Source organism: Cedecea sp. P7760 (genome assembly GCF_013386425.1).
GTDB classification, from domain to species: Bacteria; Pseudomonadota; Gammaproteobacteria; order Enterobacterales; family Enterobacteriaceae; genus Cedecea; species Cedecea selenatireducens.
Genome location: NZ_JACARU010000008.1, coordinates 56,116 through 113,786 on the forward strand (window position 1 = coordinate 56,116; position 57,671 = coordinate 113,786).

General features: G+C 56.6%; 45 protein-coding genes and 2 pseudogenes (2 of these 47 only partly in view). 26 read left to right on the plus strand and 21 right to left on the minus strand.

Annotated features, from left to right (window positions below; genetic code table 11):
- The 4 genes in view from gyrB to dnaA are tightly spaced (at most 28 nt apart) and all read right to left on the minus strand, a layout consistent with a single transcriptional unit that may run on beyond the window.
- Positions 1-787, minus strand: partial view of a DNA topoisomerase (ATP-hydrolyzing) subunit B gene (gene gyrB / locus HX778_RS03155; protein ID WP_176981274.1) — the beginning only. 1,628 nt of this gene lie to the left of the window's left edge; the window shows 787 of its 2,415 coding nt (coding positions 1-787); the start codon lies at positions 785-787; the stop codon falls past the left edge of the window.
- Positions 788-815: 28 nt separating this feature from the next.
- Positions 816-1,889, minus strand: coding sequence for a DNA replication/repair protein RecF (recF, locus tag HX778_RS03160; RefSeq protein ID WP_038477586.1), 1,074 nt, complete (start codon positions 1,887-1,889; stop codon positions 816-818).
- On the minus strand, positions 1,890-2,990 hold the full coding sequence (gene dnaN, locus HX778_RS03165; protein WP_038477583.1) for a DNA polymerase III subunit beta: 1,101 nt from the start codon (positions 2,988-2,990) through the stop codon (positions 1,890-1,892).
- A 4-nt stretch (positions 2,991-2,994) separates the two neighbouring features.
- Complete coding sequence (gene dnaA, locus HX778_RS03170; RefSeq protein WP_038483077.1) at positions 2,995-4,377, minus strand: chromosomal replication initiator protein DnaA; 1,383 nt, start codon at positions 4,375-4,377, stop codon at positions 2,995-2,997.
- Positions 4,378-4,970: 593 nt separating this feature from the next.
- On the opposite strand from dnaA, the gene rpmH reads away from it, so the two are divergent.
- From rpmH to HX778_RS03205, 7 genes are all read left to right on the plus strand, one after another.
- A complete protein-coding gene (gene rpmH, locus HX778_RS03175) occupies positions 4,971-5,111 on the plus strand; it encodes a 50S ribosomal protein L34 (protein WP_003849659.1) in 141 nt (46 codons plus the stop codon).
- A gap of 17 nt (positions 5,112-5,128) precedes the next feature.
- A complete protein-coding gene (gene rnpA / locus HX778_RS03180; RefSeq protein WP_071842958.1) occupies positions 5,129-5,488 on the plus strand; it encodes a ribonuclease P protein component in 360 nt (119 codons plus the stop codon).
- Positions 5,452-5,709: a membrane protein insertion efficiency factor YidD gene (yidD, locus tag HX778_RS03185; RefSeq protein ID WP_071530513.1), complete on the plus strand. Its 258-nt coding sequence runs from the start codon at positions 5,452-5,454 to the stop codon at positions 5,707-5,709. The genes rnpA and yidD overlap by 37 nt, the downstream gene beginning before the upstream one ends.
- A gap of 2 nt (positions 5,710-5,711) precedes the next feature.
- On the plus strand, positions 5,712-7,355 hold the full coding sequence (gene yidC, locus HX778_RS03190) for a membrane protein insertase YidC (RefSeq protein ID WP_176981275.1): 1,644 nt from the start codon (positions 5,712-5,714) through the stop codon (positions 7,353-7,355).
- A 77-nt stretch (positions 7,356-7,432) separates the two neighbouring features.
- A complete protein-coding gene (gene mnmE, locus HX778_RS03195) occupies positions 7,433-8,797 on the plus strand; it encodes a tRNA uridine-5-carboxymethylaminomethyl(34) synthesis GTPase MnmE (protein WP_038477574.1) in 1,365 nt (454 codons plus the stop codon).
- Positions 8,798-9,117: 320 nt separating this feature from the next.
- Positions 9,118-9,876, plus strand: coding sequence for a 4'-phosphopantetheinyl transferase superfamily protein (locus HX778_RS03200; protein WP_176981276.1), 759 nt, complete (start codon positions 9,118-9,120; stop codon positions 9,874-9,876).
- A gap of 17 nt (positions 9,877-9,893) precedes the next feature.
- Positions 9,894-10,460, plus strand: a complete 567-nt coding sequence (locus HX778_RS03205) for an NADPH-dependent FMN reductase (protein ID WP_176981277.1) — start codon at positions 9,894-9,896, stop codon at positions 10,458-10,460.
- Positions 10,461-10,517: 57 nt separating this feature from the next.
- Here HX778_RS03205 and HX778_RS03210 read toward each other — a convergent pair whose 3' ends face one another.
- Positions 10,518-11,849 (minus strand): NCS2 family permease, encoded by a 1,332-nt coding sequence (locus tag HX778_RS03210; RefSeq protein ID WP_038477568.1) that lies wholly within the window; start codon positions 11,847-11,849, stop codon positions 10,518-10,520.
- Between the two features lie 168 nt (positions 11,850-12,017).
- On the opposite strand from HX778_RS03210, the gene yieH reads away from it, so the two are divergent.
- Positions 12,018-12,683, plus strand: coding sequence for a 6-phosphogluconate phosphatase (gene yieH / locus HX778_RS03215; protein ID WP_038477565.1), 666 nt, complete (start codon positions 12,018-12,020; stop codon positions 12,681-12,683).
- 136 nt (positions 12,684-12,819) lie between these two features.
- Here the strand turns inward: yieH and HX778_RS03220 are convergent, their stop codons facing one another.
- On the minus strand, positions 12,820-13,578 hold the full coding sequence (locus tag HX778_RS03220) for an SDR family NAD(P)-dependent oxidoreductase (RefSeq protein WP_038477562.1): 759 nt from the start codon (positions 13,576-13,578) through the stop codon (positions 12,820-12,822).
- Positions 13,579-13,697: 119 nt separating this feature from the next.
- Here HX778_RS03220 and HX778_RS03225 point away from each other — a divergent pair, with 119 nt between their 5' ends.
- The 4 genes from HX778_RS03225 (at position 13,698) to HX778_RS03240 (ending at position 17,980) form a co-directional block, all read left to right on the plus strand.
- Positions 13,698-14,597 carry a LysR family transcriptional regulator gene (locus HX778_RS03225; RefSeq protein WP_176981278.1) on the plus strand — a complete coding sequence of 300 codons (900 nt, stop codon included), beginning with the start codon at positions 13,698-13,700 and terminating at the stop codon, positions 14,595-14,597.
- A gap of 55 nt (positions 14,598-14,652) precedes the next feature.
- A complete protein-coding gene (gene yhjD, locus HX778_RS03230) occupies positions 14,653-15,711 on the plus strand; it encodes an inner membrane protein YhjD (protein WP_176981279.1) in 1,059 nt (352 codons plus the stop codon).
- Between the two features lie 90 nt (positions 15,712-15,801).
- A complete protein-coding gene (locus tag HX778_RS03235; protein ID WP_038477553.1) occupies positions 15,802-16,458 on the plus strand; it encodes a DapH/DapD/GlmU-related protein in 657 nt (218 codons plus the stop codon).
- Between the two features lie 196 nt (positions 16,459-16,654).
- Complete coding sequence (locus HX778_RS03240; RefSeq protein ID WP_038477550.1) at positions 16,655-17,980, plus strand: MFS transporter; 1,326 nt, start codon at positions 16,655-16,657, stop codon at positions 17,978-17,980.
- A gap of 99 nt (positions 17,981-18,079) precedes the next feature.
- Here the strand turns inward: HX778_RS03240 and HX778_RS03245 are convergent, their stop codons facing one another.
- A complete protein-coding gene (locus tag HX778_RS03245; protein ID WP_176981280.1) occupies positions 18,080-20,146 on the minus strand; it encodes an AsmA family protein in 2,067 nt (688 codons plus the stop codon).
- A gap of 65 nt (positions 20,147-20,211) precedes the next feature.
- On the minus strand, positions 20,212-20,985 hold the full coding sequence (gene pdeH / locus HX778_RS03250; protein ID WP_038477544.1) for a cyclic-guanylate-specific phosphodiesterase: 774 nt from the start codon (positions 20,983-20,985) through the stop codon (positions 20,212-20,214).
- Between the two features lie 243 nt (positions 20,986-21,228).
- Here pdeH and HX778_RS03255 point away from each other — a divergent pair, with 243 nt between their 5' ends.
- The gene (locus tag HX778_RS03255) at positions 21,229-22,161 is read left to right on the plus strand and encodes a sugar kinase (protein WP_176981281.1); all 933 of its coding nucleotides are present in this window, start codon (positions 21,229-21,231) and stop codon (positions 22,159-22,161) included.
- A gap of 80 nt (positions 22,162-22,241) precedes the next feature.
- Here HX778_RS03255 and HX778_RS03260 read toward each other — a convergent pair whose 3' ends face one another.
- The 9 genes and pseudogenes from HX778_RS03260 to bcsR form a co-directional block, all read right to left on the minus strand.
- Entirely contained in the window at positions 22,242-23,726 is a 1,485-nt protein-coding gene (locus HX778_RS03260) for a pitrilysin family protein (RefSeq protein ID WP_038477538.1), read from the minus strand.
- Between the two features lie 217 nt (positions 23,727-23,943).
- Positions 23,944-25,230: a dicarboxylate/amino acid:cation symporter gene (locus HX778_RS03265; protein ID WP_038477534.1), complete on the minus strand. Its 1,287-nt coding sequence runs from the start codon at positions 25,228-25,230 to the stop codon at positions 23,944-23,946.
- A 181-nt stretch (positions 25,231-25,411) separates the two neighbouring features.
- Positions 25,412-27,397 (minus strand): biofilm formation regulator HmsP, encoded by a 1,986-nt coding sequence (gene hmsP, locus HX778_RS03270; protein ID WP_218167004.1) that lies wholly within the window; start codon positions 27,395-27,397, stop codon positions 25,412-25,414.
- Between the two features lie 202 nt (positions 27,398-27,599).
- Positions 27,600-31,097, minus strand: a complete 3,498-nt coding sequence (gene bcsC / locus HX778_RS03275) for a cellulose synthase complex outer membrane protein BcsC (protein ID WP_176981283.1) — start codon at positions 31,095-31,097, stop codon at positions 27,600-27,602.
- Positions 31,079-32,185 (minus strand): cellulose synthase complex periplasmic endoglucanase BcsZ, encoded by a 1,107-nt coding sequence (gene bcsZ / locus HX778_RS03280; RefSeq protein ID WP_176981284.1) that lies wholly within the window; start codon positions 32,183-32,185, stop codon positions 31,079-31,081. Before bcsZ ends, bcsC begins: the two co-directional genes overlap by 19 nt.
- 5 nt (positions 32,186-32,190) lie before the next feature.
- Positions 32,191-34,584, minus strand: a complete 2,394-nt coding sequence (gene bcsB / locus HX778_RS03285) for a cellulose biosynthesis cyclic di-GMP-binding regulatory protein BcsB (RefSeq protein ID WP_176981285.1) — start codon at positions 34,582-34,584, stop codon at positions 32,191-32,193.
- 139 nt (positions 34,585-34,723) lie between these two features.
- Positions 34,724-37,333, minus strand: a pseudogene (bcsA, locus tag HX778_RS03290) (UDP-forming cellulose synthase catalytic subunit).
- Positions 37,326-38,063, minus strand: coding sequence for a cellulose biosynthesis protein BcsQ (bcsQ, locus tag HX778_RS03295; protein WP_038477520.1), 738 nt, complete (start codon positions 38,061-38,063; stop codon positions 37,326-37,328). Before bcsQ ends, bcsA begins: the two are co-directional and overlap by 8 nt.
- A gap of 12 nt (positions 38,064-38,075) precedes the next feature.
- Complete coding sequence (gene bcsR, locus HX778_RS03300) at positions 38,076-38,261, minus strand: cellulose biosynthesis protein BcsR (RefSeq protein ID WP_038483072.1); 186 nt, start codon at positions 38,259-38,261, stop codon at positions 38,076-38,078.
- A gap of 173 nt (positions 38,262-38,434) precedes the next feature.
- Here bcsR and bcsE point away from each other — a divergent pair, with 173 nt between their 5' ends.
- Genes bcsE through bcsG form a run of 3 tightly spaced genes read left to right on the plus strand, consistent with a single transcriptional unit; the run spans position 38,435 to position 41,863 of the window.
- On the plus strand, positions 38,435-39,997 hold the full coding sequence (gene bcsE / locus HX778_RS03305) for a cellulose biosynthesis protein BcsE (RefSeq protein WP_176981286.1): 1,563 nt from the start codon (positions 38,435-38,437) through the stop codon (positions 39,995-39,997).
- Positions 39,997-40,188 carry a cellulose biosynthesis protein BcsF gene (bcsF, locus tag HX778_RS03310; protein WP_235212935.1) on the plus strand — a complete coding sequence of 64 codons (192 nt, stop codon included), beginning with the start codon at positions 39,997-39,999 and terminating at the stop codon, positions 40,186-40,188. The genes bcsE and bcsF overlap by 1 nt, the downstream gene beginning before the upstream one ends.
- A complete protein-coding gene (bcsG, locus tag HX778_RS03315) occupies positions 40,181-41,863 on the plus strand; it encodes a cellulose biosynthesis protein BcsG (RefSeq protein ID WP_176981287.1) in 1,683 nt (560 codons plus the stop codon). Before bcsF ends, bcsG begins: the two co-directional genes overlap by 8 nt.
- 238 nt (positions 41,864-42,101) lie before the next feature.
- Here the strand turns inward: bcsG and HX778_RS03320 are convergent, their stop codons facing one another.
- Positions 42,102-42,764 carry an OmpA family lipoprotein gene (locus HX778_RS03320; RefSeq protein WP_038477507.1) on the minus strand — a complete coding sequence of 221 codons (663 nt, stop codon included), beginning with the start codon at positions 42,762-42,764 and terminating at the stop codon, positions 42,102-42,104.
- Positions 42,765-42,917: 153 nt separating this feature from the next.
- On the opposite strand from HX778_RS03320, the gene HX778_RS03325 reads away from it, so the two are divergent.
- Positions 42,918-45,248, plus strand: coding sequence for a molybdopterin guanine dinucleotide-containing S/N-oxide reductase (locus HX778_RS03325; protein WP_176981288.1), 2,331 nt, complete (start codon positions 42,918-42,920; stop codon positions 45,246-45,248).
- On the opposite strand, the gene HX778_RS03330 is transcribed toward HX778_RS03325, so the two are convergent.
- Both HX778_RS03330 and tag read right to left on the minus strand, forming a co-directional pair.
- Positions 45,211-45,657, minus strand: coding sequence for an N-acetyltransferase (locus HX778_RS03330; RefSeq protein WP_176981289.1), 447 nt, complete (start codon positions 45,655-45,657; stop codon positions 45,211-45,213). The genes HX778_RS03325 and HX778_RS03330 overlap by 38 nt on opposite strands.
- Positions 45,654-46,217 carry a DNA-3-methyladenine glycosylase I gene (gene tag, locus HX778_RS03335; protein ID WP_176981290.1) on the minus strand — a complete coding sequence of 188 codons (564 nt, stop codon included), beginning with the start codon at positions 46,215-46,217 and terminating at the stop codon, positions 45,654-45,656. Before tag ends, HX778_RS03330 begins: the two co-directional genes overlap by 4 nt.
- Before the next feature lie 361 nt (positions 46,218-46,578).
- On the opposite strand from tag, the gene HX778_RS03340 reads away from it, so the two are divergent.
- The 7 genes from HX778_RS03340 to dppF all read left to right on the plus strand — a co-directional run bounded on the left by HX778_RS03340 (position 46,579) and on the right by dppF (position 56,051).
- Entirely contained in the window at positions 46,579-47,787 is a 1,209-nt protein-coding gene (locus tag HX778_RS03340) for an MFS transporter (protein ID WP_176981291.1), read from the plus strand.
- A gap of 315 nt (positions 47,788-48,102) precedes the next feature.
- Positions 48,103-49,785, plus strand: a complete 1,683-nt coding sequence (gene eptB, locus HX778_RS03345; RefSeq protein WP_038477490.1) for a kdo(2)-lipid A phosphoethanolamine 7''-transferase — start codon at positions 48,103-48,105, stop codon at positions 49,783-49,785.
- A 618-nt stretch (positions 49,786-50,403) separates the two neighbouring features.
- Entirely contained in the window at positions 50,404-52,011 is a 1,608-nt protein-coding gene (gene dppA / locus HX778_RS03350; protein ID WP_176981292.1) for a dipeptide ABC transporter periplasmic-binding protein DppA, read from the plus strand.
- Between the two features lie 110 nt (positions 52,012-52,121).
- Positions 52,122-53,141, plus strand: a complete 1,020-nt coding sequence (gene dppB, locus HX778_RS03355) for a dipeptide ABC transporter permease DppB (RefSeq protein ID WP_038477484.1) — start codon at positions 52,122-52,124, stop codon at positions 53,139-53,141.
- Positions 53,142-53,150: 9 nt separating this feature from the next.
- On the plus strand, positions 53,151-54,053 hold the full coding sequence (gene dppC / locus HX778_RS03360) for a dipeptide ABC transporter permease DppC (RefSeq protein WP_038477481.1): 903 nt from the start codon (positions 53,151-53,153) through the stop codon (positions 54,051-54,053).
- Between the two features lie 10 nt (positions 54,054-54,063).
- Positions 54,064-55,047, plus strand: coding sequence for a dipeptide ABC transporter ATP-binding protein (gene dppD / locus HX778_RS03365; RefSeq protein ID WP_038477478.1), 984 nt, complete (start codon positions 54,064-54,066; stop codon positions 55,045-55,047).
- Positions 55,044-56,051 (plus strand): dipeptide ABC transporter ATP-binding subunit DppF, encoded by a 1,008-nt coding sequence (gene dppF / locus HX778_RS03370; protein ID WP_038477475.1) that lies wholly within the window; start codon positions 55,044-55,046, stop codon positions 56,049-56,051. The genes dppD and dppF overlap by 4 nt, the downstream gene beginning before the upstream one ends.
- Before the next feature lie 48 nt (positions 56,052-56,099).
- Here dppF and HX778_RS25075 read toward each other — a convergent pair.
- Positions 56,100-56,273: pseudogene (locus tag HX778_RS25075) on the minus strand (addiction module antidote protein, HigA family); the annotation flags it as partial.
- Between the two features lie 223 nt (positions 56,274-56,496).
- On the opposite strand from HX778_RS25075, the gene HX778_RS03375 reads away from it, so the two are divergent.
- Complete coding sequence (locus HX778_RS03375; RefSeq protein ID WP_038477472.1) at positions 56,497-57,516, plus strand: LacI family DNA-binding transcriptional regulator; 1,020 nt, start codon at positions 56,497-56,499, stop codon at positions 57,514-57,516.
- A gap of 113 nt (positions 57,517-57,629) precedes the next feature.
- Positions 57,630-57,671: the beginning of a sugar phosphate isomerase/epimerase gene (locus tag HX778_RS03380; RefSeq protein ID WP_176981293.1), read on the plus strand. Its footprint extends 708 nt past the window's final position; 42 of the gene's 750 nt are visible here — the first part of the coding sequence; its start codon is at positions 57,630-57,632; its stop codon lies off the right edge, out of view.

Below are 57,671 nucleotides of genomic sequence, written 5' to 3' on the forward strand. Positions count from 1 at the left end.
GGAAACCGTCGTTCCACTGCAGCGCCACTTCTACGCCGATACCGTCTTTTTCAGTGCTGAAATAGAACACGTTCGGGTGAATAGGCGTTTTGTTCTTGTTGAGGTACTCAACAAACGCCTTGATGCCGCCTTCGTAGTGGAAGTGATCCTGCTTGCCGTCGCGCTTGTCGTTCAGGCGAATAGACACGCCGGAGTTCAGGAACGAAAGCTCACGCAGGCGCTTAGCCAGGATGTCGTACTCAAATTCCACCACGTTGGTGAAGGTTTCATGGCTCGGCCAGAAACGCACCTGGGTGCCGGTCAGTTCGGTTTCGCCGGTGACCGCCAGCGGAGCCTGCGGCACGCCGTGCACGTAGGTTTGCTGATGGGTTTTGCCTTCGCGGCGAATCAACAGTTCCAGCTTCTGTGACAGGGCGTTAACAACCGAAACACCTACGCCGTGCAGGCCGCCAGAAACTTTATAGGAGTTATCGTCGAATTTACCGCCGGCGTGCAGTACGGTCATGATAACTTCCGCAGCCGAGACGCCCTCTTCCGGGTGAATGCCGGTTGGAATACCACGGCCGTCATCGGTTACCGAAACGGAGTTATCCGCGTGGATAGTGACCACGATGTCTTTACAGTGGCCCGCGAGCGCTTCGTCGATAGCGTTATCCACGACCTCAAATACCATGTGGTGCAGACCGGTGCCGTCATCCGTATCGCCGATATACATGCCCGGGCGTTTACGTACCGCATCCAGCCCCTTAAGGACTTTGATACTGGAGGAGTCATAAGAATTCGACATCAACGTTTCTCGCTCATTTAATCTTGGGTTAATCCGCTATTTTACCCTGATCCACGGCGAACATCTTTGAATTTTTGTCCGCCATATCCATCACATGTTCGGCGCTGATCGCGCTAACAAAAACCTGTGATTCCGTGGCCTTTAACCGGCTGGCCAACAGGCCGCGCCTGGCATCATCCAGTTCAGAGGCAAAATCATCTATCAGATACAGGCAACGCCGCCCGTTCTGCCGGGTGAGAAACTCACCCTGCGCCAGTCGTAAGGCGCACATCAGTAATTTAAGCTGCCCGCGCGAGAGCGTGTCTTCTACCGGCGCACCGTCGGCGCGAATACGAAAATCCGCTTTATGAGGGCCGTGTGCGGTATAGGTCAGCATCCGGTCGCGTTCGAAATTACGCTCCAGCACTTCGCTGTAGTCGCTCTCTTTCTCCCAGCCGCGCTGGAAGGAAAAGCTCAGAGCGAATTCCGGCAGAAATTGCGCACAGGTATCGGCCATATCTTCCGCAATGGCGGCGCTATAATCGGCGCGCCAGCGGCTGATCTGCTCGGCCAGCGGAATCAGTTCCTGATCCCACGGGCGCAGCTGTGCGTAGCGTGTCACCTGGCGCAACGCGGCGTTGCGTTGCTTCAGCAGGCGTTTGAGGTTACTCCAGGCAACAAAAAAGCCTGGTTCATTGTGAAAACAGCCCCAATCAAGGAAAGCTCTACGGTATTTGGGGCCGCCGCCGAGCAAAGTAAACCCCTCCGGGGTAATCAGCTGCATCGGCATCATCATCGCCAGGTCGGCGATTTTGTGGCCGTCGCTGCCGTCAATGCGCACTTTGCTGTCGCCGGTGCGGTCTTTGGACAGGCCGATTGAGGTTTCCCTTTCACCGTCCTGCAGCCGCCCGTGCAAAACAAAAGCGTTCTGCTCATGGCGGATCACGCGTTCAATTTTCAGGCTGCGAAAAGCGCGGCCGTGCCCGAGGGTGTAAATCGCCTCAAGCACGCTGGTTTTGCCGCTGCCGTTAGCACCGACCAGAAAATTAAAGCCAGGAGAAAGAGCGAGATCCGCGTTTTCGATGTTGCGAAAGTCTTTAATCAGCAAACGCGTAAGTGACATCTACAGTCTCATTGGCATAACAACATAGGCCGCCGCCTGGCTGGCCGCGTCTTCAATCTGCACGCTGGAAACGGAGTCGGTCAGCAGGATGCGGACGTTCTCACACTTCAGGGCGTTCAGCACGTCCAGCACATAGCTGACATTGAAGCCGATTTCCATCTCGGTACCGTCGTAGGAAACGTCCAGAATTTCTTCTGCTTCTTCCTGCTCCGGGTTGTTTGCCGTGATTTTCAGCTGGTTTGCGCTGACGAACAGGCGCACGCCACGGAATTTCTCATTCGACAAAATAGCCGCCCGGGCAAACGCCTGTTTCAGCAGGTCACAGCCTGCATCGAGGTGTTTATCCGGGTTCTTCGGCAGCACGCGACGATAGTCCGGGAAGCGGCCGTCCACCAGTTTAGAGGTGAAGATGAAGTCACCGACGTGAGCGCGAATGTTATTGCTGCCAATCTGCACGCGCAGCGGGGTTTCTCCGCCGTCGAGCATACGCATCAGCTCAATCACGCCTTTACGCGGCACGATGACCGAATGATTTGGCAAAGGCTGCCCAACCGGCATCGAACAGACCGCCAGGCGGTGGCCGTCCGTTGCGACGGTGCGCAGGTCTTCACCTTCGGTTTCGAACAGCATGCCGTTCAGGTAATAGCGAACGTCCTGATGCGCCATCGAGAACTGCGTGGCTTCTATCAGGCGCTTCATGGTCGCCTGCGGCAGGGTAAATTCTACCTCGCTCTGCCAGTCGTCCAGGTTAGGGAAGTCCGCCGCCGGCAGCGTGGAAAGCGAAAAGCGGCTACGCCCGGAGCGCACCAGCATGCGGTCGCCCTCCAGCTGTACCGCAATTTCAGCCCCTTCCGGCAGGCCACGGCAGATATCGAAGAATTTACGTGCCGGTACGGTCGTTGCCCCAGGTTCATGAGGCTGTACCAGCGCCACGCGCGCCACCATCTCCATTTCCAGATCGGTACCGGTTAAAGAGAGTGCACCTTCAGCCACCTGCAGCAGCAGGTTGCCCAGGATAGGCAGGGTCGGGCGGCCTCCGAGAGGGCCACTTACCTGCTGTAGCGGTTTTAATAAATGTTCACGTTCAACGGTAAATTTCATAGCGTCACGAAGATAATGTTCTGATTAAATTGGAGAAATCTTCTTTGATATCGTGGCTTTCTTCACGCAACTGCTCAATCTTACGGCAGGCATGCAAAACCGTGGTGTGGTCGCGTCCACCAAAAGCATCGCCAATTTCCGGCAGGCTATGGTTGGTCAGCTCTTTTGCCAGCGCCATCGCCATCTGGCGCGGACGGGCAACGGAACGAGAGCGACGCTTGGACAGCAGATCAGCGACCTTAATTTTATAATACTCGGCCACCGTTTTCTGAATATTATCGATGGTGACCAGCTTCTCCTGAAGCGCCAGCAGATCGCGCAGCGCTTCACGAACGAAGTCGATGGTAATTGCCCGGCCGGTAAAGTTGGCGTTGGCGATTACGCGGTTCAGCGCCCCTTCCAGCTCGCGGACGTTAGAGCGCAGTCGCTTGGCAATAAAGAAGGCCACTTCGCCCGGCAGACGGATATCGTTCTCGTCGGCCTTTTTCATCAGGATCGCCACACGCGTTTCAAGTTCAGGTGGTTCGATCGCCACCGTCAGCCCCCAGCCGAAACGGGATTTCAAACGATCCTCAACGCCGTTGATCTCTTTTGGATAGCGATCCGACGTCAGAATGATCTGTTGATTGCCTTCCAGCAGGGCATTAAAGGTGTGGAAAAACTCTTCCTGAGAACGTTCTTTATTGGCAAAAAACTGAATGTCATCGATAAGCAGCGCATCCACCGAGCGGTAGTAGCGTTTGAACTCTTCGATGGCGTTATTCTGCAACGCTTTAACCATGTCCTGAACAAAACGCTCAGAGTGCATGTACACCACTTTGGCATTCGGCTTGCGCGCCATGATGCCGTTACCCACCGCATGTAAAAGGTGCGTTTTACCTAAACCGGTGCCGCCATAAAGGAAGAGTGGGTTATACGCGCCGCCTGGGTTATCGGCCACCTGCCGTGCCGCTGCGCGGGCCAGCTGGTTCGATTTACCTTCAACGAAGTTATCAAAGGTGTGTTTCAGGTTAACGTTAGAACGGTAGGACGGCTCAGCGGGCGCAGGCATGTTATCCCAGCTTGGACGCATCGGCGCCGCAGCGCGCGCAACCTGAGCAGGTGCCGCAGTAGTTGCCAGTTCGGCAACGGGCTGAGTCACGGGCTTACTGCCGACTTCGAAGCGCAGCAAAGGCGCGTCGGTGCCGCAGAAATCATTGAGCAGTCCATTGATATTATTAAGGTACTTATCACGCACCCAGTCGAGCACAAAACGATTAGGCGCGTACAAAGCCAGCGTGTTATCGCTCAGTTCCGCCTGTAAGGGGCGTATCCACATACTGAATTCTGTGGCTGGTAACTCATCCTGCAATCGGGCAAGACACTGCTGCCAAAGCGAAAGTGACACGGCGGACTCCACTCGAACAAAGTCGATAAAAAGACGAAGACTGAAAGTTATACATTCATGATTGTTGACACGCGCTCTCAGGCTGTGGGAGGCGCGCGAACCGCTATTTGCGGTTTCCCCGGTGAAGGCTGGATCACGATCGGGACCGCGGATCATAGCCTAAAGCGCGGCAGAGATCTTCTGTTTCTCACAGATTCTTCACGAATTATCCACAGGGAAGTTTTGAGCGGGTTAAGTGTAATCGATCCTGGCACACGTGCAGTGTATAACCGTCTCATATTGGAAAATTTAATGACTAGCGCACAAATATCGCTAAAGGGATCTGATGAAGATCCGTGCGGATCCTTGCGCTTTCGCCGCAAGCCCGTATAATTCTCCACCCGTCGCGTAATGCCGCTGTACTTCAGCGGAGATCCGGGCCTCTTTTCGGGGTCAAAAAGGGCGCAGCAGTAAGGGAATTGAATTGACTCCGGAGTGTACAATTATTACAATCCGGCCTCTTTAATCAGCCACACTGAAGCGTAAGTCGTTCGCAGACCCTGTAGGGCATTACGCAAATCCAGTGAAATTTAATAGTTTAGGTAGAAATCGCCATGAAACGCACTTTTCAACCGTCCGTACTGAAGCGCAACCGTTCTCACGGCTTCCGTGCTCGTATGGCTACTAAAAATGGTCGTCAGGTTCTGGCACGTCGTCGTGCTAAAGGCCGCTCCCGTCTGACCGTTTCTAAGTAATAAAAGCTAACCCCTGCGTGGTTAAGCTAGCTTTTCCCAGGGAGTTACGTTTGTTAACTCCCCATCATTTCACATTCGTCTTCCAGCAGCCTCAACGGGCTGGCACGCCGCAAATCACCATCCTCGGCCGCCTGAATACGCTGGGGCATCCCCGCATCGGTCTCACCGTCGCTAAGAAAAACGTTAAACGCGCCCATGAACGCAATCGGATTAAACGTCTGACGCGTGAAAGCTTCCGTCTGCGTCAACACGAACTGCCACCAATGGATTTCGTGGTAGTAGCGAAAAAAGGGGTTGCCGACCTGGATAACCGGGCTTTATCGGAAGCATTGGAAAAGTTATGGCGCCGCCATTGTCGCCAGGCTCACGGGTCCTGATAGCCCTCATCAGGGTCTATCAACGCCTGATTAGTCCGCTTCTCGGGCCGCATTGTCGTTTCACCCCAACCTGTTCTCACTACGGAATTGAGGCCTTACGCAGGTTTGGAGTGTTAAAAGGCAGTTGGTTAACGATGAAACGCGTACTAAAATGCCACCCTTTGAACCCCGGTGGAGACGATCCCGTTCCGCCCGGACCTTTTGATACCAGAGAACACTAACGATGGATTCGCAACGCAATCTTTTTCTCATCGCTTTGTTGTTCGTGTCTTTCATGATCTGGCAAGCCTGGGAGCAGGACCACGCTCCTCAACCTCAGGTGCAGCAGACCACGCAGACCACGAACAGCCAGGGTAACGCCGCTAACCAGGGTGTGCCGGCCAGTGGCCAGGGAAAACTCATTACGGTTAAAACTGACGTTCTTGAACTGACCATCAACACCCGCGGTGGTGATGTAGAACAAGCGCTGTTGCCAACCTACCCGAAAGAGTTGAAATCCACAGAGCCTTTCCAGCTGCTGGAAACCACGCCTGAATTTATCTACCAGGCGCAGAGCGGCCTGACCGGTCGTGATGGCCCGGATAACCCGGCGAACGGTGAACGTCCTCTGTATAACGTCACCGCCGATACCTTCGCGCTGGCTGAAGGCCAGAACGAGCTGGTTGTTCCGCTGACGTTTACCGACGCGGCAGGCAACACCTTCACCAAGACCTTCACCCTGAAACGCGGTGAGTTCTCCGTGGGTGTCGACTACAACGTGAAGAACGTGGGCGAGAAGCCGCTGGAGCTGGCGACCTTTGGTCAGCTGAAGCAGTCCATCAACCTGCCTACTCATCGCGATACCGGCAGCAGCAACTTTGCGCTGCACACCTTCCGTGGTGCGGCCTACTCCACGCCGGATGCGAAGTACGAAAAATACAAGTTCGACAAGATTGCCGACGGCGAGAACCTGAACCTCAGCGCCAACAGCGGCTGGGTGGCAATGCTGCAGCAGTACTTTGCTACCGCATGGGTGCCACACACTCAGGGCGCGAACAACTTCTATACCACCAAGCTGAACAACGACGTGGCGGCAATTGGCTATAAATCTGCCTCGCAGATCGTTCAGCCTGGCCAGACGGCTCAGATGGGCAGCACCCTGTGGGTAGGTCCGGAGATTCAGGACAAAATGGCGGCCGTTGCGCCACACCTTGACCTGACCGTGGATTACGGCTGGCTGTGGTTCATCTCTCAGCCGCTGTTTAAGCTGCTGAAATTTATCCACAGCTTCATCGGTAACTGGGGCTTCTCCATTATCGTTATCACCTTTATCGTTCGTGGCATCATGTACCCGCTGACCAAAGCGCAGTACACCTCGATGGCCAAAATGCGTATGCTGCAGCCAAAACTGGCGGCCATGCGTGAGCGTATCGGTGACGACAAGCAGCGTATGAGCCAGGAAATGATGGCGCTGTACAAAGCTGAGAAGGTTAACCCGCTGGGCGGCTGCTTCCCGCTGATCATCCAGATGCCAATCTTCCTGGCGCTGTACTACATGCTGATGGGCTCCGTTGAGCTGCGCCATGCGCCGTTCGCACTGTGGATCCATGACCTGTCTGCACAGGACCCGTACTACATCCTGCCGATTCTGATGGGCGCCACGATGTTCTTCATCCAGAAGATGTCGCCGACCACCGTAACCGACCCGATGCAGCAGAAGATAATGACCTTTATGCCGGTCATCTTCACCGTGTTCTTCCTGTGGTTCCCGTCAGGTCTGGTGCTGTACTATATCGTCAGCAACCTGGTGACCATCCTTCAGCAGCAGCTGATTTATCGCGGTCTGGAAAAGCGTGGCCTGCATAGCCGCGACAAGAAAAAGACCTGATAACATTTAGCTTACAGCTTACGAAAGGCGGTCTATTGACCGCCTTTTTCTTTTTGATTCAAGGTCTGAGATAAACGATGAGCAATCATGACACGATTATTGCCCAGGCTACTCCGCCGGGGCGCGGTGGCGTAGGGATTCTGCGTATTTCCGGCCGCCAGGCGCGTGAGGTCGCAGAAGCTGTCCTCGGCAAACTGCCGAAACCGCGCTACGCGGACTACCTTCCTTTCCGTGATGCCGACGGCAGCGCGCTGGATCAGGGTATTGCGCTGTGGTTCCCTGGCCCGAACTCCTTCACCGGCGAGGACGTGCTTGAGCTGCAGGGACACGGCGGCCCGGTAATCCTCGACCTGCTGTTAAAACGCATCCTGACGCTGCCTGGCCTGCGGATCGCCAGGCCCGGTGAGTTTTCTGAACGCGCGTTTCTGAACGATAAGCTCGACCTGGCGCAGGCAGAAGCCATTGCCGACCTGATCGACGCCAGCTCCGAACAGGCCGCTCGCTCGGCGCTCAACTCGCTTCAGGGCGCTTTCTCTTCGCGTATTAACCATCTGGTGGAAGCGCTGACTCACCTGCGCATCTACGTGGAAGCGGCTATCGACTTCCCGGACGAAGAGATCGACTTCCTCTCTGACGGTAAAATCGAAGCCCAGCTGCATCGGGTCATTGGCGACCTCGATGCGGTGCGCGCCGAAGCTCGTCAGGGCAGCCTGCTGCGCGAAGGCATGAAGGTGGTTATCGCCGGGCGTCCTAACGCCGGCAAATCCAGCCTGCTGAACGCGCTGGCCGGGCGCGAGGCCGCTATCGTTACCGACATAGCCGGCACCACGCGTGACGTGCTGCGCGAGCATATCCATATCGACGGCATGCCGCTGCATATCATCGATACCGCAGGCCTGCGCGAAGCCAGCGACGAAGTCGAACGCATCGGGATTGAACGTGCCTGGCAAGAGATTGAGCAGGCGGATCGCGTGCTGTTTATGGTCGACGGCACCACCACCGACGCCGTTGACCCGGCCGCCATCTGGCCAGATTTTATCGCTCGTCTGCCGGAGCGTTTGCCGATTACCGTGGTGCGCAATAAAGCTGACGTGACCGGCGAGACGCTTGGCCTGAGCGAAGTAAATGGTCACTCACTTGTTCGGCTTTCCGCCCGTACCGGGGAAGGTGTGGACGTGCTGCGCGCGCATCTGAAAGAGAGCATGGGCTTTGAAACCAACATGGAAGGTGGCTTCCTCGCCCGTCGCCGTCATCTGCAGGCGCTGGAGCAAGCCGCTGAACACCTGCAGCAGGGTAAAGCCCAGCTGCTGGGTGCCTGGGCCGGTGAACTGCTGGCTGAAGAGCTGCGCCTGGCCCAACAGAACTTAAGTGAAATTACCGGTGAATTCAGCTCTGACGATCTGTTAGGGCGCATCTTCTCGAGCTTCTGTATCGGGAAATAACACTTCTCGGCCGCCCCGCGTCACACTTCAGAATGCGGGGCGTTTTCCTCAATTTCAAAATACTTCATCATTTCAATAGCCTGTCTTTTGAGCAATGTTTTTAAGTGTTTCACTGACGCAAACCACTAAGAATTCTCCCAGGATTGAATATATAATATATTGCTCAAAAAATAGGTCACTCTATTGAAGAGCGTCAATGACAACGCCCTGAACCTGAGATTACTATTCGATGCCTGACGACGTTCAGGATCGAAAGCGGAGCGCTGTTTCAGCCACCCGAAACGGCATGACATCGACTGACCATTATCAAGGAGCGACAAATGGCGACGCATTTTGCAAGATGGGCTCTGAACCCTCCCAACCTCACTTCACCCCGACTGAACGACGAAACCCTTAACGCAGCCAGCCTGATGCCGGAACACCGCCGCACGCGCTATCTCGCGTCACGGACGCTGGTCGCCGAGATGATGTTTATGCTGTACGGCACCCAACGCCTGCCGCAAATTATCACCTCCACCGCCGGACGCCCGCGCTTTGCCGACGCCGAGCTGCCGGATTTCAGCCTCGCCTATGCCGGTAACATGGTGGGCGTGCTGCTGGCCACCGAAGGACGTTGCGGTCTGGACATGGAGCTTCGCCGCAGCTTTCAGGCTCCGTCCCCTGTGGTGCCGCCGTCTCAGTCAAGCAGTAGCGAAATCACCTGGATCAACAATCAAAACGATCCCAACGAAGCCCGCACCCAGCTGCATACCCTGCGCCGTAGCGTCCTGAAGCTTACCGACAACCCCCAGACCAGCCTGAACACGCTACAATTATTGCCGGGCTCTGGTCGTCTGCGCGTCACAAACGAGCCGCATATTGAGGCTATCAGCGACGCGGAAGATATCCTTATCTGGGGCTGTGCCGTAGCACCGGGCGTTGAACGTCTGAAGCTGTGGGAGTTTGACGGGCAGCAGGGCTGGAACGCCCTGCCGGACGCAGAAGCACGCAGCCGCAGCGCTCAGGCGCGCATCATTCGCCTGACGGGTATATCATCAGAGGCAGCTACGCCGCATAACACATTTTCCCGAACGTCCTGACGCATAAAGGAGTACCAATGTCTGATTCGTTGAAGATAGTGACTTTACTGGGGAGCCTGCGTAAGGGTTCATTTAACGCAATGGTCGCCCGCACGCTGCCGAACATTGCCCCGGCAGGTATGCAGATAGATGCCCTGCCTTCCATCGGTGACATTCCGCTGTACGATGCCGACATTCAGCAGGAAGAAGGTTTCCCTCAGAGCGTAGAAGCCATTGCCGGGCAGATTCGCCAGGCGGACGGCGTGGTGATTGTCACGCCGGAATACAACTATTCGGTGCCGGGCGGCCTGAAAAATGCCATTGACTGGCTCTCCCGCCTGCCTGAGCAGCCGCTGGCCGGCAAGCCTGTGCTGATTCAAACCAGCTCCATGGGCGCCATCGGCGGCGCACGCTGCCAGTATCACCTGCGCCAAATCCTCGTCTTCCTCGACGCGATGGTGATGAACAAGCCGGAGTTTATGGGCGGCGTTATCCAGAACAAAGTTGACCCACAGAGCGGTGAAGTGGTCGATCAAAGCACGCTTGACCATCTGACCGGGCAGCTCACCGCCTTTGGCGATTATATCAAGCGCGTGAAAGCCTGATTCCGGGCCAAAAAAAACGCCAGTCGCATGACTGGCGTTTTTATTTCTGCTGTCGCTTTAATCAACAAACACGATTTTCAGCACAAACAGCAGCGCGACGATGACGACGCACGGACTCAGCTCGCGCCAGCGGCCGGTACCCAGCTTCATGACGCAGTAGGAAATAAAGCCGAGAGCGATACCTTCGGTAATCGAGAAGCTGAACGGCATCATCACGGCGGTAACAAACGCCGGAACGGCTTCGGTCAGGTCATCCCACTTCACACGGGCCAGGCTTGAGGTCATCAGGACGCCAACATAAATCAGCGCACCAGCGGCCGCGTATGCCGGCACCATGCCCGCCAGCGGTGACAGGAAGATAACCAGCAGGAACAGCAGGCCAACCACGATAGCGGTCAGCCCGGTGCGGCCACCGACGGAAACGCCGGAAGAGCTTTCGATGTAGGCGGTAACCGAAGAGGTGCCAAAGAAAGAGCCGGTCACGGATGAGATACTGTCCACGAACAGCGCCTGCTTCATGCGCGGGAATTTGCCCTTCGCATCGGTTAGCCCAGCTTTATCCGTCACGCCAATCAGGGTGCCGGAGGAGTCAAACAGGTTGACCAGCATGAAGGAGAAGATAACCCCCGCCAGGCCCAGATTCAGGGAGCCTGCCAGATCAACCTGCCCCACAACGCTGCTCACGCTGGGTGGCGCAGAAACGATGCCGTGATACTGCACGTCGCCCAGCAGCCAGCCCAGCAGCGTGGTCACCACGATGGAGACCAGCACGGCCGCGTGGATGTTACGGGAAGCAAGAATCGCGATGATAAAGAAGCCCAGCGCGCCAAGCAGCACGCTGTGGGAAGTCAGGTTCCCGATGCTGACCAGCGTCTCTTTATTGGCCACGATGATCCCGGCGTTTTTCAGCCCCATCATGCCGATAAACAGGCCGATACCGCTGGTGATGCCTACGCGCAGGCCAAGCGGAATATTCGCAATCATCCAGTAGCGAACGCGGAAGATGGTCAGCAACAGCAGGCCAACGGCGCCCCAGAAAATCGCGCCCATCCCGACTTGCCAGGAAATTCCCATCGCACCGACCACCACGAACGCGAAGAAAGCGTTCAGGCCCATTGCCGGTGCCAGCGCAACGGGCAGGTTGGCGAAAATGCCCATCAGGATGCTGCCAAAGGCCGCAATCAGGCAGGTGGTGACGAATACCGCCTGAGTATCCATGCCGGCCGCGCCGAGGATCTGTGGGTTAACAAAAACGATATACACCATCGTCAGGAAGGTAGTGAACCCGGCGATCACCTCGGTGCGGGCGTTAGTACCGTGTTCGCGTAATTTGAACGCGCGTTCGAGCAGCCCCGGGGTTGTTTCCGGAGTGGACTGTGGTTGGCTCATTATCGGTTTCCGAACTAAAAGAGGAAAAAATACGCCGCTATCCTATACCAAAAATGGCAGGGGATAACGGAAATCATCCACTTTTTTCGCTGAAATTACCGCCACGGGATCGATTGCGTTGCGCAAAAAGCATAGAGTAAACGTTAAACCAGAGAGAAAGGAAATGGCATGTCCCGGATAGAAGCGGTGTTTTTTGACTGCGATGGAACGCTGGTCGACAGCGAGGTCATCTGCTCCAAAGCCTACGTGCACATGTTTGCGCAATACGGCATTCAGCTTGCGCTCGAAGATGTCTTCAAGACCTTTAAAGGCGTCAAACTCTACGAAATTATCGACACAATCAACGCCGAGTACGGCACCAGCCTGCCGAAGCCAGAACTTGAGGCGATTTACCGAGCCGAAGTCGCCCGTCTGTTCGACAGCGAGCTTCAGGAAATCGCCGGGGCGAACACCCTGCTGGCGCAAATCAAAAAGCCGATGTGCGTGGTGTCCAACGGCCCGGTCAGCAAGATGCAGCATTCTCTCGGCAAAACCGGGATGCTCGGCTACTTCCCGGAGACGCTGTACAGCGGCTACGACATTCAGCGCTGGAAGCCAGACCCGGCTCTGATGTTCCACGCGGCAGAACAGATGAAGGTGGGCGTGGAGCACTGCATTCTGGTGGATGATTCTATGGCGGGTGCGCAATCGGGCATTGCGGCGGGAATGGAGGTGTTTTATTTCTGTGCCGATCCGCATAACAAACCGATCGATCATCCAAAAGTGACGACGTTTACCGATTTGGCCGAGTTACCGGGCTTGTGGAAAGCACGCGGTTGGGTGATTACGGCGTAGGGATTGCCCCTCACCCCGGCCCTCTCCCCAAAGGGGGCGAGGGAGAAACTCCCCCGAAAACTGGCTTCTGTCTGTCCCCTCTCCCTTTTAGGGAGAGGGTTAGGGTGAGGGTCACCTGCCGGGAACGGTCAAAAAACTAAAGGAACATCCCGCCGGACACTTCAATCCGCTGCGCATTCATCCAGCCGGTCTCATCGCTGAGGATCGCCGCAATCGCATCGCCGATATCATCCGGCTGCCCTACTCGCCCCAGCGCGGTTTGTGCGGCGATAGCTTTCGACACATGCTCATTATCCCGCACGATACCGCCGCTGAAATCGGTGGCAATAGCGCCAGGTGCGATGATATTCACCGCAATCCCACGTGAGCCCAGCTCTTTGGCCTGATACTTAGTCAGCACTTCCATCGCCCCTTTCATCGTAGCGTAGGCGGCTTTACCCGGCAGCGAGAAACGGGTCAGGCCGGTGGACACATTCAGAATGCGCCCGCCGTCTTTAATCAGCGGCAGAAGGCGCTGGGTCAGGAAAAAAGGCCCTTTCAAATGGATGTTCATTATTTCATCGAACTGCGCTTCGCTGGTCTCGGCAAACGACGCTTCAAGACCGATCCCCGCATTGTTCAATAAATAATCAAACGTATCTCGCTGCCAGACGTTATTCAGCGTCTCTATCACCTGCTCAACGAACTCCGCAAAGGTAGAGGAATCGCCGACATTCAGCTGTATTGCTGCGGCTTTTACGCCTTTTTGCTCAATTTCACGCACAACATCTTCGGCTTCCTGCTGCTTACTGTTGTAAGTCAGAAGAATACCGATTCCTCTTGCAGCCAGCTTCAGCGCTGCGTTTTTACCTAATCCACGGCTGCCGCCGGTCACTAAAGCGATACGTTGATTCATGATAAACCTCTTATTTGGCTGACAGGTCATTGAGGTACAGCTTATTAGCTGATACAAAATCAATAAATACGGCCAGATGCGCCTCACTGTTTCAATTCAAACAACAATGCGGTGATAAGATGGATAAAATACATGCAATGCAGCTTTTCGTGAGAGTCGCCGAGCTGGAGAGTTTTACCCGCGCCGCAGACACCCTTGGGCTGCCGAAGGGCAGCGTTTCGCGCCAGGTTCAGGCGCTGGAAACCTCGCTCGGAACACGCCTGCTGCACCGTACCACGCGCCGGGTTCAGCTCACCCAGGACGGCATGGTTTATTACGAACGCTGCCGGGACCTGCTAACTAATCTCGACGAGCTGGATGGCCTGTTCCAGCACGATCCTGCCAGCGTCAGCGGGCGAATCAGGGTCGATATGCCCGTCACGCTGGCGCGCGGCCTGATTATTCCTAAACTGCCGGGATTTCTGCAGCAGTATCCGGGCATAGAGCTGGAGCTTAGCAGCAGCGACAGAATGGTGGATGTTGTCCGGGAAGGGTTTGACTGCGTGGTACGCGTGGGCCACCTCAAAGACTCGGGCCTGGTGGCCAGGCCGCTGGGAAAATTTACCATGATCAACTGCGCCAGCCCGGACTACCTCAGCCGCTTTGGTTACCCTGAAACCCTGGACGACCTGGCTTCACACGCGCTGGTGCATTACGCCCAAAACCTCGGCACTCGCCCGCAGGGCTTTGAAGTCTGGCTGGATAAAACAACGCAGTGGGTGAAAACCGGCGGCCTGATTACCGTCAACAGCACGGAAACTTACCAGGCGGCCTGCGCTGCCGGGCTGGGTATTATCCAGGTCCCACGCGTGGGCGTGAAAGCCCAGCTAAAAGAAGGCAGCCTCGTGGAGATTTTGCCGCAGTACCGCGCCGAACCGATGCCGATTTCGCTGCTTTATCCGCATCGCCGCAACCTCTCCCGGCGGGTACATTTGTTTATGGAATGGCTAACCGGCGTACTCAAAGCCTATGTAGATTAGCGTTATGGCTATAATTTCCTTAAGATCCTGCCACTGCAAAAGGAAAATTGACCCGATGACGACGCCGGATAACCGTGAAAAACGCCCAACCAACGAGCTCGAATACGAGCCTGTTATACCTATCGAGACTCAGCAGGATGAAGCTCAAAGCGACCCCGCAGAGAACGATCCGCTGGTGAAGCTTAAAACCAGCAACGCCGCGGTGAACAGCACCATATCCGCGGTCAACAAAACGGTCAGACAGCCGATGATTGCTCACCTGCTGCGTGCGGCCGAACGCTTTAATGACCGTCTGGGAAACCAGTTTGGTGCCGCCATTACCTACTTCTCGTTTCTGTCGCTGATCCCCATCATGATGGTGGCCTTCGCGGCGGGCGGCTACGTGCTTGCCTCGCACCCCACGCTGCTCGAAGACATTTTTGCCAAAATCCTTGAGAACGTCAGCGACCCAACGCTTGCCGCCACGCTTAAAAACACCATCAACACTGCGGTTCAGCAGCGCACCACCGTTGGCCTGGTCGGGCTGCTCATTGCCCTCTACTCCGGCATTAACTGGATGGGCAACCTGCGTGAAGCGGTGCGCGCCCAGTCGCGGGATAAATGGGAACGCAGCCCGCAGGATCAGGAAAAATTCTGGATTAAATACCTGCGTGACTTTATTTCATTGATTGGCCTGCTGATTGCGCTGATCGTCACCCTGTCGATTACCTCGATTTCCGGTTCGGCCCAGACGCTGCTGATAGGCCTCCTCCACCTGGGCGACATCGAGTGGCTAAAACCGGCCTGGCACTTTGTCGGCCTGGCGATTTCGATTTTTGCTAACTACCTGCTGTTCTTCTGGATCTTCTGGCGACTGCCGCGTCACCGCCCGCGTCGCAAGGCGCTTATTCGCGGCACAATGATTGCGGCTATCGGTTTTGAGGTGATCAAAATCATCATGACCTACAGCCTGCCAAAACTGGTCAGCTCGCCTTCCGGCGCCGCTTTTGGTTCGGTGCTGGGGCTGATGGCTTTTTTCTACTTCTTCGCTCGCCTCACGCTGTTCTGCGCGGCCTGGATTGCCACCGCAGAATACAAAGACGACCCGAGAATGCCCGGCAAAACGCATAAATAATCCTGTCATGTTTTCCGGTCAGGATAGGTGGCCTGCCGACCTTCGGGTTAGCAGGCCCACTTGTCTAAACCTCCGACCAGAGAACATGCCATGACAACCGCCGCCGCACCCAAACTCCAGAAAACCTTTGTTGACCCCAGCGTTCGCCTGCGTGAAACCACCCTCGGCGAACAGTGCGAAATACTCGCCAACAGCGTGCTGGAATACAGCATCCTCGGTGACTTCTCCTACCTCGGCGAACACTGCTGCGTGGCAGATAGCGTTATCGGTAAATTCACCGCTATCGCCAACCACGTCCGCCTTGGCGCACCCAATCACCCGATGGATCGCCCGTCACAGCACCGCTTTACCTACTGCCCGGAGTATTACGCGCCCGGCGTTGGCCGCGATACTTCATTCTTTGCCCATCGCCGTGAGGATCGGGTGGTGATTGGTAACGACGTGTGGATTGGCCACGGGGTGATTGTGCTGCCCGGCGTAACGGTTGGCGACGGCGCAGTGCTTGCCGCCGGGGCGGTGGTCAGCAAAGACGTGCCGCCGTACACCATCGTCGGTGGCGTTCCAGCCAAACCCATTCGCAGCCGCTTCCCGCAGGGAATCACCGAAAGCCTGCAGCGCATTGCCTGGTGGGACTGGCCGCTGGAGAAATTAATGGCGCACCTGCCGGAATTTCAGTCCGGAGAGACAGCAAGTTTTTGCGCTCGCTGGGACAACCCGGCCAACTTAGCAGATAAATCTAACTGGTAACTTTTTTTTAACCTGAAACCAGTTTTATTCTCTATTTTGGAAATTTTGTGAAGCATTTCATAGAAGCTTACGCGCAGGCTTAAAAATTATTCACTTAATGCCTGTTTTTTGAGCTTAGCCGCCCGCCGTGGCGCGTTGAAATGCTTCTTTTGCTATGCGTAAATGGACTTTCGTTCGCCATAAATAAGAAAAAACTATGCAAGCATCCGTTGCCACAACTCTCGATACCGGGGCTGACGCCACGCCCGTAAACTCACGCGGAAAAGTCGTTGTCGCTTCGCTGGTCGGCACGGCCATCGAGTTCTTCGACTTCTATATCTATGCCACCGCGGCGGTGATCGTATTCCCACACATCTTCTTCCCGCAGGGTGACCCGACGGCCGCCACGCTACAGTCTCTCGCCACTTTCGCTATCGCTTTTGTCGCCCGCCCGATTGGCTCGGCGCTGTTCGGCCACTTCGGCGACCGCGTTGGCCGCAAAGTGACGCTGGTTGCTTCTCTGCTAACGATGGGGATTTCAACCGTCGTCATCGGCCTGCTGCCGGGTTATGCCTCCATCGGTATTTTTGCCCCGATGCTGCTGGCGCTGGCCCGTTTTGGGCAGGGTCTTGGCCTGGGCGGTGAATGGGGCGGCGCGGCGCTATTGGCTACGGAAAACGCCCCGCCGCGCAAGCGCGCGCTGTATGGCTCGTTCCCGCAGCTGGGTGCGCCTATCGGCTTCTTCTTCGCCAACGGCACCTTCCTGCTGCTCTCCTGGCTGTTGACCGACGAGCAGTTCATGTCCTGGGGCTGGCGTGTGCCGTTTATTCTTTCGGCGGTTCTGGTCATTATTGGGCTTTATGTCCGTGTTTCGCTGCATGAAACGCCAGTATTCGCGAAGATTGCTAAAGCCGGGAAGCAGGTTAAAGTGCCGATGGGTACGCTGCTGACCAAACACCTGAAGGCGACCATCCTCGGCACCTTCATCATGCTGGCAACCTATACGCTGTTCTACATCATGACGGTCTACTCCATGACCTTCAGTACCGCGCCGGTCCCGGCAGGCCTCGGCTTCTCACGCAATGACGTGCTGTGGATGCTGATGATGGCGGTGATTGGCTTTGGCGTGATGGTGCCGATTGCGGGCTACCTGGCGGATGCCTTTGGCCGCCGCAAGAGCATGATTGTAATAACCAGCCTGATGATTCTGTTTGCGCTGTTCGTCTTCCCGCCGCTGCTGGGTTCAGGCAGCCAGGCGCTGGTGATGGCCTACCTGCTGATCGGCCTGAGCCTGATGGGGCTGACCTTTGGCCCGATGGGCGCGCTGCTGCCGGAGATGTTCCCGACGGAAGTGCGTTACACCGGCGCCTCTTTCTCCTACAACGTCGCGTCCATTCTCGGCGCTTCCGTCGCACCGTATATCGCGACCTGGCTGCAGGCTAACTACGGCCTGTTCTACGTCGGCGTGTATCTGGCGGCGATGTCTGCGCTGACGCTGATCGCGCTGCTGCTGAGTAAAGAAACCCGCCACCAGTCGCTGTAAATCTACCCTCACCCTGACCCTCTCCCTAAAAGGGAAAGGGGACGCTGATTTCCCCCTCGCCCCTTCGGGGAGAGGGCTGGGGTGAGGGGAAACGTTCACTCACTTCTTCATCTGCCCCAAAATCGTCCGGCATTGATTATCGCTGCCTTCAGAAGTTGAGATCAGCGCAACCAGCGCCGCAGCCGGCGTGACCAGCGTCGCAAGCGCAGCGGCCACCGCACCACGAACGATCAGCGGCCCCGGCTTCACGCCCGCATCCGGGTTTTTGAACGTGCCGCGCACGTAGAGCGGTGAACGCAGGGTAATAATACGAATCCCTTTGCTCTCCGGATCGATGGTCAAATCCAGACGTTCGCTGGCAAAGTTGGTGCTGCCGGTCACGTTGATCAGGGCGTTTTCGGTATCAAAGGCGAAAATCCTCGGCGTCGCGATGCCGTTACGCAAATCCAGGTTCGCCGCAGCGCAGTTTATCCGCACCTCCTCGTCGCCAAAAATCTTCCCGACAATGTAGTTCCCAACGTTCAGGCCTACGATTTCCATCAGGTTGCGGCTGATAAGCCCGTCGTTCATCAGCAGCTTCAGGCTGCCGTTGCTGGTGCCAAGCAGTGCAGCCACGGAGTTACCGCGCCCGCTCAGGTTAGCGTCACCGTTCAGCTCACCGAGCGTTTTCTGCATCGATTCCACCTTTGGCATAAGCTGCTTCAGTTGGAGACGACGAGCCTGAATATCCGCTTTCCCCTGCATCGGTTTTTTGTCGCCTTCAAGGTGGATATTGGCATTGATGGACCCTCCCGCCATGCCGAATTTCAGCGGCTGCAGGCGCAGGTCAGCGTTATTCAGAATCACGTGGGTGCTCAGGTCGCTGAGCGGCAGCGTGCCGCTGTGCTCTATACGCTGCCCCTTAAAGCGCACATCGGCGTCCATCACGTTCCACTTGTCCGTCTCAAAGCGATCGTAAGGCAGCACTTTGTCGGCGGGCTGCGCCGTACTTTCTCCGCGCTGCTGTTTGGCTTTTTTCGTCTTCTCTGCGCCCTTCCCTGAGTCGACGCCAATCAACGGCCCTAAATCGGCCAGCCGCAGCTGTTTAGAGACTAAATCACCTTCAAGCTTAGGCCGCGGTTTGCCCTGGCTGTAAGTCAGGGAGCCGTGAATATCGCTGTCGCCAATGCGCCCGTTAAAATCCTGGTAACGGAAGACCGAACCTTTATCCGTATCGATTTTCGCCAGCAGATGGCCGTCCGTTTCAAACGGCGGGGTATCCGGCAGCAGCACGCCTGTCAGCGCGTAAAGGTTACCGAGGGAGTCCCCGGAGAATTTAAGCCTGAGGTCAACCCCGCCCATTTTCATTGGGTCGTTGACGGTCCCCACAAAGGCCACGCGAGACGTGCCAGAACGCACGTCGGCCTGCACCGGGAACGCGCTATCGCTTTCACTGCGCAGCGCCAGCATGCCGCCGATTTTACCGCTGCCTTCCACCGGCTGGCCGTTGTAGTGACCATTCACTTTCAGCCCGAACGCGTAATCCGCCGCCTTCGCCGCGTCCTTCCCCTGCGGCTTTTGGCCTGACACTTCACTGAACGGCAGCGGTTTACCCAGCGGATCGACGAGGATCGTTAGCTCTGCCCTGGTGACCTTGTCGTCTACCGCGATCCGGCCTTTATCAAACAAAATATTGTCCAGCCGGAAGGACCAGCCGGACGGTTTTTGATGGGGATCGTTGTCGCCAGAGCTGGCAAGGTTAAAGGTCCAGTTATTATTTTTTTCCGACAGCCGGATAATTCGGGCGTCGGGCTCAACCAGCTTAATCCAGGGGATGTAGACCGTTTTGGTGAGGAGCGAGAGTGGGGCAAGCGTCGCATCCACCCTCGGCAGATGAACCATGGTGACTTCGGGGATATCCGGCGGGTTGCCAAGAAGAATGTCCTCGGCGTGAACGTGCGGCCATGGCACCCAGCTACGCCAGCCGCTTTCGTCTTTGTTTCGCTCCCAAACCACGCCCAGATCGCCACGAATGGCAAAGGGGCGGTTCAGTTCGGTCGAGACTTTTTGGTTGATGGTTGGTTTTAGTCGGTTCCAGTCAAACGTCGCAATCACGACGATCGCCACCACAACCAACAACAAGAAAATCCCGGCGATTACACTGCTAATTTTACCTGCTCTTGTCATCCTTCTTACCTCTCCTGATGCCGGCCTGCCTGACTAAAAGATAGTCCAGCATGACCGAAACGGCATCAGGGGAGGTGAATCAGCACATGTTCAAGGTTTTCGAAAGGAACCGGGCGCGAAAGGAAATAGCCCTGCGCTGCATAGGCAGGCGAAGACTGAACATCCCTCCATTCTTCAACCGTTTCAATACCTTCCACAATTACGCCTTTGCAGTAACGGTTCATCAATTGCAGCAGCATGGTGAACAAATTGCGCCCTTCATCGCTTTTTCGCAGCATGATGAAAAGTTCGCGCGCCACTTTGATGTAGTCATAACGCACTTCGCTCAGCGCAGAAAAGTTTGCCAAGCCGGTGCCAAAATCATCCAGCCAAAGCGGGCCAAACTCGTGCATACCGGCCAGAGTTGCCGCCTGCGGCAGGTTGATATGCTCCACCAGCTCAAAGCGCACCCACGGCAGTTTTGCGATCAAATCGAGGATCGGCTGATGCTGCTTCATGGCAATCAGGGTGGGGCCATCAACGTTCACCGAGGCCAGAATGTCATGCCCGATAAAGGTCTGCTCCCATGCTTCCAGCAGGCGCAGCTGCTCTTCCACCACCGTAAGACGCTGGCGGCCGGGGATCGAAGAGAAATAGCGGTCAGGCGGAATACGCACGTCTGCCTCGGCCGGATGCGTCACCACCGTGAGCAGCTCCACTGCCATCAATTTCCCGTCTGTTTTATAAATCGGCTGAAAGGTATAGCGCCGCTGGCACTGCAGCCAAAATCGTCGCTCCTGCAAACTTTCAACGCTCGCCTCAAGCGTATGCAGCCGGTGAGTAATCTGTTTCAACTTCATCTGTACATCCTGTTTGACCTGATGACTCTACATGGCTCGTCGAAAGGTTATCGGCGTGGCAATTGAGAACTTTATGTTCGCTTTCGCAGCAAAATCGACTAGAGCGATTTTTGTCACAATCACAACAACCTGGCGCACATCAAAATTTTCCGAAACACTGTTTTAAAATGTTTGACTCACTTTTCACCACGGCGGAGAATGCGAAAAAACAGTCTTTTTGTTCATTTCATCATCAGGTTTCCTATGCCCACTCAGAAAATTGCCGTGATTGGCGAATGCATGATTGAACTGTCTCAGAACGGCGCTCAGCTGCAGCGCGGCTTTGGTGGCGATACCTTAAATACCTCCGTATATCTCGCTCGCCAGATCAGCGAAAGCGAGCTTGAAGTGCACTATGTCACCGCCCTTGGCGAAGACAGCTTTAGCCAGCAGATGCTGGACACGTGGCGTAAGGAGCGGCTGCATACGGCGCTGATTCAGCGCCTGGAACACCGCCTTCCGGGCCTCTACTACATCGAGACCGACGCCCACGGCGAGCGCACCTTCTACTACTGGCGTAACGAAGCGGCGGCGCGGTTCTGGCTGGAGAGCGAGCGTTCAGAGGAAATTTGCGCCGAACTGGCACAGTTCGATTATCTCTACCTGAGCGGTATTAGCCTGGCTATCCTCAACGAAACCAGCCGCGAGAAGCTGCTGGCAATGCTGAAGCAGGCGAGAGCCAACGGCTGCAAGGTGATTTTCGACAACAACTATCGCCCACGCCTATGGGCCAGCCCCGAAGAGACACGGCGCGTTTACCAGCAGATGCTGGCCTGCACGGATATTGCCTTCCTGACGCTGGATGATGAAGACTTGCTTTGGGGCACTGCCCCGGCAGGTGAGGTGATTCGCCGGACGCACGCTGCAGGCGTAGAAGAAGTGGTTATCAAACGGGGCGCAGAGTCTTGCCTGGTGTCGATCAGAGGTGCAAGCGAACTCGAAGTCCCCGCCCTTCGACTGGCGAAAGAAAACGTTGTGGATACCACCGCGGCAGGGGATTCGTTTAGCGCAGGCTACCTGGCGGTGCGTTTAACCGGAGGAACGACGGAAGAAGCCGCGAAGCGCGGCCATCTGACGGCAGGGACGGTGATCCAGTTTCGCGGGGCGATTATCCCGCTGGAAGCAATGCCCAAATAAGTGGACCCTCTCCCCGAGGGCTAAAAGAATTCCCCCTCTCCCCCATGGGGAGAGGGTCGGGGTGAGGGGCAATCCCGGCACTAAGAAGCCGGAGGAATATCCGAAACATCCTGCTTAGGATCGTCGGTCACCGGCGGCGCGGCGGCTGGAACCATCACCTTATCCCACGTCGCTTTCAGTTCCTTCATGTTGTACTCAGGCTCGCCCTTAGGCTGCAGCAGTATCAGCGACATATCCTGAGACAGCTGCTGACGCAGGTCCTGGTTGAGCATCGACACGGTCAGGCTGTCGAGGAAATCCTGGCGCAGCTTCTGATACTGTTCCGGCGCAATATCGACAACCTGGTTCTGCAGCGAGCGCATGCGCTGGCTGATCAACACATCGGTGTCGGTGCGCGCGTAGGTGGCAAACAGCTTCGTCAGCTCGCCCTTCTTCTGGGCAATCAGCGCATCAAACTCTTCCTGAGACAGGCCCTTATCGCGCACTCGCAGCAGCTCGCGGCCTACGCTGGTCAGGCTGGCGTTCAGCTTATCGTTTGGCGACTCAATGTTTATCCCGCACTGGGCACGCAGATAGAGCACGCGACAGTCGAAGCTGAGGTTCAGGTCTTTAACGCCGTTTTTGCCCAGGCTTTGCTGCACGTTCCAGAACAGCGCTTCGCGAGCCAGGTCCGCACGCCAGTAGCGCAGCAGCGCCGCAGACTCACGAATCGGCTGCCAGGTGTTGTCCCACATCAGAGAAAGCCTGTCCTGGTGCACGCTATCGGTCATCAGGCTGACCGGCTCAGGCTTGAGCGGGGAGAGCGTTGGCACCGGCGCAGGCGTTTCGCGCTTGCCTTTCAGCTCGCCGAACGTTTTGTTGATTTGTTCCGCTACGCTGCGGCTGTCTACGTTGCCGACCACGATAAGGGTCATGGCGTCCGGGGTGTACCATTTGTCGTAAAACGCTTTCAGCTGCGCGGCGTCAACCGGGCGCTTGAGGCTTTCTGCCGGATCATGGCCCAGCAGCGTGGAGCCTTTGAGGCGATAGCGCCACCAGCTGTCTTTGGTGTTCATCGGCCAGGTGGCAACCATATCCGGCGCGTGCAGCGCAGCGGTCACGGTGCCAGAGGCCACGTCCAGCGAGCCGGTATTCGTCGCCAGGAACATCAGCGCTTCTTTCAGTAAATCATTACGGTTATTCGGCAGGCTGAGGTTAAACAGCGTGAAGTCATACGAGACGATAGCCGGAGGAAGTGGGCGCTCCGGGTCGCTGCTTTGCTGCCATAACGAACGCGCCTGGCTCGTCGGCAGGCCGCCAGCCTGCGTCAACACCATGCGCGGTAAAAAGTGGCTGTAACCGCTTTGCTGAGCGGTTTCGGCGAGCGAACCGGTATTCACCATCAGGCGAATTTCAACGCGATCGCTTGGGCGCTGGGGAGTGGATAAAACCTGCCACTGGAAGCCGTTAGAAAGCGTTCCCTGTTGCCAGGCCGGGTCCGGCTGGAGTGCTTCTGCCTGCACGTTACCGGCCATTGCTGCTAACAGCAATCCGCCAGCTAAAAGTCGAATCTTGGTGCCCTGCATGTGAACCCCTAAAAACAATCCTGGTTAAAAGTAGCACATCGGCGCGGCATTCGACGTCCGCAGACCGACATAGGTGACGTTTCACCAATCCGTTTGACCGCATTTCTGCGAAAACGTCACTTAAGAAAGTGAAAAATAGAGAGTGTTGAATATTTAGCGGGGTAATTATGCAGAGTCGCCCGCAGCGAGGGCAAGTCGCTGCGGGCAATTGGTCGGATTAGTGGGAGACTTCGGTCACTTTTTTGTCGGATTGTGGATTATCCAGCTGCTGGCGAAGCTGTTTTTCATCCAGCTGTTTCACCCATTTGGCCACCACGACGGTCGCCACGCCGTTACCCACCAGGTTGGTCAGCGCACGGGCTTCGGACATGAAGCGGTCGATACCCAGAATCAGCGCCAGACCGGCGACCGGCAGATGCCCTACCGCAGAGATGGTTGCAGCCAGTACGATGAAGCCGCTACCGGTCACGCCTGCAGCTCCTTTAGAGGAGAGCAGCAGCACCACCAGCAGCGTTATCTGGTGGAAGATATCCATGTGGCTGTTGGTCGCCTGAGCGATAAACACCGCCGCCATCGTCAGATAAATCGACGTGCCGTCCAGGTTGAAGGAGTAGCCGGTTGGAATAACCAGGCCAACAACGGATTTACGGCAGCCGAGTTTTTCCATCTTATCGAGCATGCGCGGCAGCACGGACTCGGAAGAGGACGTTCCCAGCACAATCAGCAGCTCTTCTTTGATGTAGCGGATGAACTTGAAGATGCTGAAGCCGGTGACGCGCGCAATAGAGCCCAGCACCAGAATCACAAACAGCAGGCAGGTAATGTAGAAGCAGATAATCAGCTGGCCCAGCTGAACCAGAGAGCCGACGCCGTATTTCCCGATGGTGAACGCCATCGCACCAAACGCCCCGATAGGCGCCAGGCGCATGATCATGTTGATGATACCGAAGATAACCTGAGAGAAGCTTTCGATGACGTTAAAGATCATCTGGCCTTTGTGGCCCAGGCGATGCAGGGCAAAGCCAAATAGCACGGCAAACAGCAGCACCTGCAGGATGTTACCGCTGGCAAACGCGCCAATCACGCTGCCTGGAATCACGTCCAGCAGGAAGGCAATCACGCCCTGTTGCTGAGCCTGTTCGGCGTAAACCGCCACCGCTTTAGCATCCAGCGTCGCCGGATCAACGTTCATCCCCGCGCCAGGCTGCAGCACGTTGACCACGATAAGCCCGATAATCAGCGCGATGGTGCTGACAACTTCGAAATAGAGTAACGCTACCGCGCCGGTACGGCCCACGGCTTTCATGCTTTCCATGCCCGCGATCCCGGTCACCACGGTGCAGAAGATGACGGGCGCAATAATCATTTTAATCAGTTTAACGAACGCGTCGCCAAACGGTTTCATTTGGGCACCCAATTCCGGGTAAAAGTGACCCAGCAAAATGCCGATGGCAATTGCGGTCAGCACCTGAAAATACAGACTTTTGAAGAGTGAGGTTTTCATTAGAGTATCCTTGGGACGGAGAGTAACCGCAGCCCGGCTCAGGGACCGGTATCACTGCGGCACTCAACATATCACCCCAAAAAAAACGCAGAAGTGGCCTCGATCGACTTTGTTAACGGAATTGTTAAAAACTTGAACTGAACCGATCCAGCTCGCAACATTTGTAACTAATGTTTTTCATTCAGGCAGCAAGAAATTCACTTTCAAACTGCTCCAGGGTGCGGGCTTTGGCATACAGGAAGCCCTGCGCGTAGATAACGCCGTGCGCCACCAGCCACTCGCGCTGTGCCTCTTGCTCAACGCCCTCGGCCACCACTTTCAGGTCCAGCGCTTTGGCCATCGCGATGATAACCCCCACCATCGCGTTGTCTTCCGGCAGCCCTTCCACGAAGCTTTTGTCTATCTTCAGCACGTCAATCGGCAGCGCTTTCATGTGGTGCAGATGACGCAGGCTGGCGTAGCCCATACCAAAATCGTCCAGCGCGATGCGCACCCCAGCCTGGCGAAGCGGCCGCAGGATATTCACCGCCGCTTTCGGGTCGTCTATGCGGCGGCTTTCGGTCACTTCGAGGATCAGCGTGCCGGGCTGGATACGATAGCGCTTAAGCAGCTCCAGCAGCGACGGCACCATCTCTTCATGCAGCAATTGTAACGCAGAGAGGTTCACGCATAGCGGCAGCGTAATGCCCCTGCTTTGCCAGGCAGACAGGGTGCGGCAGGACTCTTCGAGGATCCAATTACCGACGGTAATCATCAATCCGCAGGCCTCAATGCGTTCAATCAACCCTTCCGGCAGGCTCCAGCTGCCGTCCAGCTGGCGCTGACGCAGCAGAACTTCGGCGCTGACCACGCTGCCGTCGCGCATATCCACCTGCGGCTGCAGCCAGACCGCAAAATGGTGTTTTTCCAGCGCGTTTAAAATATCGTGTTCTTCGGTCAGGCGACGCTGCGCTTTTTCCATTTGATCGGGGTCGAAGAACTGAATCTGATTTTTCCCGCAGCGGCGAGCAGAAAGCGTCGCCGAGGCCGCCCGACGGTAAAGCTGCTCGGCGCTGAGCCCGGGCTTGAACATCGCAATGCCGAGGCTGGCAGTTGGCTTCAGCTGAAGCGCCTGAACCGGCAAACGGGCATTGAGCGTTTCCATGATTTTCTGCGCCAGCGACATCGCATACCACGGGTCGCTGACGCCGTAGAGCAGCAGCCCAAAATCATTCAGGCTGAGCTGGGCCAGCACCGCGTTGGCAGGCAGCACGGGTTTGATTTTTTCCACCAGCGTCAGCAGCAGCATCTCGCGCTGCTCTTCGTTCAGCACGCCGGCCGCATCCTGCAAGGTTTCGCTGCCGATTAACATCAGCGCACCGTGTTTCTCGTTCACCACCATCTGCTCAATCAGCGCCAGCAGCAGCGCTTTGTTTGGCAGCTCGGTGATCGGATTGTGGGTGCTCATCGTGTTCATCTGCTCTTGAAGACGCAGCGTAACCTGCTGGTTGCGGTTATAGCTGCGCACCAGCATGCCGATTTCATCGTCATGGTGCAGCGGCGGCAACGTTAGCTGGTGCTCACCCGCCTGCTGGGGGTTAAGGCCATCCAGCTCGCGGCTAATCTTACGGATCGGATGCACCACCAGCCGATTGATGCACCAGCTGATCGCCACGGTCAGAATCAGCGCCAGCAGCAAATAGGTGGTCAACAGGGTGGAAATCGTGCTGATGATGATGCGATACATGCGCCACGAGTCGGCCTGTAGCACGAGATAAGCCAGCGGCTGCGGGTTAGCCGGGCGCTCCAGCGAATAAAGCGGGAGAGATATCTGCACCGGCAGCTCAAACACGCGGGTGATCAGCATCGGGATTTGGTGTTCCGGTATAAAGCTAAGCCGAAGCGCCTGGAACTGGTTCGGCAGCACCACGTCCGCCCGGCTGATAATGCCGGAAGGTTGGATCTGGTGCAGGATAGCCTCGGCCTGAGGAATGTCCGCCCGAAGGATAGCGTCAGACAGCGGAAGACGAATGGAGTGGGCGATTTTCTCCATCTGGGTGGCGGTGTCGTAGCGGTTTTGCTGCACAAAATGGAACAGCTGAATGACGATAAAAATAAAAATAAACACCAGGGCCACGGCTGACACCATAGCCATCTGTTTTATCGTTAGGGAACGACTGACTCGCAAGCTGACTCTCCGCTTATGCTTAACCCACGCCACGCCCGGCATCAGGATATTCTTATGCCCGCAGAGTATACTGCATTGCCACGGTTTTTAATCCTCGCCCCTGGATAATCGGCTAATTCTGCTTTTATGGCTAAATTTGAGTCAACGTCGGGCTGAAAAACCGCTGACGGCGGGCTAACCCGCCGTCTTAGAATACGCCCAATCAGAAGTCTGCGTAAGGCACCAGCGGCTGCGGCGGCATATCCATATCGCCCTGCCAGCCCGCCATCGAGTAGCGAACGAAAATCAGCGCGTGGCTTGGGGTGTAATCCTTGGCCTGCTGAATATCAATCCCGGCACCGATTGACCAGTGCGAACTGATGCGGCGCTCTACCAGCGCCCTGGCCGTGTAGCCGAAGCCGTTGCTGCTGCTGGCTGAGGATGGGTCGTTACGGTCCGGATAGCCATTGAGATCGTCCGGGTAGGCGTTAGTGTTATTTGGCACGAGGTTACGCAGCGGATAGCGCATGCCCGCATTGCTGTGGGAATAGGACCAGGAGCCGGAAGCGCCCAGCTCCCAGGACCAGTTCTCTGTACGCTTACGCCAGGTCACCGGCACGGCAAACGACACGTATTTCTGCGGGCTGTAATAACCGCCCTGGCCGAGGAAGTAGTCGCTAAGATCTTTTTCATAGTGCCAGACCATATTGGTGAGGCCGACGGTCAGGCGCTGGTTATTCTCGTTGATCAGCTTGTAGTAGTAGCCCGTCATCCAGCGCACGCGCCAGTTATCGGCCACGTTTTTCCCGGTAAGCGTGTCTGCGCTCAGGCTGGACCAGACGCCGTTAGCTTCGCCCTTATCGTAGCTCAGGCTGACACCGCCGCCGGTTGCCCGAACGCCGCCCCACACGGTATTGGTATTCGGATCCCGCTGCCCGCCGAAGGAAAGCAGGGAGCTGGAGATTGGGCGTCGGTGCGCATTCACGGTGTAGCCAATCGGCCCGAGGTCGTTGCTGTAGCTCACGCCGCCCACGACATCAACGACGTCAAAGCCCAGCGGCGTAGTGCCTATATCCGTCTGCCACGTATCGTTTTTCCAGCCAACGGCCAGGCTTGCGCCGTTGCCACTCTGTTTTGTGTTGCCGAAACAGTTGTGTTCCGCACAGGTGCCCCAGCGCTCCTTGTAGCCCGAGCCGTTATCTTTGAACGATCCGGCATCCATGTTCACCATATCGGTACGGAACCACATGCGTCCATCGCTGAGCGGGGCGTCCACTTCCAGCATGGTGGTGTGCGCTTTCAAATCTGAATAACCCGGCGTGCCGCTGGAACCCCAGTATTCGTGGTCAAGCGTCACGTTCACATCCTGCTGACGATAAAGATCGGCGGCGTCGCTACGCACGCCACGCTTCAGCCAGTCGTCTTTTTCGTCATTACGCGTAAGGCGAGTGAAGCTGTCGTTATCCACCGGGCGCGTCCGGGTGATACCTGAAGACACCATCGCGTCTTTATAGGTTTCCAGCGCCTGCTGCGGCTGGCCGCTTGCGGCCTGGAAGCGGGCGGCATCACGCATCACCAGCGCGCTGTCCATCGACGGCGGCTGGCTTTTCGCCGCAACCAGAATCGGGGCATAGGTTTGTGCAGCTTTTTCGTTATCACCCAAAACAGCCCAGGCATTTGCGACCCGGCGCTGGGTATTGATCGACGGGGTAACGCCCGCCGGGGTTGTTTGCAGCTTAGCCAGCAGATCACGAGCCTGCGGTTTATCACCTTCGGCGATCAGCACCTCGGTTAAGCCTAACAGCGCGTCTTCGTTATTCGGCGAGCGCTGCAGGACTTTCTGATACTGCGATTTCGCCGTGGTACGGTCGCCACGCTCGGCGGCCCAGTCGGCCAGCGTTAAATCAATGCGATCGGACGGCGTCTGCTGCTGAAGCAGCGCAATGGCGTCTTTTTCTTTACCGCCGTCCCGCAGGCGGTTAGCCGTTTGCATCACTTCGTTGAACTGCAACCGGTCGGCAAGCTCATGAATATTATCGTTCCACTGCGCTTTTGGCAGCGTATTGAGGTGGCTCAGCGCCGCCACATCGTGGTTATTGCCTGAAAGGTAAAGCCCGTAGGCGAAGACCTGCTCAGGGTCGCCAGGTTTACGCTGGGCAAGACCTCGCATCAGGCTATCCGCCTCGCTATGCTTCCCGGCGGCGTAGAGATCGTTAGACAGGCGATAGGTAATCCATACGCTGTCCGGGTCAAGCTTGAGCCGCTGACGCTGAACGTCCGCCGCTTTTGCCCACTGCCCCTGGCTTTCCAGCGCGGTAGCCTGCTGTTCCAGGCGATCTGCCGTCAGGCTGCGTTCAATATCATCTATGCTTTTGCGCTGGCTGGAGGAAAGGCTCTGAATATAGGCCGCAGCGCGCTCCGGCGACTGACGGCGATAAACGTTTGCCAGACCGCGAATGGCGTTGCTGTTTCCACGATCCATGCGCAGCGCCTGCTGGTAATAACGCTCGGCGCCCGCGTCGTCTTTTTTGGCGACGGCAACATCGCCAAAGCCCAGCACCGCATAGCTATCGGTATTATCAATTCTTTGCGCCTGCTGGTACTTCTGCAGCGCGGCATCCGGATTATTGGCTTTTAGCTGGGTATCACCCTGCTCAATAAGCAGCCAGTAGCGGTTCGTTTTGAGCAAGCTGTCCCACTTCCCGCGGTTATCGCTTTCAGGATCCATCTGAATCGCTTTTTCAAACTGCTGCACCGCCAGGGCACGTTTTCCCTGCTGGGAATAAGCCTGCCCCAACGCGCCAACCACTTCGCTGTCGTTCTGCTTAGCGTTTAACGCCTCTTTCAGCTGCGGGATCGCCTGGTTTCCGCGCCCGCCGCTGACGTCCTCTAAACCTTTAGCACGCGCCCGGAAGGCCGGATCGGCCAGCTGCTTTTGCTGCTGTGCGAGTTGTTCACGCGCGCTGGCGACCGTATCGCCCTCGGTGAACACGGTGAGAAAACGCTGCAAAGCCGCCACGCTTTCTGGCCCTGCCGGCAGGTTCTTAATTTGACCATACCACTGCACAGCGGCATCGCCCCGGCTGCTGTTGGACTTCGACATCTTCTCCAGCATCTGGTAAGCCTCGGCGCTGCGGTCGTTGGCAAACATCAGACGTGCCAGGTTGCCACGCAGCTCGGCATTCCCCGGCGCGGCAGCGTCCAGCGCTTTGAGCTTATCAATCGCCTGGTTAGCACCACCGGGACGCTTCGCCATCAGCATCCAGTATTCAATCGCTAAATCACCCTCAGGCGGGTTGCCGTCAAACATTTTTTCATAGGCCGTAATAGCCTGCTCGGTGTGGCCGCTGGCCGCGAGTAACCGGGCTTCCTGCAGCTGCTGGCGGCCGTCCGCACTGGTCAACATCATGGTGGACTGAGACTGTTTGTAGCCATCAGAACCGGGGGCCAGCTTTGCCAGCCGCTCCAGCTGCTTTTTCGCCCCGGCGTTGTCACCCTGGCGCAGCATGTAGCGCATCCGGGCTGAAATAACGTCCGGATCGTCGGGCGCCATCAGCTCCAGTCGGGCAAGGGACTGACGCACGATATCTTCGCGCTTGCTGGCCTCGCCCATACGCACCTGATCGAGCAATTGCTGCTGAGGCGTCAGGGCGGCCTGGGCCATCGGCATCAGCGCCATGCCCAGTGAGAGAGTGACTAAACTTAATGAGAACTTGCGCATACCTGACCCCAGCTCGGGATTAATTCACCCAGAGAATTGAAGCGAAAACGTTTTTGATCCCATCCCTGACCAAAGAGCGTTAAAACGTAGCTGTAATAGGCGTCAGCCTGGGGGAAATTGTCCTTAACCCGCTGGCGCTGCACTTCCCGTGCTTCGCTATCCTGTAAAAAAGGCAGCATCGCGGCGGAGAAACCCACCGGCCCGTTGCCCTGAATATTTCCGGTTTGCACCTCGACTTTTTCCGGCGGCAAACCTTGTTTAATCGTCATATCGGCCATCGGCTGGAATGCCTTTAGCAGCCGGGCCTTGTGCGGATCGTCGTCGGCCATCATGCCAACCCAAAGGTAAACGCGTATCGAGTCATAGCTGCCGTAGCGGGCATCATCTGTCGCAAACTGCCAGCCTTTGCCTTCGCGCCAGTCAGCCCAGTTTGGGGAGAATCCTTTTGGCGCAGTCTCGAGCAGTAACCGCTGATTAGCCGCCCGCATCGCCGGCCATGGGCCACGGTAGCGAACCACCCGCTGTAGCACCTGCGGCGGAAGGTAGCTTGGGTTCAGCCGCCACTCAGGGGAATGGTTAAAACCCACACGCCCAGGCAACAGTGAAAAACCAAGCCCAGGGATTTTAATCACTTCCTCTTTCGCCACGCGCTTAAGCAGCCTTTCGCCAAGGCGCTTATAGGCAGGCTCATGCCACAAACGCCCCGCCTCCAGCAGGCTCCAGACAATCCACATGTCGGCGTCAGAGGCAGAGTTAGTGTCTAAAACCGTCCACTCGCCTTTGTCGTTTTTGCCCCATAACCAGGCGGGCAGATGGTCTTTTAGCGCCCCTTCGGCAAGGTTGTTTTCCGTCCAGCTCAGCAGCTGGTCGAACATTGCCCTGTCGTTAGCGGCCAGCGCAAAGAAGAGCGCATAACTTTGCCCTTCCGAGGTGGTAATTTTGCGTTCATCGCTGGGGTCGATAACCCTTCCCTGGTCGCTGATGTAGTTCTGTTTAAACTGCTCCCAGGCAGGCCAGGTACAGGCGGCCTGCCCGGTAACGGCTGTCAACATCAGCCCGACCATCAGCAGTACGGAGCTGATTTTCATCGTGATTACTCGTCTTCAGGATCGATACGGCGGCGGCTAATAATACGCAGGATGCGCCACAGCACCCAGGCCAGCAGCACCACGCTTATCGCCGCAAAGATAGCCAGCAGAACCGGATGGTTCGACAATGCGTACCAGATGCGCTCGAACCAGGGCAGATGGCCAACGTAGTAAATATCACCCACGCGCAGGCTATCGACGCCGGATTCACGAATCACCGCCACGGACCCGGAAATCGCCGCACGTTTGCCGCTGTCATTAAGCGCACCGTTCAGCAGTTCGTAGCCGCGAGGGCTGTCGGCCAGTAAAGCGAGGACGCTGCGCTGGTCGTTATACGGCGACTGGAAGCCCACGATGGCGGCCATAGCACCTTTGGAATTGACCGTGGTTTGCGTATCCGCCGCGCGATCTTTTGGATCGGAAACGCTGCTCAGCAGCGGCGTCTGGCGGACCGGCGTTTTCACCCAGCTTTGCGCGGCTTCAACCAGAAGATCGATACGTTTGTCATCTTTCATCGTCGGCGGAATGGTGCCGATTATCATGATGTCCGCATCTTTGCCCTGAATTGTGCTGCCATCATCCGTCAGATTCACGTTTACGGCAGGGAAGCCGGTTTGCGAACCAATGGTGCCAAGCGCGTCCAGCAGCGCGGTCACCTGAGCAGGTTTAGGCTCCTTGCTGACCACCACGATAGTTTGCGAGAGATCGGCCATGCGGCTGAACGGGAAGCCAGCATTCGCGTAGGTACGCAGATCCGGCATCGCAATAAAGTGATGGTAGTTGGAGAAGTCGATAGTTGACTCGTCCTCCACCACAACGTGGTTTTGAATCGGCTGGTAAGTAATACAGTTTTCAAGCGAACCACCCGGCATCGGGTTCATGTACGAGAAGTCAAAGCGCAGCTGGTTGGCGGCACCCAGGCGCAGCGCCGGAATGGCCACGTCGGTTTTGCCGTCCAGCAGCCCTTGCAGCACCGGCAGGCGCAGCAGCAGCTTGCTGTTCTCTTCGCTCGGCGTCAGGCTGAACGACTGCAGGAACTGGTTGTTCAGGCTGATATCCATGCGCGAGCTGTCTTTCATCGCTGGCGCGGTGTAACGATATTTCAGGTTCAGATCGATCCCGTTACTGCGCAGCAGATAGAGATCCGGCGGCAGGTTCATGGTCACGCTAATCGCACCCGGCTGCACTCCGCTGGACTGCAGCTGCTCCTGGTAGCCTTTCATTTCGCCAAGCGTCACCGGGCGGTCGGTTCTCACCCAGTTTGGCGCATCGTAAGGTTCACGTGGCAGCAATGGCTTCACATCATCCACGGTGACGCTGCTGCCGCGGAACAGGATATTGCCCTGGGCAATCCCTTTTGCGGCCTGCACGAGGTCTTTGTCATCGCGCCCCATCACCACCAGCAGCTTAACGTATGGGTTATCCGGGTGGCTTATCATCTCAACGGTTGGCGCCTGCACGGCCGGATGGTCACGCAGGAAGTCAGGACGCTTGTCGTTAGTGGCAAATACGATACCGTTGCTTGTCGGCAACTGGTTGAAAAGCACCGGGAAGCTCTGCCCACGCCACGCCGTGCGGGAGCCAAACCATGAGGCGACAATCCCTGCGGCGCGCTGCTGCTCAATATCCGGGCTGGCGGCAAAAACAATCGGCAGCGTCAGCGGGCGGTCATCGCGCGAGTCGAAGAACGGCACCGGGAAGTGCGACAGGTCGTTTTGCACCGGCAAACGCTGATAGGTCAGCGACAGCGAACTGCTGCGCCCGACGTCCATCCACAGCGTGCTGCTGGCCGGGTTTTCACAGATATCGCGATAGTGGCCGACAAACTCCAGCCGCACGCGGTTGAAGTCGGTGATATACAGCGGATCGACCGGCACCTGAGCAAACGTCTTTTTGCCCAGCTGTTCTTTGGTGACCGGCAGAACGCCCATCAGCTCGTCGTTAAGATAAACTTTCAGCTGAGACTGCACCGGCAGCAGGGCAGGCGAAGGCGTGTATTCAAGATTCAGCAGCGCTTTCGAGACGATTTCATCCCGACGCATGCCAAACTCAACCCCGCTGTTCGGCTGCACGCCGGTTAACACCATACTTCCCGGCGGCGGCGCAATTTGCGCGAAATTCAGCTTCACATCGCGAGAAGGCACATTTTCGGCGACGATGGGTGCATTTGCACCCGGCACACCCGGCAAGACCTGCCCAACCGTAGGGGCGTTTTCCGCAGGCGTTGCAGGCACCACCGCGTCCGTCGACCCAGGCTGAGGTGTCACCACCGCCTGGTTTGCCGTAGCCACGGCAGGAACCGTCGGAGCCGGGGTCGCGTCAGCCGCGTTCACCGCCGTAACAGGCAGGGCGCTGATGCCTACCGCCGCCGCATAAAACCAGGATATTTTTCTTTTCATCGCGTTTTCATCAAATTAATCAGGCTGTTGACAAACCTCAGGCGAAGGAAGAAACACCAGAGAACATCAATTCGTTATTTCGGTTGCCGGCTACAAAAAGGGAAAAACCACGCTTCCTCCCTCTTCATAAGCAATCTCGTCAGGCCAATGCAGACAAGGTCCGCCGTTTTGCTGGTTCGGCCGTCGGGCTGTGCGGAATAAACGACACAACCCAGTCAACCAGCACGGTGATCGCGTGGAAAATAAACTTCAATGACGGTGGAGCAAACTCCGCGAGGTGCCGGTAGCCCCGGAAACCAAGCTTGAGAATATCCACCAGGCTTTCCAGCGGCTTATCCTCGGGGAAACTGTCCTGCCATAGCGCCCAGGTGTCGGCGCGGGCAAAAGTACACTGAATAAAATCAATATGTTGTTTGGTGGTCATCTGCGCCAGCTGCAGGCCGACTTCGTCACCAAAGACCCTCATCACCTGGGCCGGGAAGAAGAACTCCTGCGCCCCACGCTTGAGCAGCAGATTCACTTTTTGGCCTTCCAGCACCTGCGTTGGGCCATGAATCTTGATGCCTACCCCGCCGTCTGAATAGTCGTGCACGGTGCAGGGGAACAGATGGCCGTCTTCACGCGCCAGCGCCGCCGGCATGGCGATTTCAACGCGGTGCGCGCGCCTGACCTGCTTACTCTCAACCGAAACGGCGACTGCGCCACCGAGAATAATCAGGTTGTAGAATACCCAAAGCAGGCTCACCACCACCGTTAGCGCCTCGTTTTCGGGGCCGTAGAAGAAACGCCATGCCCCAACGGCAACGCCCAGCAGGTTAACCAGCACCAGCACGAGGTACGGCCTTGTGATCACCCAGTCTACGTACTCGTTTTCAACTAACCCGCCTTTCGCGGTGACGTTGAACTTCCCTTTGTGCGGGTTGAATAGCGCCACCAGCGTAGGCTGGGCGATATACCACGCCAGCACCGTTTCATAGATTTCACTCCAGAACGAATGGCGGTACTTGCCCTGAATTTTGGAGTTGGTCAGGCTGGCGTGAACCATGTGCGGCAGAACAAACAGCGCAATCATGATAGCCGGGGCGTAAATGATATAGGCGTGGAACAGCAGAAACGCCAGCGGCGCAGTCAGGAAGATAAGCCGCGGGATCCCCGACAGGAAGTGGAACATGGCGTTGGCGTAACAGAGTCGCTGGGCAAACTTCAGCCCTTTGCCGAAGAACGGGTTATCGAGACGGAAAATCTGCGTCATGCCGCGCGCCCAGCGAATACGCTGCCCGATGTGCGCCGAAAGGCTTTCCGTTGCCAGCCCAGCCGCCTGCGGAATACGCAGATAAGCCGAGGTGTAGCCGCGCCGGTGCAGGCGCAGCGAAGTGTGCGCATCTTCGGTCACCGTTTCGACGGCGATACCGCCAATTTCGTCCAGCGGCCCACGGCGGATCACCGCACAGGAACCGCAGAAGAACGTGGCATCCCACATGTCGTTCCCGTCCTGCACCAGCCCGTAGAACAGCGTGCCTTCGTTAGGCGTTTTACGAAAACGCCCAAGGTTGCGCTCGAACGGGTCGGGCGAGAAGAAGTGGTGCGGCGTCTGCATCATCGCCAGCTGTTTCTCTTTGAAGAACCAGCCCATAGTCAGCTGCAGGAAGGAGCGCGTTGGCACGTGGTCGCAGTCGAAGATGGCGACGAAATCACCTTTGGCATGCTTCAGCGCGTTATTGATGTTCCCCGCTTTGGCGTGCTCGTGCGTTGGGCGAGCGATATAATTTACCCCGACCATATCGGCGAACTGCTTAAACTCCTCGCGCCCGCCGTCGTCCAGAATCCAGATGTTCAGCTTGTCCTTCGGCCAGTCTATGCCCAGCGAGGCGTAGATGGTGCCCTTCACAACGTGCAGTTCTTCGTTATAGGTCGGGACAAAAATATCCACCACCGGCTAGGTGCTCATGTCTTTTGGCATCGGCACCGGCTGGCGGTTCAGCGGCCACACCACCTGGAAATACCCCATCACCAGCACCAGCCAGGCGTACGTCTCGGCAAACAGCAGCCCCAGCCCGAAGGCAAGGCTCACCGGATCGTTCCAGTTAAGGGTCGAGGTGTAGCGCCACCAGATATAGCGGCAGGAAACGGTCAGCGACAGCACGATCAGCATCAGCGCGGCAAAACGCCCGGGCAACCGGCGAACCAGCAGCGCGACGCCCCACAGCAGCAGCAGGAAGATAAGCTGCGACAGCGGGTTAAACGGCTGAGTGATGCAAAGCAGGGCCAGCACGGCGGAAAAGACCACGATCGCGCCCAAAATAATACGCCGGGCGGTGTGGCTGATATGGCCCAGCTCTTTCTTCTCTTCGAGGTGCTGGGTGCGATTGCTAAAGTTTTCCGGCAGCTTATTCAGCCAGTCATGCCAGCTCTCGCGCCACGCCTGAATTCGGGCAAAAGAACGCACGCGAGGGCGCCCGCTTTTCTTGCCGGCACGAAGCATCAGCCACAGGCTTTGAATAGCGTAACGGACAGCGTCCAGCGGCCGAGGCCTGTCGGGATTGATGTGCGGATAAAGCTGGTCATGCTCGGCGCGTATGCGGCTCCAGCGCTGGCCTTCAAGCGGCAGAACAATCCACGCCAGAATAAAGACTATGCAGCCCAGCACGGCGCTGAACGGCGGAGCGCCGTTGCGACGGAAAGTACGATAACGCTCCCCCAACCGCCGGCTGGCAGCAGGAAGTAACAGCCACGACGCCAGGTTACTCATGCTTCTTCCCTGAAAGGTTCAGCAGGCACCAGTTAGCGAGCGTCATAATTTCTTCTGCGATAAGCGAGTCTGGACGATGCTCGCCAGGCGGCTGTTTTACCGCGGCGCTTTCGGCCATCGCCTCATCCCGGTGGAGAATAATAGGGATCATCGTGCGCTGGCTCTGCAGCCAGATTTGGTAGATATCGTCCTGCAATTGGCTCGCTACCAGAAGATAGTTCACCAGTAAGTGCGCGCCTTTAGGCAGGGCCTGCTGGTGCAGGCGGATATGGCAGTTGGTGTCCGGTTTTACCACCGTCAGTACGCTATCGGTTTGCGCCAGAATCTGACGCGTTAATGCGTTAAAGCCGTGAGGTAAGTCCAGTAAAATCCACTGGTATTGCTGGCTCGCTTTCAGGTCAGCGAGAAAATGGCTGAACTGCCCGAGGGCTTTTTCCACCGTCTCGAACGTTTCATGCTCAGCCGGGCTCAGTTGACCAAACGGCAGCACGTCAAGGTGGCTGGTATAACGCCACGCGCTTTTGCGCCAGTCTTCGTTATCCAGCATGGCGCGCGCCCAGCCCTTAGGCTCTGCGAAATCAATATTATAAAACATGCGCAGCAGGTTATCTGGCGAGATATCTATCACCAGTACCGACTCCCCAAGCTGCTGCAACGACCAGCCAAGTGCCGCGGTGATAGAAGTCGTCCCTACACCACCACGCAACCCCTGCAACCCAATGACAGCCATCAGGCCTACTCCCTATTGTTGCGTTAATTCCGCCAGCAACGGCCAGCGCTTAATTGCCGCCGCCAGCTGTTCCTGCTGCGATATATCGGTGTAATCTATTTCCGGCAGTGAGAATGCTTTACTTAGCGCCAGAAAATCATTTTGGAAGGCATAAACAAGCTTGTTTTCCTGAGCATTGCCAGTCTCTTCATCTTGCATTTTGGTAGTCATCCCTCGGGCAGGTTTCGTCACCAGCGATAACGGCAAATGTCCGGAAAACGAAAAGTGTTTTACAATGCTAAAACTGATGCTGTTTATTTTCAATGGTAGGTTTCTTTCTTAGCTTACGCTAGTAAACTGACATACATACTAATTTATCTCCAGGGGACGCCATGGAACCCATATTTTCGCTTGGCATCCGTTCATTGTGGAACGAATTGAGCCATATGCCCGCAGGCGGCATCTGGTGGCTAAACGTAGAATGTCAGGATGACGCAATAAACATTGTTAATCAAACAGTTGCAGCCCAAAACTCGGATGCAAACGTTGCCGTCATTGCAATGTCAGCCAGGCCAAAACAAACGATAAAGCTCGACTCGACGAAAGGCCCGGAGAAAATACGCCTTTTTACGATGCCTTCGACTATCAATGGGCTCAACTCGCTGCGCCGTGATTTGATGTGCAGCATTAATCCCGAACACTACTTTTTTATACTCTTAAGCTCAGATAACGTTTGGGACAATATATCAACAGCCGACCTGCGCCATTGGCTTGCCGCGATGGGAAAATGGACCAAACGCATTAAGTGCAGTCTGCTTTTTGTCAATGTCGGAAATAATAATGACAAACAATTCTCATTATTAGTCAGCGAACATCGCAGCCTTTCCGGCCTCGCCAGCCTGCGCGCACAAAGTGATATTCACCGTTACGACGTAGCCTTCTGGTGTAATGAGAGAGGCGTCACAGCCGATCAACAACTTAATATTCAATGGCAAAATGAAGCGTGGCAGGTGCAGGAAAATTCCGAAAACGCCCCTCAGCCCCGCAGCGATGAAAAACGCGTGCTCAGCCACATTGCGGTGCTGGAAGGTGCCCCTGCCCTGTCGGAAAACTGGCAGCTCTTCGACAACAACGAGCAGCTGTTTGAAGCGGCGCGAACCGCGCAGGCCGCGACGATCATTTTCTCTCTCACCCAGAACGGCCAAATCAACAGCATTGCCCGCCAGATCCACTCGCTCCGCCGCCAGCGCGGCAGTGCGCTCAAACTCGTTGTCCGCGAAAACCAGGCCAGCCTGCGCGCCACCGACGAAAGGCTTTTACTGGGCTGCGGCGCCACGCTGATTATTCCGTGGAACGCCCCGCTTTCACGCTGCCTGACGATGATAGAAAGCGTGCAGGGCGCGAAGTTTACCCGCCATGTGCCGGAAGACATTAGCGTCCTGATAGACCAGATGCAGCCGCTGAAGCTGCGCGGCTACCAGCCGTGGGACGTCTTCTGCAACGGCATCGGCACGCTGATGAACAACGCTTTGCTGCCGGAAGACGGCAAAGGCGTAATGGTCGCGCTGCGCCCGGTGCCAGGGCTGCGGGTTGAGCAGGCGCTGACGCTGTGCCGTCCGAACCGCATGGGCGATATCGTCACCCTCGGCGAAAACCGGCTGGTGCTGTTCCTCTCTTTCTGCCGAATTAACGATCTCGATACCGCGCTGAATCACATATTCCCGCTGCCGGTGAACGACATTTTCACCAACCGCATGGTGTGGTTTGAAGACAGCCAAATCACGGCTGAAATACTCCAGATGCAGGCCATGCGTCCGGAGAAGTGGGCGAAGCCGCTTGCCGCCACCCTCGACCTGAACACCGTGCGCCATGTCAGCCGCGAAGGGCACGGCTGGCGTCGGGGGCCAACGCCCATCACGCTGCTGGATGACACGCCGAGGGAGCAGACACCATGATGAACATCACCGACATCATTCAGCTCATCGTGCTTTGCGCGATTATTTTTATTCCGCTGGGCTACACCGCTCGCCGCTGGCTTCCTCGCCTTACCGCTTCGGTACGGCTGATGTTTTTAAAACCACGCTACGTTAAACCGGCCGGAACGCTGCGCCGAACTTCCGTCAAGGCAGACCATCAACATGACTAATCACTCTCAAACGGCAAAGTCGCCAGCCTATTTTCTGCAATACTGGCGTGGCCTGGGTGGCTGGAACTACTACTTCCTGTTGAAGTTCGGGCTGCTGTGGACCGGCTATCTTAATTTTCATCCGCTGGCAAACCTGGTTTTTCTGGCCTTTTTGCTGTTCCCGCTGCCGCCGCTCAAACTTCATAAGCTGCGTAACTGGATAGCCCTGCCGGTGGGAATTGGCCTGTTCTGGCACGATACCTGGCTGCCGGGACCTGACAGCATCATGAGCCAGGGCTCGCAGGTTGTCGGCTTTAGCGCAGACTACCTTCTCGACCTGGTGACACGCTTTATTAACTGGCAGATGATCGGCGCGGCGTTTGTGCTGCTGGTTGCCTGGCTGTTTGTCTCGCAGTGGCTGCGCGTCACGGTCTTCGTCGTCGCAATCCTGGTGTGGCTGAACCTGCTAACCGTGGCCGGCCCGGCTATCTCTTTACTGCCGTCGACGTCGCAAACGACAGCCTCCGTTAACGCTGGCGGCACGGCTGGGGCAACAACTTCCGGCAATACGCTGGCCCCGGTTCCCGGTGATATTCCGGCGCAAACGGCACCACCGACCAGCGATAACATCACCGCGTGGCTGAACAGCTTCTATGCCAGCGAAGCTAAACGGCAGACCAAATTCCCGGACGCGCTGCCCGCAGACGCTCAGCCTTTTGAGCTGCTGATCATTAACATCTGCTCGCTTTCCTGGTCCGATATCGAGGCGGTGGGCCTCAGTTCGCATCCGCTGTGGAAACACTTCGATATTCTGTTTAAAAACTTCAACTCGGCGACGTCTTACAGCGGCCCGGCGGCTATTCGCCTGCTCCGCGCCAGCTGCGGCCAGTCCACGCATAAAGGACTGTATGAACCAGAGGGCAACCAGTGCTATCTGTTTGACGATCTTGCCCGCCTGGGCTTTAAGCAGCAGCTGATGATGGATCACAACGGCGTGTTCGGTGACTTCCTGAAAGAAGTCCGTGAGTACGGCGGCATTCAGGTGCCTCTGATGGATCAAAGCGGGCTGCCAAGCGGCCTGCAGGCGTTCGACAATTCGCCAATTTACGACGACACTGCCGTGCTGCACCGCTGGCTGCAGGGTGAGCAGAACGACGGGGTTAACCCGCGTACCGCCACCTTCTACAACCTGGTACCGCTGCATGATGGCAACCACTATCCGGGGAACAGCAAGCCTGCAGACTATAAGGTACGTGCCCAGAAGCTGTTTGATGAGCTGGACTCATTCCTGACCGAGCTTGAGAAGTCGAACCGTAAAGTGATGGTGGTGATTGTGCCGGAGCACGGCGCGGCGCTGAAAGGCGACAAAATGCAGGTGTCGGGACTGCGTGATATCCCAAGCCCGGATATCACCCACGTTCCTGCAGGCGTGAAGTTCGTCGGTATGAAGGCGCCACACGGCGGCGATGCCATTGAAATCACTCAGCCGAGCAGCTATCTGGCGATTTCTGAACTGGTTTCCCGCTCGATAGACGGCAAGAACTTTGTCGCCGACCAGGTCGACTGGAACGCGCTGACCGGCAACCTGCCGCAAACCGCCCCGGTTTCCGAAAACTCTACGGCGGTGGTGGTGAAGTACCAGGATAAGCCTTATGTCCGCCTGAGCGGCGGCGACTGGGTGCCTTATCCGCAATAAGGTTTGCGTTTAGACGATTGAAAACCGGCGCCTGGAGCGCCGGTCACATTGATGACAAACAGCCGAAAAACGTGGTTTTCGACTGTTTGGGGCAAACCAGAGAACATTATTCATTGTTTTTAGTAGACCTGGGTTCGGACTTTTTTAGAGCAATGAACTTTGTCAGCAGTCTCACCGGCGCCTGGAGCGCCGGTTTTTTTATGCGGCTATCGGAAAATCTGAACCGCAGTGAGCCAGATTACCCCAAAGGACTCAGGGTGATTTCTACGCGACGGTTTTGCGCTTTGCCTTCCGCAGTGCTGTTGCTGGCGATAGGATTCGCCGGGCCTGCGCCGGAGGTGCGAATACGGCTCGCGTCAACGCCCTGGGTAATCAGCGCGCTGCCTACGCCGTCCGCACGCTGCTGTGACAGACGCATGTTCAGCTCTTTGCTGCCGGTACTGTCGGTATAGCCGACCACGTTAACCGCCGTTTTTGGATATTCTTTCAGTACCATCGCCACGCCGCTCAGGGTATTGGCCCCCGCCGGTTTCAGGGTGGCGCTACTGCTGTCGAAGGTGACGTTATTCGGCATATTCAGCACGATGTTATCGCCGCTGCGGGTCACGCTCACGCCGGTTCCACGCATTTTGTCGCGCAGTTTGGCTTCCTGCACATCCATGTAATAGCCCACACCGCCCCCGAGCGCTGCACCCGCGGCCGCGCCAATCAGAGCGCCTTTACCGCGATCTTTCTTCGATGACGAAAGAACCCCTACGCCAGCCCCTACCAGCGAGCCAATTCCGGCTCCTATCCCTGATTTCCCGGCCTGGCTTTCACCGGTGTACGGGTTAGTGGTACAGCCAGAAACCGCTAAGGTGCCACACACGACGGCGGCGATAATCATGACGCGTTTTTTCATCTTATTTCCTTCAATCCTTATTCATCCTTTGCCGGATACGAACCCGGCGATTGATTATGACGATAATTCGTGTAGAAAATTCCGGTAAGTATTCTGAATAGTTGTCGCAAATTGAGTGGGCATAGCCCACCGCCTGCAATCGCGGAGCCCAAATTGGCCAATTCATCCTCTTCACGTAAACAGATCCTCACTGCCGCGCACTGGGGCCCCATGCTGGTCGAAACCGACGGAGAACGCGTTTATCACTCTCGCGGCGCGCTTGAAACCGGTCATCAAAACTCCCTGCAAAGCGCGGTGCCGGATCAGGTTCACAGCAAAGCTCGCGTCGCGTTTCCCATGGCGCGTAAAGGCTTTCTGGCCTCGCCGGATAAGCCACAGGGCGTTCGCGGCAAAGATGAGTATGTGCGCATCAGCTGGGATGACGCGCTGACGCTGATTCACCAGCAGCACAAACGCATTCGGGAGAACTACGGCCCGGCGGCAATTTTCGCAGGCTCCTACGGCTGGCGCTCCAACGGCGTGCTGCACAAAGCCTCCACGCTGCTTCAGCGCTACATGAGCCTGGCGGGCGGCTATACCGGGCACTCCGGCGACTACTCGACCGGTGCCGCGCAGGTGATCATGCCCTACGTGGTCGGCTCCAATGAGGTTTACCAGCAGCAAACCAGCTGGCCGCTGCTGCTTGAGCACAGCGACGTGGTGGTGCTGTGGAGCGCGAACCCGCTTAACACGCTGAAAATCGCCTGGAATGCCAGCGACGAACAGGGCGTGAAGTACTTCGAGCAGCTAAAAAACAGCGGCAAAACGATTATCGCCATCGACCCGATGCGTTCAGAAACCGTCGACTTCTTCGGGGCACGCGCCGAATGGATCGCCCCGCACATGGGCACCGACGTAGCGCTAATGCTCGGCATTGCCCACACGCTGGTTGTGCATGGCAGGCACGATACGGATTTCCTCGCCCGCTGCACCTATGGCTATGACAGGTTTGAAGCCTACCTGCTCGGCAACACCGACGGCATCCCGAAAAGCGCGGCCTGGGCCGCTGAGATCTGCGGTATTCCGGCAGACACAATCGAAAAGCTGGCGGACCTTTTCAGCCAAAAACGCACCATGCTGATGGCTGGTTGGGGCATGCAGCGCCAGCAGTACGGCGAGCAAAAACACTGGATGCTGGTCACGCTGGCGGCGATGCTGGGCCAGATAGGCACGCCTGGCGGCGGCTTTGGTCTTTCCTATCACTTTGCCAACGGCGGTAACCCGACGCGTAGCGCGGCCGTGCCCGGCTCGCTACAGGGCTCGCTTGCTGGCGGCACCGACGCAGTAGAAAAAATCCCCGTGGCACGTATCGTCGAGGCGCTGGAAAATCCAGGGGTGGCCTATCAGCATAACGGCAGACAGCACACCTTCCCCGACCTCCGCATGCTTTGGTGGGCGGGTGGCAGCAACTTCACCCATCATCAGGACACAAACCGTCTTGCCGCAGCCTGGCAGAAGCCGGAGCTGATCGTTATCTCCGAATGTTTCTGGACGGCGGCGGCAAAACACGCCGATATCGTTCTGCCGGTAACCACCTCGTTCGAGCGAAACGACATGACGATGACCGGGGATTACAGCAACCAACACCTTGTGCCGATGAAGCAGGTGGTTTCCCCGCAGGGCGAAGCGTGGAATGATTTTGATATCTTTGCTGAACTGAGTGAAAAATGGGAAACCGGCGGTAAAGAACGGTTCAGTGAAGGAAAAAGCGAGCTTGAATGGCTGGAGAGTTTCTATGACATTGCCCGCCAACGAGGCGCAGCCCAACGGATCGAACTTCCGGAATTTAACGACTTCTGGGAAGCTAACCAGCTGATAGAAATGCCAGAAAACGCGAAAAATGCTGAATTCATTCGCTTCTCAGCTTTTCGCGACGATCCTGAAGCAAACCCGCTCAAAACGCCGAGCGGTAAAATTGAAATCTATTCCGAGCGCATCGCCAGTTTTGGCTACCAGGATTGCCCGCCGCACCCAAGCTGGCTGGCACCTGACGAATGGCAGGGCAACGCTGCTTCCGGCCAGCTGCAGCTGCTCTCATCCCATCCGGCACACCGCCTGCACAGCCAGCTAAACTACGCCGCGCTGCGCGACCAGTATGCGATAGCGGGACGTGAACCTATTACGCTGCATCCGATTGACGCCAAAGCGCGCGGCATTGAGCACGGAGATTTAGTGCGGGTATGGAACGCTCGCGGGCAGGTCCTGGTGGGCGCTCAGGTTACCGACGGCATCAGGCCCGGCGTGGTCTGTATCCACCAGGGTGCATGGCCCGATCTGGACGAAGATAACCTGTGCAAAAACGGCGCGGTTAACGTACTCACGATGGATATTCCGTCTTCACGGCTGGCTAACGGCTGCGCGGCAAACAACTCCCTCGTCTGGGTAGAGAAATTTACCGGTCCGGCGCCTACGGTGACGGCGTTTGATCCGCCTGCCAGCTCATAATCCACGTCGGGTGCTGCGTCTCTTCCTGCCACGCGCTTTCTTCTATGCGAAAGCCGTGGCGGTGGTAGAAATGTACCGCCTGGCGATTTTTCTGGTACACCTCGAGGCTCAAGGCCGGGTATTCCTCTTTGGCCTTCTCCAGCAGCTTGCCGCCGATGCCTTGCCCCGTGCAGGAAGGCGCCACGAACAGCGCGCCAATAAACTGCTTCTCCATGACGCTGATAAACCCCACCAGCTGCCGCTCATGCAAATAGACCCACGTTTTTGACTGCGGGATATACACATTGCGCACCAGGTTCACGCTCTCATGCCAGTAGCTTTCCGCGATAAACGGATGCCCGTCGATGGTGCTCTCAAGCCAGAGCGCCATCAGCGCATCCATTTCCCCGGCGTTAAAGGGCCGGATCATTGGCGAAAATCTGGGTGGCAGAAGCAGCCCGTCACATGGTCATTGACCAGGCCGCAGGCCTGCATAAACGAATAGCAGATTGTCGAGCCCACGAACTTAAAGCCGCGTTTTTTCAGCGCTTTAGACAACGCATCTGAGGTTGGCGTAAAGGCTGGAACTTCGCTGAGCGAGGCGGCATGCGAGATCTGCGGCTTATTCTCCACGAAGGCCCAGACGAACTCGGGGAATTTCTCTCCGTTGGCCTCCATCGCCAGAAAGGCTTTGGCGTTATTGATAATGGCCTCAATTTTCCCACGATGGCGAATAATCCCGGCGTCCTGCATCAGCTCATCCACCTCTTCCGGCTGGATCAGCGCGACGGCATAAGGGTCGAAATTCCTGAAGCGCTGGCGGTAGTTCTCACGTTTTTTTAGCACGGTTATCCACGATAGCCCTGCCTGCTGGCCTTCAAGACAGATCATCTCAAACAGCTTTTGCCCGTCGGTGACCGGCACGCCCCATTCTTTGTCGTGATAGTCCAGATACAGCGGATCCTGAGTGACCCAGCCACAACGTTCCATTTCGTTCTCCCTCATCACCTTCCGCACCCGCGGGCAAATTCACAATCTGACAATAGTGAATCCGGGGCGTTTCGCAACCCTAAACGAGATCAAAGAAAGGTGATTTAGCACTGATGATTTTGCAAAGTGTTAACTATGTCCCATTTATGATTTAACATTTAATATACAGCAATCACGCACAATAGATTGATAGCAAGCACTAACCAACATAACTCAACATGCATTGTGGAGGCCGTTCATACCGCCTCAGAGGCATTTCATTCCGTTCTCCACGCATTTCATGCCGTTTTTTCCTGGAATAAACGGCGCTTCGCTATCGTAGGCGGCAGATAACTTCCCTTAGATTCGCAGGACATCTGCCATGAACACTGCCACCTACAACCGTACTCGCTGGTTAACCCTCATCGGGACCATCATTACCCAGTTCGCACTGGGTTCCGTTTATACCTGGAGCCTGTTCAACAGCGCGCTGTCCCAGAAGCTGGACGCCCCTATCAGCCAGGTCGCCTTCTCCTTCGGCCTGCTGAGCCTGGGCCTCGCCATCTCCTCTTCCGTAGCGGGCAAACTGCAGGACCGCTTCGGCGTACGTAAGGTCACCATGGCGGCAGGCGTGCTGCTCGGTGCCGGTCTGTTCTTCACCGCGCACGCCAACAACCTGATGATGCTGTGGCTCACCGCAGGCGTACTGGTCGGCCTGGCCGACGGCGCAGGCTACCTGCTGACGCTGTCTAACTGCGTGAAATGGTTCCCGGAGCGCAAGGGCCTGATTTCTGCTTTCTCCATCGGTGCCTATGGCCTCGGCAGCCTCGGTTTTAAATATATTGATACCCATCTGCTGGCGGCCTACGGCCTCGAAAACACCTTTATGATTTGGGGCGGCCTGGCGATGGTCATGGTGCTGTTCGGCGCCACCATGATGAAAGATGCTCCGCTGCAGGAAACCAAAACCGCAAACGGCGCGGCGAAAACAGACTTCACCCTGGCGGAATCTATGCGTCAGCCACAGTACTGGATGCTGGCGCTGATGTTCCTGACCGCCTGCATGAGCGGCCTGTACGTTATCGGCGTAGCAAAAGATATCGCGCAGGGCATGGTGCACCTGGATGCAATGTCCGCCGCCAACGCGGTGACCGTTATCTCAATTGCTAACCTGAGCGGCCGCCTTATCCTCGGTATTCTGTCCGATAAAATCGCCCGTATTCGCGTTATCACGATTGGCCAGGTGATTTCTCTGGTCGGTATGGCGGCCCTGCTGTTTGCCCCGCTGAACGAAATGACGTTCTTTGCGGCCATCGCCTGCGTTGCCTTTAACTTTGGCGGCACCATCACCGTTTACCCTTCTCTGGTCAGCGAATTCTTCGGCCTGAACAACCTGACTAAAAACTACGGCGTGATTTACCTGGGCTTCGGTATCGGCAGCATCTGCGGCTCCATCATCGCCTCGCTGTTTGGCGGCTTCTACGTCACCTTCTGCGTCATCTTCGCCCTGCTGATTCTCTCCCTGGCGATTTCCACCACGATTCGTCAGCCAGCCCGTGCAGCGCTGAACCACAAACACGCACACGCCTGATTATTCCTGATAATCAGCAGATACAGCCGCCTACTCGGGCGGCTTTTTTTATTCCAGAAGCGCAAGTCAGGATTGGGCCACTGCCTACAAGTAAGGTAATTAACTCACCATCAAAGATCTGAGGCGCCAACTGTAAATAACGGGCCAGATCGTCACGTATCTGGATACATCCCTCTTATCCTGTGCTCTACTAGCCGCCGCTGAGTTTTGACGCGGAGATGAGATTTTTCTTTGAATTCACCCCTCATAGAGAACTACGCTCGAACCCCACGGTCTGATAAGCGCTAATATGTTTATATCGCCAGGATACCCTGCATGAATTACTTTAAGACAATGTCCCAGCAGAAATTATGTTTACTGCTCGGGGTCTACATTGGTTGGTTTTTAAATATTTCTGTTTTCTATCAACGCTTTGATAGCCGGGCACAGGTTTTCATCGCCTGGAAGGGCCTTGCCGCTGCAACTGAGTTTTTCGCCTGCCTGCTGGTGACGTTTTTCCTGTTCCGCCTGCTGTCGATTTTTGGCCGCAACCTCTGGCGCGTGCTGGCTACCTTTGTAGTGCTTTGCTCGGTGGCCGCCAGCTACTATATGACCTTCTTCAACGTGGTGATCGGCTACGGCATTATTGCCTCGGTGATGACCACTGATATCGACCTGTCTAAAGAAGTGGTGGGCTATCACTTCGCTATCTGGATGGTGCTGGTTAGCCTTATACCGCTGTATCTGATCTGGACGAACAGGTCACAAGATACGCTGCTTCAGCAGCTGAAAACCCCTGGCCAACGCATTAAAAACATCGCTATCGTCGTCTGCGCAGGCTTACTGGTTTGGGCGCCGCTGCGTACGCTGGGTGAAATACAGTCCAACGATGAGCGCGGCTCAACCACAGATATGGCAAGCTACGGCGGCGTCGTGGCGAGTTCCTATGTTCCGGTAAACTGGGTTTCCTCGCTGGGGCTGTTTGCCTGGGCACAGGCCGACGAATCTGACGGTAACGGTTCTCTGATGAACCCAACGAAAAAATTCACCTACGTCGCGCCGCCAGGCATGGATGACACCTACGTGGTGTTTATTATCGGCGAGACAACCCGCTGGGATCACATGGGCCTGCTCGGCTATGACCGCGACACCACGCCAAAACTCTCTAAAGAGAAAAACCTGGTCGCTTTTCGCGGCCAGTCCTGCGATACCGCCACTAAACTCTCGCTGCGCTGCATGTTCGTGCGCGAAGGCGGAGCTGAAGATAACCCTCAGCGAACCCTCAAAGAGCAGAATGTTTTTGCGGTCCTGAAACAGCTGGGCTTTAGCTCCGACCTGTACGCCATGCAGAGCGAAGTCTGGTTCTATAAAAATGCCATGCCGGACACCCTGGCCTTCCGCGAACAAATTGCCGCTGAGCCTCGTAACCGCGGTAAAACCGTGGACGATATGCTGTTAGTGGATGAGATGAAGCAGTCGCTCAATCGCAACCCCGATGGCAAACATCTTATTATCCTGCACACCAAGGGTTCTCACTTCTCCTACGCTCAGCGCTATCCGCGCAGCTTTGCGAAATGGACGCCTGAGTGCATCAACCTCGAAAAAGGTTGTTCAAAGGAACACCTGATCAACGCCTTTGATAACTCGGTGCTGTACATCGATACGATGATCGACAGCGTGATTGACCAGGTGCGCGATAAGAAGGCGATTGTTTTCTACGCCGCGGATCACGGTGAGTCCATCAGCGACTCAATGCACCTGCACGGCACGCCGCGAGCTATGGCTCCGCCAGAGCAGTTCCGCGTGCCGCTGATGATTTGGGCCTCGGACAAGTATCTGGAGAACCCAACGTTCGCCGAGTCCTTTAAACACCTGCAGGAACAGGCAAAAATGAAGGTGCCGCATCGCCACGTTGAGCTGTACGACACTATTCTCGGCTGCCTGGGGTATACCTCACCCAACGGCGGGATTAACCAGAACAACAACTGGTGTCACGTTCCAAATAAAGCCGTGAACTAACCGATTCACTGCGGCACGCATTTGAATAAAACACTCCGTATCGCGGGGTGTTTTATTCTCTTCAGCCCACGGGTTTATTCGCATCAGGTTCTGCTATTTTGGCCTCTGCCAGGCCACATTAAGTCATCGTGTTTGGTTATGGAAAACCGTGGTTTTTTGCGCCGTCGCTTATGATGGGAGACAGCATTTTCCGCTGTGAGCGATGCAGATCACAAAATAAATCGTGCAACAATTCATCATTTAACACAAAATTTTACCCATTCAGGGCAATCGATTCCCTCTGTAGGTTGCAAATTAATCAGTGTAATATTCTGGTAACAAGCCTGTAGCATAAATTTCCCTGCTGGAAATGACCCCTGAAGGTTTTTTTAATCTTTGCCCGCTAAATCCCACCTTGCTTGTAAATCCCCGTAACCTGTATTGACGTTTCCTTAATCTGTTGACAGATTGTAGGACGAGAGGAGCTATTTACGGACCGTCTGTGCTACCTCCATGCATGACTCGCGAAAGGAACTGCTAGCCTCACCACTGCCTCCGGGCACACCGTACCGACCACCCACAAATAACAATGGTCAGACGGTTACAAAACACAACACGACACATAATTGGAGCAGAATAATGAGTATTTCCTTGAAGAAGTCAGGGATGCTGAAATTTGGTCTGAGCCTGGTTGCCATGACCGTTGCAGCAAGCGTACAAGCCAAAACCCTGGTTTACTGTTCAGAAGGTTCCCCAGAGGGCTTTAACCCACAGCTGTTCACCTCCGGCACGACTTACGATGCCAGCTCCGTACCGATTTATAACCGACTGGTAGAATTCAAAACCGGCACCACCGAAATCATCCCTGGCCTCGCTGAGAAATGGGACGTTAGCCCGGACGGTAAAACCTACACCTTCCACCTGCGTAAAGGCGTGAAGTGGCAGGACAATAAAGACTTCAAACCGACTCGTGATTTTAACGCCGACGACGTTGTGTTCTCCTTCGACCGTCAGAAAAACAAAGACAACCCGTACCACAAAGTTTCTGGCGGCAGCTATGAATACTTCGAAGGTATGGGCCTGCCTGACCTGATTACCGAAATCAAGAAAGTCGACGACAACACCGTGCAGTTCGTGCTGGCACGTCCAGAAGCGCCGTTCCTCGCGGACATGGCCATGGACTTCGCCTCTATTCTTTCTAAAGAATATGCCGACAACATGATGAAAGCCGGCACCCCGGAAAAAACCGACCTGAACCCAATCGGTACCGGCCCATTCCAGCTGCTGCAGTACCAGAAAGACTCCCGTATTCTGTATAAAGCCTTCGAAGGCTACTGGGGCACCAAGCCGAAGATCGATCGTCTGGTCTTCTCCATCACCCCAGACGCTTCCGTGCGTTACGCCAAGCTGCAGAAAAACGAATGTCAGGTGATGCCGTTCCCGAACCCGGCTGACATCGCCCGCATGAAAGAAGACAAAAACATCAATCTGATGGAACAGGCCGGCCTGAACGTGGGCTACCTCTCCTTCAACACCGAGAAGAAGCCGTTTGACGACGTGAAAGTGCGCCAGGCGCTGACCTACGCGGTAAACAAAGAAGCGATCATCAAAGCGGTTTATCAGGGCGCGGGCACCGCGGCTAAAAACCTGATCCCACCAACCATGTGGGGCTACAACGATGACGTGAAGGACTACACCTACGATCCTGAAAAAGCGAAAGCGCTGCTGAAAGAAGCGGGCCAGGATAAAGGCTTCACCGTTGACCTGTGGGCTATGCCGGTACAGCGTCCTTATAACCCGAACGCTCGCCGCATGGCCGAGATGATTCAGGCTGACTGGGCGAAAGTGGGCGTGACCGCCAAAATCGTGACCTACGAGTGGGGCGAGTACCTGAAGCGTGCTAAAGCGGGCGAGCACCAGGCCGTAATGATGGGCTGGACCGGCGACAATGGGGATCCGGATAACTTCTTCGCGACCCTGTTCAGCTGTGCCGCGGCGAAAGACGGTTCTAACTACTCTCGCTGGTGCTACAAGCCGTTTGAAGACCTGATTCAGCCGGCTCGCGCAACCGACGACCACAACAAGCGTATTGAACTGTACAAACAGGCTCAGGTTGTGATGCACGATCAGGCGCCTGCGCTGATCATCGCTCACTCCACCGTGTTCGAGCCAGTGCGTAAAGAAGTCAAAGGCTACGTGGTCGATCCGCTGGGCAAACACCACTTCGAAAACGTGTCCGTCGAATAATAAAAGTTACGTGCTTTATTCCCTCTCCCTCAAAGGGAGAGGGGAAACATTTGTGAGCAATACAGACGGAACAGTTACCAGGCTTTCCGTCACTACAGAGAATCCGGGATATGCTGCAGTTCATCCTCCGACGACTGGGGTTAGTCATCCCCACGTTTATAGGTATTACCCTACTCACCTTCGCTTTCGTGCATATGATCCCCGGAGACCCGGTAATGATCATGGCCGGAGAGCGCGGTATTTCTCCTGAGCGCCATGCTCAGCTGCTGGCCGAGCTTGGTCTCGACAAGCCAATGTGGCAGCAATACCTCCATTACATTTGGGGCGTAATGCATGGCGATCTGGGTATTTCATTAAAGAGTCGCCTCCCGGTCTGGGACGAGTTCGTGCCACGCTTTAAAGCGACGCTGGAACTCGGCATCTGCGCGATGATGTTCGCCGTTGCCGTCGGTATTCCGGTCGGGGTACTTGCCGCCGTGAAGCGTGGCTCTATCTTCGACCATACCGCCGTGGGCCTCGCGCTGACCGGCTACTCCATGCCAATTTTCTGGTGGGGCATGATGCTCATCATGCTGGTCTCGGTGCACTGGAACCTGACGCCGGTTTCCGGGCGCGTGAGCGACACCGTGTTCCTTGATGACTCCCTGCCGCTCACCGGGTTTGCGCTGATAGACACCGCTATCTGGGGCGAGCCGGGCGACTTTATTGACGCCGTAGCCCACATGGTTCTGCCTGCCGTCGTGCTGGGCACTATCCCGCTGGCGGTTATCGTGCGTATGACCCGCTCCTCGATGCTGGAAGTGCTGGGCGAAGACTACATCCGTACCGCTCGCGCCAAGGGCCTGACGCGTATGCGCGTAATCGTGGTCCATGCGCTGCGCAACGCGATGCTGCCGGTGGTCACCGTAATCGGCCTGCAGGTCGGAACCCTGCTTGCGGGTGCCATCCTGACGGAAACTATCTTCTCCTGGCCGGGTCTTGGCCGCTGGCTCATCGACGCCCTGCAGCGTCGTGACTACCCGGTAGTCCAGGGCGGCGTGCTGCTGGTGGCGACGATGATTATCCTCGTCAACCTGCTGGTAGACCTGCTGTACGGCGTGGTGAACCCGCGTATACGCCATAAGAAATAAGGGGCCATCATGACGCAACTGACTGAAAACAAAGTGGTGGCAGCACCCAAGCCGATGACGCCTTTCCAGGAGTTCTGGCACTACTTCAAACGTAATAAAGGGGCGGTGATCGGCCTGGTGTACGTCGCCGTAATGATCTTCATCGCCGTGTTCGCTAACTTCATCGCGCCTCACGCGCCCGCAGAGCAGTTCCGCGACGCGCTGCTGCGCCCGCCGGTCTGGCAGGAAGGCGGCAGCTGGAGCTACATCCTCGGCACCGATGACGTGGGCCGCGATGTGCTCTCCCGCCTGATGTACGGCGCACGCCTGTCGCTGCTGGTCGGCTGCCTGGTGGTCGTCCTGTCGCTGGTAATGGGCATCGTGCTGGGCCTGGTCGCCGGTTACTTTGGCGGCGTGGTCGACAACATCATCATGCGCGTGGTCGATATCATGCTGGCGCTGCCAAGCCTGCTGCTGGCGCTGGTGCTGGTGGCTATCTTCGGCCCGTCTATCGGTAACGCCGCGCTGGCGCTGACCTTCGTTGCGCTGCCGCACTATGTGCGTTTAACCCGCGCTGCGGTGCTGGTGGAAGTTAACCGCGACTACGTCACCGCTTCCCGTGTTGCGGGCGCCGGTCCGGTTCGCCAGATGTTTGTGAATATCTTCCCGAATACCCTCGCGCCGCTGATTGTTCAGGCGTCGCTCGGTTTCTCGAACGCCATTCTCGATATGGCCGCCCTTGGCTTCCTCGGCATGGGTGCGCAGCCGCCAACACCGGAGTGGGGCACCATGCTCGCCGACGTATTGCAGTTCGCGCAGAGTGCCTGGTGGGTTGTGACCTTCCCTGGGGTTGCGATCCTGCTGACGGTGCTGGCATTTAACCTGATGGGTGACGGTCTGCGTGACGCGCTCGATCCCAAACTGAAGCAGTAAGAGGTTCGAGATGGCGTTATTAAATGTAGATAAATTATCGGTGCATTTCGGCGACGAAGACGCACCGTTCCGTGCCGTTGACCGCATCAGCTATAGCGTGGATCAGGGGCAAGTTGTCGGCATCGTGGGGGAGTCCGGCTCCGGTAAATCCGTCAGCTCGCTGGCGATTATGGGGCTTATCGACTTCCCAGGCCGCGTAATGCCGGAAAAACTGGAGTTCAACGGCCGGGACCTGAAGCGCATTTCTGAGAAAGAGCGCCGCAACCTGGTGGGCGCCGAAGTGGCGATGATCTTCCAGGACCCGATGACCAGTCTGAACCCGTGCTACACCGTCGGTTTCCAGATTATGGAAGCCATTAAGGTGCACCAGGGCGGTAATAAGAAAACCCGCCGCCAGCGCGCTATCGACCTGCTGACCCAGGTGGGGATCCCCGATCCGGGTTCGCGCCTCGACGTTTATCCGCACCAGCTCTCCGGCGGGATGAGCCAGCGCGTGATGATCGCCATGGCGATTGCCTGTCGTCCTAAGCTGTTGATTGCCGATGAGCCGACCACCGCGCTCGACGTAACCATTCAGGCGCAGATCATCGAGCTGCTGCTGGAGCTGCAGCAAAAAGAGAACATGGCGCTGATCCTGATCACCCATGACCTCGCGCTGGTTGCCGAAGCCGCCCATAAAATCATCGTGATGTACGCAGGTCAGGTAGTGGAAGCGGGCTCGTCCCACGATATCTTCCGCGCGCCTCGCCACCCGTACACTCAGGCCCTGCTCCGTGCGCTGCCGGAATTTGCACAGGATAAAGCGCGTCTGGCCTCGCTGCCGGGCGTGGTACCGGGCAAGTACGACCGACCAAACGGCTGCCTGCTTAACCCGCGCTGCCCGTACGCCACCGACAAATGCCGCAGCGAAGAGCCGGAGCTCGCCATGCTGGCAGACGGGCGTCAGTCCAAATGCCACTACCCACTCGATGATGCCGGGAGGCCAACCCTATGAGTACCCAACAGGCCGCCGCGCAACCGCTGTTGCAGGCCATCGACCTGAAAAAACACTACCCGGTGAAGAAGGGCTTTTTCGCCCCTGAACGCCTGGTGAAAGCGCTGGACGGAGTGAGCTTCACCCTCGAGCGCGGTAAAACGCTGGCGGTCGTCGGCGAGTCCGGCTGCGGGAAGTCCACCCTTGGCCGCCTGCTGACGATGATTGAAGTCCCAACCGGCGGGGAGCTGTACTACCAGGGCCAGGATCTGCTGGTCCCGGACGTTTCGGCGGAAAAACTGCGCCGCCAGAAAATTCAGATCGTGTTCCAGAACCCGTACGGCTCGCTGAACCCACGTAAAAAAGTCGGGCAGATTCTGGAAGAACCGCTGCAAATCAACACCAGGCTGAGCAAAGCCGAGCGCCGTGAAAAAGCGCTGGAAATGATGGCGAAAGTGGGTCTGAAAACCGAGCACTACGACCGCTATCCGCACATGTTCTCCGGCGGCCAGCGTCAGCGTATCGCTATCGCCCGCGGCCTGATGCTTGACCCGGACGTGGTGATTGCCGATGAGCCAGTGTCCGCGCTGGACGTGTCGGTTCGGGCGCAGGTGCTGAACCTGATGATGGACCTGCAGCAGGATTTGGGGCTGTCCTACGTGTTCATCTCCCACGACCTGTCGGTGGTGGAGCACATTGCCGATGAAGTGATGGTGATGTACCTGGGCCGCTGCGTGGAGAAAGGCAGTAAAGAGCAGATTTTCTCTAATCCACTGCACCCGTACACCCAGGCGCTGCTGTCCGCTACGCCACGTCTGAACCCGGACGAACGCCGCGAACGCATCAAGCTGACCGGCGAGCTGCCAAGCCCGCTGAACCCACCGCCGGGCTGCGCCTTTAACGCCCGCTGCAGCCGTCGCTTCGGGCCATGCACCCAGCTCCAGCCGCAGCTTAAGGATTACGGCAACGGCCAGCTGGTGGCGTGTTTCGCTGTCGATCAGGATGTGAACGGGGAACTGCGTTAATTTCCCCAACAGTAAAAAAAGAAAACCGACGTGAGAGCGTCGGTTTTTTTATATGCTCGCCTGAACCAGACGATGAAGGCGCGACGTATCCACAGACTTCTCGGCCTCAGCGAGGCTGAAAGCGCTCTGAGTTTTCATCCAGACATCGGGCGAACTCCCAATGACGATAGAAAGCTTAAACGCCATTTCAGGCGTCAATGCGGCTTTTCCCGTTATGTTCCTCTATGCGCAACAAAAGAACCGCGCATCTGTGAAGGGTAAGCGGCAAGAATATGGGGAGCTGCGGCAGCCAAAAAGCTGCCATTGGCAAAGCAGGAATCCGTCTCGCAGAAACTCTTTTTTATTATTTCAGGTGTTCAACCAGCGCAGCATAATGCTCGGCCATCGCCTTTCCCCCGCAAAAAAATATGTTACTCTCCGCTGGGTTACCCCTCTGGAGATGGCTATGAACGGCAAGGCAGCGCGCCCTACGATAAGCGATGTCGCAAAAGCGGCGAAGACCGGGAAGACCAGCGTCTCCCGCTACCTTAACGGCGAGCAAAACGCGCTGTCCGACGACCTCCTTGGCCGCATTGAGCGTGCCATTGCCGATCTCGATTATCGCCCAAGCCAAATGGCCCGCGGACTGAAACGAGGTCGTACCCGCCTCATCGGCCTGATCATTGCCGACATCACCAATCCCTATTCCGTCGACGTGCTTAGCGGCATAGAAGCCGCCTGCCGCGAGAAAGGCTTCACGCCGCTGGTGTGTAACACCAACAACGAAGTCGATCAGGAGCTGCACTATCTCGACCTGCTGCGCAGCTATCAGGTTGAGGGGATCGTGGTCAACGCGGTTGGGATGCGTGAAGAAGGGCTCAACCGCCTGCAGCAGTCCGCGCTGCCGATGGTGCTTATCGACCGTAAAATCCCAGGCTTTGCCTGCGACATGGTCGGGCTGGACAACATTCAGGCCGCAACCACCGCCACCGAACACCTCATCGAGCAGGGCTTCGAGGCGATGTTGTTCCTGAGTGAGCCGCTGGGCATGGTGAATACTCGCCATGAACGCTTACGTGCATTTCGTAGCACGCTTGAGCGCTATCCCGGCGTGATCGCCGAAAATGCCGAAACGCCGCTGCATGAGGCAGAGTTAATCGACAACACGCTGCGCCAGTTCCACACCCGCCACCGTGGGATGCGCAAAGCGGTTATCTCCGCCAACGGCGCACTCACCCTGCAGGTTGCCCGCTCTCTGCGCCGCATCGGCCTGAGCTGGGGCAGCGATATCGGCCTGCTGGGCTTTGACGAGCTGGAATGGGCAGAGCTTGCCGGCGTTGGCATTACCACCCTGAAGCAGCCGACCTGGCAGATAGGCTATGCCGCGCTGGAGCAGGTTGTGAGGCGCATTGAAGGTACCGCTGAAACCGTGCGTGAGCAGCTCTTTTCCGGCGAGCTTATCGTGCGCGGCTCCACCTCCCGCTAAATCTTTTGTTCGTGATGGCGCTCAAAAATTAGCACTGGCGTTCTTTTCTTTGGAACCGGTTCCATCTAGCGTAATAACATCGTTAGTTAGCTGTTATCGCCCTGGAGACCGCCATGTCGCGAAAAATTATCGTCGTCACCGCCGCCTACGGCCAC

What these genes read in the sequence shown, in the direction of transcription:
- recF (WP_038477586.1), bottom strand. Translation starts at nt 1,889, where the DNA reads ATGTCACTTACGCGTTTGCTGATTAAAGACTTTCGCAACATCGAAAAC.
- dnaN (WP_038477583.1), bottom strand. Translation starts at nt 2,990, where the DNA reads ATGAAATTTACCGTTGAACGTGAACATTTATTAAAACCGCTACAGCAG.
- rpmH (WP_003849659.1), top strand. Translation starts at nt 4,971, where the DNA reads ATGAAACGCACTTTTCAACCGTCCGTACTGAAGCGCAACCGTTCTCAC.
- yidD (WP_071530513.1), top strand. Translation starts at nt 5,452, where the DNA reads ATGGCGCCGCCATTGTCGCCAGGCTCACGGGTCCTGATAGCCCTCATC.
- yidC (WP_176981275.1), top strand. Translation starts at nt 5,712, where the DNA reads ATGGATTCGCAACGCAATCTTTTTCTCATCGCTTTGTTGTTCGTGTCT.
- mnmE (WP_038477574.1), top strand. Translation starts at nt 7,433, where the DNA reads ATGAGCAATCATGACACGATTATTGCCCAGGCTACTCCGCCGGGGCGC.
- HX778_RS03200 (WP_176981276.1), top strand. Translation starts at nt 9,118, where the DNA reads ATGGCGACGCATTTTGCAAGATGGGCTCTGAACCCTCCCAACCTCACT.
- HX778_RS03205 (WP_176981277.1), top strand. Translation starts at nt 9,894, where the DNA reads ATGTCTGATTCGTTGAAGATAGTGACTTTACTGGGGAGCCTGCGTAAG.
- HX778_RS03210 (WP_038477568.1), bottom strand. Translation starts at nt 11,849, where the DNA reads ATGAGCCAACCACAGTCCACTCCGGAAACAACCCCGGGGCTGCTCGAA.
- yieH (WP_038477565.1), top strand. Translation starts at nt 12,018, where the DNA reads ATGTCCCGGATAGAAGCGGTGTTTTTTGACTGCGATGGAACGCTGGTC.
- HX778_RS03220 (WP_038477562.1), bottom strand. Translation starts at nt 13,578, where the DNA reads ATGAATCAACGTATCGCTTTAGTGACCGGCGGCAGCCGTGGATTAGGT.
- HX778_RS03225 (WP_176981278.1), top strand. Translation starts at nt 13,698, where the DNA reads ATGGATAAAATACATGCAATGCAGCTTTTCGTGAGAGTCGCCGAGCTG.
- yhjD (WP_176981279.1), top strand. Translation starts at nt 14,653, where the DNA reads ATGACGACGCCGGATAACCGTGAAAAACGCCCAACCAACGAGCTCGAA.
- HX778_RS03235 (WP_038477553.1), top strand. Translation starts at nt 15,802, where the DNA reads ATGACAACCGCCGCCGCACCCAAACTCCAGAAAACCTTTGTTGACCCC.
- HX778_RS03240 (WP_038477550.1), top strand. Translation starts at nt 16,655, where the DNA reads ATGCAAGCATCCGTTGCCACAACTCTCGATACCGGGGCTGACGCCACG.
- HX778_RS03245 (WP_176981280.1), bottom strand. Translation starts at nt 20,146, where the DNA reads ATGACAAGAGCAGGTAAAATTAGCAGTGTAATCGCCGGGATTTTCTTG.
- pdeH (WP_038477544.1), bottom strand. Translation starts at nt 20,985, where the DNA reads ATGAAGTTGAAACAGATTACTCACCGGCTGCATACGCTTGAGGCGAGC.
- HX778_RS03255 (WP_176981281.1), top strand. Translation starts at nt 21,229, where the DNA reads ATGCCCACTCAGAAAATTGCCGTGATTGGCGAATGCATGATTGAACTG.
- HX778_RS03260 (WP_038477538.1), bottom strand. Translation starts at nt 23,726, where the DNA reads ATGCAGGGCACCAAGATTCGACTTTTAGCTGGCGGATTGCTGTTAGCA.
- HX778_RS03265 (WP_038477534.1), bottom strand. Translation starts at nt 25,230, where the DNA reads ATGAAAACCTCACTCTTCAAAAGTCTGTATTTTCAGGTGCTGACCGCA.
- bcsC (WP_176981283.1), bottom strand. Translation starts at nt 31,097, where the DNA reads ATGCGCAAGTTCTCATTAAGTTTAGTCACTCTCTCACTGGGCATGGCG.
- bcsZ (WP_176981284.1), bottom strand. Translation starts at nt 32,185, where the DNA reads ATGAAAATCAGCTCCGTACTGCTGATGGTCGGGCTGATGTTGACAGCC.
- bcsB (WP_176981285.1), bottom strand. Translation starts at nt 34,584, where the DNA reads ATGAAAAGAAAAATATCCTGGTTTTATGCGGCGGCGGTAGGCATCAGC.
- bcsQ (WP_038477520.1), bottom strand. Translation starts at nt 38,063, where the DNA reads ATGGCTGTCATTGGGTTGCAGGGGTTGCGTGGTGGTGTAGGGACGACT.
- bcsR (WP_038483072.1), bottom strand. Translation starts at nt 38,261, where the DNA reads ATGCAAGATGAAGAGACTGGCAATGCTCAGGAAAACAAGCTTGTTTAT.
- bcsE (WP_176981286.1), top strand. Translation starts at nt 38,435, where the DNA reads ATGGAACCCATATTTTCGCTTGGCATCCGTTCATTGTGGAACGAATTG.
- bcsF (WP_235212935.1), top strand. Translation starts at nt 39,997, where the DNA reads ATGAACATCACCGACATCATTCAGCTCATCGTGCTTTGCGCGATTATT.
- bcsG (WP_176981287.1), top strand. Translation starts at nt 40,181, where the DNA reads ATGACTAATCACTCTCAAACGGCAAAGTCGCCAGCCTATTTTCTGCAA.
- HX778_RS03320 (WP_038477507.1), bottom strand. Translation starts at nt 42,764, where the DNA reads ATGAAAAAACGCGTCATGATTATCGCCGCCGTCGTGTGTGGCACCTTA.
- HX778_RS03330 (WP_176981289.1), bottom strand. Translation starts at nt 45,657, where the DNA reads ATGATCCGGCCCTTTAACGCCGGGGAAATGGATGCGCTGATGGCGCTC.
- tag (WP_176981290.1), bottom strand. Translation starts at nt 46,217, where the DNA reads ATGGAACGTTGTGGCTGGGTCACTCAGGATCCGCTGTATCTGGACTAT.
- HX778_RS03340 (WP_176981291.1), top strand. Translation starts at nt 46,579, where the DNA reads ATGAACACTGCCACCTACAACCGTACTCGCTGGTTAACCCTCATCGGG.
- eptB (WP_038477490.1), top strand. Translation starts at nt 48,103, where the DNA reads ATGAATTACTTTAAGACAATGTCCCAGCAGAAATTATGTTTACTGCTC.
- dppA (WP_176981292.1), top strand. Translation starts at nt 50,404, where the DNA reads ATGAGTATTTCCTTGAAGAAGTCAGGGATGCTGAAATTTGGTCTGAGC.
- dppB (WP_038477484.1), top strand. Translation starts at nt 52,122, where the DNA reads ATGCTGCAGTTCATCCTCCGACGACTGGGGTTAGTCATCCCCACGTTT.
- dppC (WP_038477481.1), top strand. Translation starts at nt 53,151, where the DNA reads ATGACGCAACTGACTGAAAACAAAGTGGTGGCAGCACCCAAGCCGATG.
- dppD (WP_038477478.1), top strand. Translation starts at nt 54,064, where the DNA reads ATGGCGTTATTAAATGTAGATAAATTATCGGTGCATTTCGGCGACGAA.
- dppF (WP_038477475.1), top strand. Translation starts at nt 55,044, where the DNA reads ATGAGTACCCAACAGGCCGCCGCGCAACCGCTGTTGCAGGCCATCGAC.
- HX778_RS03375 (WP_038477472.1), top strand. Translation starts at nt 56,497, where the DNA reads ATGAACGGCAAGGCAGCGCGCCCTACGATAAGCGATGTCGCAAAAGCG.